Genomic DNA, 52,836 nt, shown 5'->3' on the forward strand with positions numbered 1-52,836 from the left:
CGATGTCCTAGGCCTCTAGACGATAGGGACTTAATAAAATGTACTTCTGAAATTGGCGTCCCTACGGGGATTCGAACCCCGGTTACCGCCGTGAAAGGGCGATGTCCTAGGCCTCTAGACGATAGGGACTTAATAAAATGTACTTCTGAAATTGGCGTCCCTACGGGGATTCGAACCCCGGTTACCGCCGTGAAAGGGCGATGTCCTAGGCCTCTAGACGATAGGGACGTTTCAGAGGTGGGCGTATATTAGGGTGAAAATCGGGGGGTGTCAAACGCTTTTCTATAAATAAATTCAGTTTTTGTTGTTGAGTGCATAAAATTAAAACAATTTGCTAAAAATGTTTGAAAAATACATTATTTATGTCGGTTTTTTCAACACTTGTAAGATTGTAGCAATAACTTCTGGATGCGTTAAATATCCAGCAATATCGTGTGGGTGTTCAATCGATGTCTGAATTTGCTGGTTAATAATGGCGGGTTGAAAATCAAATGGTGCCTGACTCAGTGGAAAAGCGCTGAGAAAATCATCATGTGAATAAAAGTTTAACCAATCGCCTGAAATTGCATCAGGTCGCTGTAAAGGCTGAGGTAAGTGGGCTTGGATGACACGAAAAGCCAAAGGTGAGCCCAAGGTGATAAAGCGCTGTATGTTGAGTTCAGGATGTAACAGTAAAAAATGATACGCAATCACGCTACCTAGCGAATGTGCAATCAACAGGGTGGGTTTCGTTTGATGTAATTGCTCATGCAGACGAGTATGAACTGCCTGAATAAAGTGTGGATTGGATAAATAGAGATAAGTTTCGACCAAAAATTTATGCAAAAGTGTGGCATGTAATTTGGGGAAATAATTCATTAAAACTGCAAAATCGCGTAGCGCAAGATCTTTGCCGAGTGCGGTGATCGATTTGAATGACTGGCTCAATCCAATAGCATCATTGAGGGTGATGTCAGGTAGATTGTTTTGTACGGCATGATGCTCAAGTACTTTTGGTGATTTTTCTGGGAGTTCAGTACGATGGATAAACGGAAAATGTGGCCACGTTTGAGGCGTCAAGGTGCTGGCTTGAAGCATATTCTGTAAATGATAACGCGTGAGTAAGTCCCCATAAAAAGGCATGCGCATATGGTGCTGTATATACGATAAAAAAGTCTCTTGATGGCTTTGCTTTAAGCCTTGAGACAATAGTGCAAGCCAATGCTGTTCGAGCGAACGTGCAGTTTGTTGCTGTTGATTCATGCCATGGATAAAGATGATCTGCATATTGCACCTCATCGACGGACCAGTTTTTATTCTACTTTTATTAAAATATAGCCATAAAAAAAGAGCAACCGAAGTTACTCTTTTATCGTGTTTGGCATGACAACGTAGATCAATCTTTGTTGTGATACAAGGTGTAGTAGCTGATATAACACGCCACAATGAAGATCATACAGCAGATAAAGCCAGTTAACATTTCTGGGTCAAATACCATACTAATACAGGTAATCAGACAGAATACAAAACCGAGTATCGGCACAATTGGGAAGAGTGGTGCAGCAAAAGCTAAATCTTTTGCAGTTTTGCCTTCTTTATACCACTGACGACGGAAGTTGAATTGGCTTAAACAAATACTCATCCATACCACCACCATGGTAAATGCCGCGACACCTAACAAGTTTTTGAAGATGGTTTCTGGAGCGAATTGTTCAGACAGTAAGCCCGGCATACCACCGATCATGGTCACGATCACGGCAACATAAGGAATACCGCGCGAGTTCACTTTAGAGAACACTGCAGGTAATTGCTTACTATAGGACAATGACCACATCATTCGAGATGCAGCAAATAAACCTGAGTTTGCAGCAGAAAGTAGGGCTGTGATAATCACAAAGCGGATGATGTCTTCTGCATAAGGAATACCAATGTGCTGGAATACCGTTACGAAAGGTGAACTACTTACACCTTCGGCAGATAAGCCGGCTTCTTGGTGTGGCAATAATGCAGTAATAACAACAATAGTACCCACAAAGAAAATCAATAAGCGGAAAATCGCCGTGTTAATGGCTTTAGGCACATTTTTCGCTGGATCTTTGGTTTCACCCGCAGCAACACCAATCAGCTCAGTACCAGAGAATGCGAAGTTAACAATCAACATTGTAGCGAATATTGGGAACAAGCCTTCAGGGAACCATCCTTGTGCAGTGAGGTTGCTAAACAGCGGTGCAGCTTCATAGCCTCGATAGCCTAAAACACCAAAAATGGCCAATAGACCTAAAATAATAAAGGCAACAACGGTAATTACTTTGACTAAGGCTAGCCAAAATTCAGATTCAGCAAACCATTTGGTTGAAATCATATTCAAGCAGAATACAAAAGCACCAAAGATTAGGGTCCACATCCACATAGAGCTGTCTGGGAACCATTCCTGCATTAAAAGTGCAGCAGCAGTAAATTCAGTTCCTAGCGTTACTGACCATGTCAGCCAATACAGCCAAGTGATGGTATAACCCGTACCCGGTCCGATATAGCGTTTAGCATAAGCGCCAAATGAACCAGATTCTGGCATATGTACAGCGAGCTCGCCTAAGCAAAGCATCACCATATAGGCGATAATACCGCCTAAAAAATACGAAATAATGGCACCTACAGGCCCCGTTTGTGCAATGACTTCACCCGAACCAAGAAATAAACCAGTACCGATTGCGCCGCCAAGCGAAATCATCACCAGATGTCGAGTACTCATAGCGCGTTTTAACGGCGCAGAATTGCCCTGATGCGAAGCATCATTCGGAGAATGTGATGACTGCATAGAGAAAAAGGAGAATCAAATAATGAAGCGAGTAATTGTAGAGAAGAATGCAATGATGATGCAATCAATTAATATAAATTATAGATAAATAAACTTTAAGTTTGTCAGAGCTGACAGAAAAATTGGCGTCCCTACGGGGATTCGAACCCCGGTTACCGCCGTGAAAGGGCGATGTCCTAGGCCTCTAGACGATAGGGACGTTTTGAGGTGGGTGTATAGTACATAGCCCATCTATATTTGTCAAAATAGAGTTTGATTGTTATATTCTAAATGTATATAAATGAAACAAAAACAGAATCTTTTTAATGAAAAATAATTTTAATGAGTTTATTTCTGGAATTTTATTTGAAATCAATCAATTTAATGTGGGCAAAGTCCATGAAAGATTCTATATAGTTTTATTGAATTATTTGCATTGGTTTGAAGTTTATACAAATAATTTTTCTTCGTATATTAGTAAATCAGAGTTTGAAAGAATTATTGATGAACTTTTATTTAGGGATTTAGATGGGGAAAGTAGAATTACGTACAATCACCTTAAATCTTTAGATGATTCTCATTATTTTTTAGATATCCAGAGCTTTTTTAAATTATATTTAATCTTAAAGGTTCGAAGATATCAGTTGTCTAGTGATGATGTAGAACTTGAAAAATTAGAAAAAAAATTGGATGTATGTTTTGAGCCAATGTTGTGGAGTAAAGACAAACAAGATTTATTGGTTATTAATCGTGATTTTCCTGAATTTAAAAAACAGATGAATTCAAGTCGGGTGCTTTTGCCACTTTCATTAATAGTTTTTAACTTTACTTTTGTTGAATTAATATCTAATACAAGTTTGAGAGTATCTATCCAAATATTTCTAGCAATAGTAGCTGCGTGTCTTTTAGCTAATGTTTCTAAAGGTGCAAAATCCGAAAAGGACTCATTGGAGTTGAAAGTATGGGATTATATCTTGGTGTTGAGCGAGAATAAAAATTCATTAACGAAAAGCAGTTGAACGATTTCCTTAAATTATAGTCTGTACAGTGGTTTTTGTGGATTAAACTGCTCCCACAAATCATTTTTGAATTTATATGGAAACCCTAATTTTTCTCTCATAGGGAAGAGAAATAGTTTCATAAAAAAAGGTGGCTAATGAGCCACCTTAGCTATTTTATTTATCGTGATATAACCAATAATAACCTGCATAACACGCTGCCATAAAGATCAGACAGCCAATAAAGCCAGAAAGCATTTCAGGATCTGCAGCCATACTTAAACCTGTTGCGGTACAGCAGACAAAGCCAAGAATTGGAACCAGCGGGAACCATGGTGTACGGAATTTAAGCTCTGAAACGGTATGACCTTGTTTCAGCCATTGGCGACGGAAGTTAAATTGACTCCAGCAAATACTCATCCACACGATCACCATGGTGAAGGCAGCAACCCCCATCAAGTTTTTGAAGATCACATCTGCGCCAAATTGTTCTGACAATAGACCTGGTAAACCACCGATCATAGTGACCAATACAGCAATATAAGGCACACCTGTTTTGCTTAATTTGCCGAAAGCACGTGGTAATTGTTTTTGTGCAGACAGTGCCCACATCATACGCGATGCAGCATATAAACCAGAGTTAGCTGTAGACAGTAAAGCTGTAATAATGACGAAACGAATTAAGTCTTCTGCATAGGGAATGCCCATCAGGTTAAATACGGAAACGAATGGGCTACTACTTAAGCCGCCATGTCCACCAACATTTAAACCTGCATCGGTATAGGTCAACAGTGAACTGATGACGATAATAGTGCCGACAAAGAAAATGATTAAGCGCCATACCGCAGCATGAATGGCTTTAGGCACATTCTTTTCAGGGTTTTCAGTTTCACCTGCAGCGATACCAATCATTTCTGTACCATTAAAGGCAAAGTTCACGATCAATAGCGTGGCAAACAGTGGGAACAAACCATTTGGCAGCCAACCATGTTCAGTCAAATTGTGGAACATTGGAGCTGATTCATAGCCTTGGAAAGGCACGAAACCAAAGATGCAGGCAAAACCAAGGATGATGAAAATCAACACTGTTGCAACTTTCACCATTGATAACCAAAATTCTGACTCTGCGAATGCGCGTGTAGAACTTAGATTAGAAATCAGTACACCAGCAGCAAAGATCAGTGTCCATAACCAAATAGAGGTTTGTGGAAACCATTCCTGCATCAAAATAGCCGCCGCAGTAAATTCTGTACCTAAGGTGGCAGACCAGCCCAACCAGTACATCCAAGACACCATATAACCGGTACCAGGGCCAATATAATTTGTCGCAAAAGCACCAAAAGACCCAGAAACAGGTAAATGTACGGCAAGTTCACCCAAACAGAGCATGACCATGTAGGCAATCAAACCGCCAATAATATAGGCAAGAACAGCGCCTAAAGGCCCAGCTTGTGAAATAACTTCACCTGAACCCATAAACAAACCAGTACCAATTGCACCACCAAGTGAGAGCATCACAAGGTGTCGAGTCGTCATCGCACGTTTAAGCGATGGACTTTTACCTTCAGCAGACGAGTGTTGCGAAGGTTCAGAGGGAGATTGCATAGTGAAATGAAAATTGAACGAAAGGTATATTTTATGATTGAATGCAGTGAAATGATTGATAAATCGAATTTTTCTTATAATGTGATAATACTGATCTAAAATTTAAATCTTTAGCACTGACCATTGGATTAATGGTCAGGAGTTTGATACTCAGCTTCAGAAGTTGCAGGTACTTGAGTTTGTTCAGCTACAGGGGCTTTGTTGTCATCGCGGCTCACAATATACAGATAGAGTGCAGATGGAAATAAGATGGCTAAAACCAAGAGCAACTTTTTAAACATAGGGTATTCTTACATCAAAATAGATCAAGCTGAAGTATAAACAAAACCAGTCAGGCTGTAATTAATTAAAGTTTGTGGTTTTTCTGTTCTAGATTGGACAGTATGATTTGGTAAATGTCGGGGTAGTGTTGTTTAAAGTTCCGTTGTTGCATGATTGTGATGGTTGAAGCATTTGGCTCGACACCCAGTTTTAAAATTTTTTGGGTTAAAGCGAGTTGTGGGGAGCGACCATCAAAATGTGTATTCAGTAAGTTACCATCGGTATATTTTACTGTGAGTCTAATATTAAGTAGATAATCAAAAACATTAGGCAAACCAAAACCGGCAGCTTTGTAGAGTAAATTATATGTTTCTGCACGATAGCCACGGCCGTATGTTTGATGTGTTTTTAATAATCCTAATGCATTATAAAATTCTAATTTGGCAATAATTTCTTGTTCATTAATAGAACCATCGCCATTTTTTAAAGTCCTATTGATGGTATTAAAAGTGACATCGTTTGAGCTGGGTTTGCAATTAGCAGCAATCAGTCGCTTGATATCTTGAAGTGGAAGTATAAGATGCGCTGTGTCACACATTTTTTTAACTTCTTTATTTTTCATTTTACTGCTTTGAATATTTTTATTTTCAAATTCCTGCACTATGGCTGACCAACCATATATGTTTATAAATTTATAATAACGAGATGCATCATTTGTCATCCCTTTGATCTTTTTAAAGTCTTGAATGTTTTTCACTGATGGTGCATTGGTAGAGAGATTTTGTGGTAATGGAGCATTTGCAAAGCAATGCATACTCATTAGCAGGCAGCTGGTAATAACGATGTTTTTCATGGTTTGTGTGCTTTTAATAAATTGTAAACGTCAGGATATTTGGTTGAAAAGTCATTCTGTTCCATTTGTTTATAAACGTTACTATTGGGCTCGATTCCTGCATTCAGTAGTTTTTGAACCAAACTCACAGAAGGGTTACGGCCTTTGATATTGTCTAAAATTAAATTACCATCCACGCCCGTGTAATCGACTCCAATACTCAGCAAATAATCAGAAACGTCTTCAAGCCCCCAGCCAATTGCTTTGGATTGCAAAGAGCTTTTTTCTTCATACGGGCCAAATTTATACGTAACGTGTGTTTGTAAAACATTTTCCGACTTGTAGAGTTTTAATTTTTCAATGATTTCGTTTTGATCTATTTTGCCTTCTGCATTGGTTAATGCGCCATTAATAATCATAGAGGATGAACGGCCATTGAGTGGTTTGCAATTTGCTTTAAATAAGCGTTTGGTTTTATCGGCAGTGCTTTGACTCAGTGCAATTTCGCAAAGTTTTTCTATTTCCCCTTTAGGCATTTTACTTTTTAGGATGGTTCCATTTTCAAAATCACGAACGATTGACTCCCAACCGTATTTACTTGCTGTTCGGTAATACTGTATTGCTTCTTCGCTCAATTTTTTGGTTTTTTTCGCTTGTATTTGAGTGTCACGATCGTTGGTTTCGGGAATAGAAGATTCTTGGTCATCATTCAATGCTGTTTGATTTGTCTGATTGGCATCGTGCTCAACAGTATTTGAAAGATTTGTCGGTAGGCTGGCTTCGGGTCTAAAAATGTAGATGAAGATACCGAGACATACTATGCACAGGCCAAAGAGTAAGATTATTTTTTTCATGTTTTAGTCTATTTTAAAATGAATCAAGAGCGTTTTTAAGGCGCTCTTGATAGGGAAGATTAAAATTTAAATGTGACATCAGCAATGAACTGTCGCCCAATTTCAGATCTAAGTCTGTTGGTCGACTCACTAATACCTGGGGTGGTATAGATATTATGTCGATTGGTAATATTGTTAATGGTTAAACCGAATATTGCTTTGTAGTCTTTAGCGAAATTGAAATCATAAGTGGTACGCATATCCCAACTAAATCGAGGTCTAATCGTATCTGTAGCATAGGCTTCCAACAGGACACCATCATGCTCAACTTTGTTTTTTAGTTTATACGTATCTTTATATTCAGATTTGTAGCTTAAGAAGTTATTAATCTTTAATGGTAAATTTGAAAACTCAATGTCCCAACCAAAACGAGCAGTCCAAGGCTGATTGAAATTTTCAACAGGACGTTCATTAAATTGGATGAGGCTGCCGTTAAAGATAATATTGCGATCTTCAGCAGCGGTATTACTGTTAACGTTATATGACTCAGAATAGTCTAAATAATTTTTTTCCGATTCAGTGTAATCAAAGCCAAAGTTAAACCCGTGCAGAGAGTTTTTATAAACGACTGGCAGCGTATTTCTGAGTGTGAGTGTGTAAATGTCAGCTTTTGCTTTACCACTATTGCTATATTCAAAATGATCGATGGTGTTGCTGGTTGTTGGATCAATAAAACGATTTTTTGTGATTTCATCTTTGCTATCGCGATTCACCCATTTCAGACCAAGGTTCCAGTTTTTAACTTGGCTATTAATGGCAAACACAATTTCGTCAGCATAAGGGGTCTTTAAATTGGCACGTTGAATATTGGAATTAGCTAATATTAAATCTGATAACCCAGTTTGAGTCCAATAGTCTTCAGTTTGATTTTTTGTGCGTTTTAAATTGTATTCCAAAAATGCAAGTTGATCTTGCAGCTCAGTGGCTAAGGTATAGTTTGCATAATATCGATTCCATCCCGTAGTGAAGGACAAAAGATCATTTTTTAGCGGTTTATAGTTAAAGGCAGTACGAGGTGCAATATTTAAATTTTTCGACAAGCTGTCATAATCTGCACGTAAACCTATACGCGCTGAAAAATTATCCCAAGTCGATGTGTTTTCAATGAAGGTATGCACACGTTGTTGGTCAATATTAACTTTACCTTTTTGATAATACTTGCCATTTGTTTGATATTGGCCTTGATAGTTATTTTCATCCGTTGCTTCATCACAAAGAATATCACCTGCCGTACAGCTAATGCCTGAACTAGATGTAAAAGTCTTAGGCTGATTATACATATAGGCATCGTTAGGCCGTTCCCATGCAACTTTAGAATAGTCATAGCCCATACCAAAGCTTAATTGTTGCATGCTGTTGCCAATCTGAATGGTATCAAAAGCATTTTTTAGACTATACGAAAATGTATCTTGGTGTAATTCAATATCACTACTTGTGGCACCTTCACCAGGATTGGAACTCCAGTTTTTAGTTGGTGTTTGCTTCCAAAGAATGCCGGTAGTTGAATCATTTTCACGTGCTTGGCTTAGCGTTTGATAGCTAATATTTTGTTTTAATGTTGAATTATTGAGTTTACTTTCTAATTCACCAAAAAATGTCAGCGTTTCTGTATTGCTAATACTTTTTGAATTTATTCGCTTATCAACGAAATTTAGACTGTCCAAATCCCCTAAATCAAAGCCAAACTTCGCTTTGGTTGTGTCCGAAGGTGTGTAAAAAAGGGTAGTCCCTAAGTTGATATTATTACGCTCGCTTTTGACTTTACTGCGATCTTCTAAACCACTCATTACTGGAACGATGGATTCACGTTTAGAGGCATAACTATTGATGCCCCATTGTGCAGAGAGTTTGCTGTATAGATTCAGGCTTAAGCCGTGTTTTTTATATTCTTTATTATTTGATGATGTTGGATCTTCAAACTCTGCAGCTTCTTCTTCATCGGTAAAATGATAACGTGACCAATCACTTTCCGTGTAGTCGTAAGTAACGGAGCCGTGGATTTTGCCAATTTCAGTATTTGGGGTACAAGTTTCAGCATTAACTACACCACCTGTAAATTCGCCGTATGCTGCAGAAACATTACTATCGATCAATTCTAATTTACAAATTAAATCGGTATTTAGGGCCATCCCTTGTGAGCCACCATCAAGCTTGCCTGAATAGGAGTTGCCGCTTGCCAGAGGGTCAAGGTTATTGGTGGTATTGACGCCGTTAATTACAAATTTATTTCGGTAAGTTTGCGCGCCATTAATAGATATCTCGGATGGTCGTAGCTCAGCCTGAGAATCTGCAGAACGTTGTTCACGGCTAAACTGCACATTTGGATTAACTTTTAAAAAGTCTGTGATATTTTTCGAACTATTCGGCGTTTTTTCTAAATCTTCTTTGGAGTAGACGGTTGTACCTACTTCTGGCTTGGCTTTGACTTCAACTTCAATCGGCGACATTTTGAGATTATTGCTTTGAATAAATTGAGTTGTATCAATTTCATTAGCATAAGCTTGAGATGCTAAAGCAGTCAAAATTGCGAGATTGAGGGGAGAATAGGCAAAGCGCATGGCTGTCAACAATTATGCAGATAAAAACGATAGCGATTATCATTAACTTTATAAAAATAATCAATAGAAATGAGAATTATTTGCAATAAGTGATTTTTTAATACACAGCGAATTCAATGAAAATTTTGAATAATCAGAAGAGATGGTGATGTGTATTCAATAGACTTGAATAATCAGCTTGGAGAAAGTCTGAATAAGAATTGGCGTCCCTACGGGGATTCGAACCCCGGTTACCGCCGTGAAAGGGCGATGTCCTAGGCCTCTAGACGATAGGGACGTTTAGAAGATGGCGGTATCTTATTGATCCGCCATCATAGTGTCAAGTAGGTGAGGGCCGAGTTTGTTCAAAATATAACAGAACAGTTCAGCGGTCTTCTGAGTATCGTAAAGTGCAGAGTGTGCTTCTTTGCCATCAAACTCAATACCTGCCTGAATACATGATTTTGCCAGCACAGTTTGTCCAAACATTACAGCGCTCAAAGTCACTGTATCGAATACGGAAAAACTATGGAAAGGATTTTGATTTTTTGTCCCTGTACGTGCAATCGCTGCCTGTACAAAACCTAAGTCAAAATGGGCATTATGACCAACTAAAACCGCGTGTGTGCAGTTCTGTTGGCGACGTACTTCATTCACTGACTTAAAAATACGTTTTAATGCTGATTTCTCATCTTCAGCCATGGCCATACGCATCGGATTAAATGGATCTACACCAATAAAATCCAGTGAGCGACGGTCAAGGTTGGCACCTTCAAACGGATTGATATGTGCATGGTGGGCTTCACCCGGTACAAAATTACCTTCTGCATCATACACAATAGGAATCGCTGCAATTTCCAGTAAGGCATCGGTCTGTGAATTAAAACCTGCTGTTTCGACATCGACAACAACAGGTAGGAATCCACGGAAACGTTGACCAATGACTGGTCGAGTTTCATCTGTCACACTTTTCTCCATTGGATGGTCTTACCCGCATACAACGGAATAATTTTTTCGCCATCCAAGTAGTCTAAACTTTCAGGGATCACTTGATCTTCTTTTACCAAAGTAATGGTATTGGTATTTCGAGGGAGTCCGTAGAAGTCTGCACCAAAGTGGCTTGCAAAACCTTCTAAACGGTCGATTTTACCGACTTGATCAAATGCTTGAGCGTATAGCTCAATTGCTGTTGGTGCACTATAACATCCTGCACAGCCACATGCATTTTCTTTAGCATTTTTTGAGTGCGGCGCACTGTCTGTACCTAAGAAAAATTTAGGGTTCGCACTGGTCGCGACTTCGAGCAAAGTTTGCTGATGGGTTTGACGTTTTAAAATCGGTAAGCAATAGAAATGCGGTTTAATACCACCCACCAACATATCATTACGGTTAAATAATAAATGTTGCGGTGTGATTGTCGCAGCGACATTACGGTCTTGTTCTAATACAAAATGCGCAGCTTCACTGGTGGTGATGTGTTCTAGCACCAATTTTAATTTAGGGAACTGTTTTAACAGTGGAGATAGCACTTCATCTAGGAAACGTTTTTCACGGTCAAAAATATCGACATGGTTATGCGTCACTTCACCATGTAACAGTAATGGTACTTGGTGTTCTTCGAGCTGCTCAATCACACCATATACTTTACTAATGTCACTGACACCACTGTCCGAGTTCGTGGTTGCACCTGCTGGATAGAGCTTAATGGCATTAACATGCTCAGATTCTTTAATTTTTTTAACTTCACTTGCAGGTGTGTTGTCTGTGAAATAGAGCACCATGCGCGGGTCAAAGTGAACGCCTTCAGGAACATGTGCCATGATACGTTCACGGTATGCATTTGCTTCTTCAACGGTTTTTACCGGTGGTACGGTGTTTGGCATACAAATCGCGCGAGAGAATTGTTGTGCTAAATCAGGAACTGTACGCTTTAGGGCTAGACCGTCACGTAAATGTGCATGCCAATCATCTGGCTGAAGAAGAGTAATCGTATTCACAGCGATTCCAAGCTTGGAAATAAAACAAATGATAATGCAAATAATGTGAAAATGGTAACGAGATTTATGTACAAATGACTGAACAGATATAAATAAAGAATAAAAACTGTGGTATTTTTAAATGACTAAAAAAATTAGATAAATGCTTGGAAATGGAATACAAGTATAACCTTGCAAAGTTGCAATACGATAAAGAAAAAATAGAGGAACTGATTACACGGCAAACTCGTCGTGTAGGGGAAATGTTTCCTAAAAAACTGGAAACTCAATTTTGGACTTTAAGTCTCGATCGTGCACAAACCAACATACGTCATTTTTTTTGGATGGGAGTGTTGATCTACTTTGTGCTCACGATGCTGATCATTCCCGGAGATTACTGGATAATTAATCAACAGCATTTTGTGCATGATTTTATTCGTTGTTTGCTTGGTCAGCTCAATGGTGCGCTGTGTCTTTTGGCTTTATATACCTTTGCCCGTTACGACCGTCTGAAGCCTTATTTTTCACATGCCAGTATGTTTGTAGTGTTTTGGGCTGTTATTTCAATGTCTTGGCTCACCATGACCGTGTATACCGAAGCACTTAAACATCAGGCCATGATGATCCTTTGTATGATTTACATCTTGAGCTATATTTTGACGGGGGTAAAACCGGTCCAAATGTTGATGTCTGGATTGTTGGCTGCTGTGGTCACCATGTTGATGCTTTTTTCATTAGAAGTGAAATTTGATGTGATGGTGTTGGGGCGTGTACTGATTGGAAGCTGTGTATTGGGTTTTGCAATCAGTAAGATGCTCTGTGCGCGTGAACGGATGATATTTTTGAATATGCTGCGCGCGGATATTAGTGAAAAAATCCATCGTATTCATACCACAGAGCTTTTACATTTAAGTCAGCATGATGAATTAACCAAGATTTCAAACCGACGTACTTTTGATGAAATGCTTGATACCTTTTATGAGCAATCTCGACGTAATAACACCTCGCTTGCTGTGCTATTTATCGATGTCGATCATTTTAAAAACTATAACGATTTCTACGGTCATCAAAAAGGCGATGATGTAATTTCAACCATTGCCAAAACCATTAAAAATGCCATTCGACATATGGATTTTGTAGCGCGATATGGTGGTGAAGAATTTGTGGTTTTATTGCCTGAAACCGATGCGCATGGTGCTTATGCGGTAGCGTCAAATATTTATAAAGCAATCGATCGTTTAGAAATTCCACATGCCAAATCACAGGTTTCAAATCACGTCACTATTAGTTTGGGTATTACGGTATATCGTGCTGAAAATATGACGAAGGATGAACTGTTAAATATTGCCGATCAGGCGTTGTATCGTGCGAAACAATTAGGCCGGAATCAAATTTACTATCAGTCGATTCGTTCAGCACATGTGGCTTAATGTTTAATAAAATTGAGAACTTCTCTGAAATCGGCAATAAAAAACCGCGCAAAATGCGCGGTTTTTTATGACTCAACAAATCTTATTTGTTTTTGTCTTTTAATTGAGGCACTGCAGAACCTGTACCTACTGCAAGTAAGCCAGAGTTTGTGTAGATACCTAATTTAGCGCGAGTATCTGTGATATCCAAGTTACGCATAGTCAATTGACCGATACGGTCAGCAGGACTAAACATAGAGTCACCTTTCTCCATAGTTAAACGTTCAGCTTCATAAGTGAGGTTAGGAGATTCAGTGTTTAGAATAGTGTAGTCATTACCACGACGAAGTTCTAAAGTCACAGTACCAGTGATTGCTTTAGCAACCCAACGCTGCGCAGTTTCACGAAGCATTAATGATTGAGAATCGAACCAACGACCTTGGTAAAGAAGACGACCTAAACGCAGACCGTTAATACGGTATTGTTCGATGGTGTCTTCGTTATGAATACCAGTCACTAAACGTTCATAAGCGATATGAAGAAGTGCCATACCCGGAGCTTCGTAGATACCACGAGATTTTGCTTCAATGATACGGTTTTCGATTTGGTCAGACATACCTAGACCATGACGACCACCGATACGGTTAGCTTCAAGAATGAACTCAACTGGGTTTTCGATGCGTTTGCCATTTAATGCAACAGGGAAGCCTTCTTCGAAAGTTACAGAAACTTCTTCAGCTTTTACTTCTACGTCATCTTTCCAGAACGCAACGCCCATGATTGGGTCTACGATTTTGATACCCGCATTAAGGTATTCAAGATCTTTTGCTTCGTGAGTCGCACCTAACATGTTTGAGTCAGTTGAGTACGCTTTCTCTTTTGACATTTTGTAGTCAAAACCGTTGTCGATTAGGAACTGTGACATTTCTGCACGGCCACCTAATTCGTCAATAAAGGTTTGGTCTAACCACGGTTTGTAAATTTTAAGTGCTGGGTTAGTCAATAGACCATAACGGTAGAAACGTTCAATGTCGTTACCTTTATAAGTCGAACCGTCACCCCAGATGTTTACGTCATCTTCTTTCATTGCGGTTACAAGCATCGTACCTGTAACTGCACGACCAAGAGGAGTCGTGTTGAAGTAAGGCATACCACCAGTTGAAATATGGAAAGCGCCACATTGAATAGCCGCAATACCTTCTAATGCAAGTTGTAAACGACAATCAACTAAGCGAGCTTTAACTGCGCCATACGCTTCCGCTTTTTTTGGAATCGCATCGTAGTCGTCTTCATCAGGTTGACCTAAGTTTGCTGTGTAAGCATAAGGTTCTGCACCTTTTTGTTTCATCCACAAAAGCGCAGCTGAAGTATCTAGACCACCAGAGAAGGCAATACCAACTTTTTTGCCAACTGGGACATTCTGCAAGATAGTTGCATTATCAGTCATTGTTAATCCTAACGATATAAATATAGGCACCGAGAATGGGTGGCCTGAAAGAATACATATATGTGCATGATTGTAGCACTTTTCTGCGGGGTTTTTCTAAAAAATCATGAGATACAAGCGATGAGGTGGAAAAAAATGATCGTTGAAATCTATTGGTGAATACTTCATCCAGTTTTTGCGGGCGGAAAATGCGTTTTCTGAATGGAATAGGATGTAAATATAAAGAAATCTATTTGATTTAAATTAATGGTCATACCATTATTGGGTTAATTTGGTTTTTATGCTTTTCATTGAAATGAGACTGAGGTCAAACAAAGCGTGGTTATTAGACTAAAGTATATTTTATAAAGTTTAGTTGTAAATAATAAATACAAAACAGATATTTAAAAGTTGATATGGAGGTTTTTAAACGGAAAAATAATATTTTTGTATTTTATATTGGTCATACCAAAAACAAGAAAAGCTTGAATGATTGAGTTGAAATAATTAAAAATTGCGGAGTATTTCAGCAATAGTATGAGTTTTTATGTGTTTAATATTTATATTGGTCATACCAATGATAAAAAGACCACATGCTGATATTGCTCAATAATTAAATCTTAGTAAGCATTTCAAGGAGATGACAATGCTTCAATGGCAGCAAATATATGACCCAATGGGGAATATATGGATATCAAGTTTAATTGCGCTCATTCCGATTATCTTTTTTTTCTTGGCGCTTGCTGTATTTCGTTTAAAAGGCAGTGTGGCAGGTACGATCACCGTTGTACTGGCACTGTTGGTGTCTTTATTTGCCTATGACATGCCTGCGCTTATGGCATTGGCTTCGATGGTCTACGGTTTTTTCTATGGTTTATGGCCGATCGCATGGATCATTATTGGTGCGGTGTTCCTGTATAAAATCTCAGTCAAAACAGGGCAGTTTGACATCATCCGTTCTTCGATACTTTCCATTACTGAAGATCAACGTTTACAGATGCTATTAGTCGGCTTTGCTTTCGGTACTTTCCTAGAAGGTGCTGCGGGCTTTGGTGCTCCTGTGGCGATTACCGCAGCACTATTGGTAGGTTTAGGCTTTAAACCTTTATATGCGGCAGGTCTTTGTCTGATCGTAAATACAGCGCCAGTGGCTTTTGGTGCGATGGGTATTCCAATTATCGTTGCTGGACAAGTGTCTGGTGTAGATACGATGGAAATCAGTCAGATGGTTGGTCGACAGTTGCCATTTATGGTGCCGATTGTACTGTTTTGGATTATGGCGATTATGGATGGCTGGCGCGGTGTGAAGGAAACTTGGCCTGCGGTTGTGGTTGGGGCGAGTAGCTTTGCGATTGCACAGTATCTAACGTCGAACTTTGTCGGTCCTGAATTACCCGATATTACCGCGGCGATTGCCTCTTTAGTGTCATTAACGATTTTATTTAAATATTGGCAGCCTAAACATATTTTCCGCTTTGCAGATCAAGATGCGACGATGAGTGAAGATGTGGCTGCACAAAAACAGCAAAAATATAGCTTGGGTCAAATTGCAAAAGCGTGGTCGCCATTTGCGATCTTAACGGTGATGGTCACGATCTGGAGTATTAAACCGTTTAAGGATTTATTTACCAAAGACGGTGCTTTACATGATTTGGTTATTTCGATCAAAGTGCCATTCTTACACCAATTGGTTCAAAAGATGCCGCCAGTCGTACCTGAAATGAAGGACTACGATGCCATCTATAAATTTGATTGGTTTTCGGCAACAGGTACAGCAATTGTCATTGCTGCGATCATTACCATTATTTTCTTAAAAATGAAGCCGAAAGACGCGATTGTGACCTTTGGTGAAACCATTAATGAATTAAAAATTCCAATTTATTCGATTGGGATGGTGTTGTCTTTTGCTTTTATCGCCAACTATTCAGGTATGTCTTCGACCTTGGCTTTGGCCCTTGCACATACAGGTCAAGCCTTTACCTTCTTCTCGCCATTTTTAGGATGGCTTGGTGTATTCCTCACGGGTTCAGATACGTCAGCCAATGCGCTATTTGCAGCATTGCAGGCGACTACTGCACAACAAATCGGTGTGCCAGAAGTATTACTCGTTGCTGCTAATACCAGTGGCGGTGTGACAGGGAAAATGATTTCACCACAGTCAATTGCAATTGCATGTGCGGCAGTCGGGTTGGTAGGTAAAGAGTCGGATTTATTCCGTTTTACCGTAAAACACAGTATAACGTTCACAATCATGATGGGGATTTTAATCACCCTACAAGCTTATGTGTTCCCTTGGATGATTCCATAACACGCATTGTGTAACAACGTTAAGGAAAGCAGATGAAAGTCTCTGATAAAACTGTTCAAAGTCTTCGTGTATTGATTGAACAAAGCAATATGCAAGTTGGAGATCGTCTGCCTGCTGAACGGAAACTGTGTGAACAACTAGGCGTCTCACGCACCTCTTTACGCGAAGCGATTTCTCAATTGACCAGCATGGGCGTGTTGGTCAGTAAAGTCGGTGCGGGGACTTTTTTAAAGCAATTACCAGCGACTTGGTCGAGTTATCAAATTGTGCAGCCCATTAGCAGTTTGATTAGTGAAGACCCTGCCTACCGTTTTGATGTGCAAGAGGCGCGCATTATTTTAGAAGGTGGTACTGCATGGTATGCGGCACAACGTGCTACAGCAGAGGACTTGGCACATATCCGACATTATTATGATCAGATCAATCATTTTCAGGCTTTAGGCAATGACGATGAAGCAGCGCGTGCAGATGCCAAATTTCATTTAGCAATTGCTGAAGCTTCACACAATTTAGTGTTGATTCAGATGATGCGTGGTCTATTTGATCTGTTGCAATTTAATGTCGTTTTAGGTCGTCGAAAAGTTTATAGCGAAGCACACCGATTTGATCAATTGCACGATCAGCACTTTCAAGTCATGAATGCAATTGAACGTCGTGATCCTGAAGCTGCACGTAAAGCAGTCTGTGGACACATTGAGTTTGTAGTACAACAGGTGCGTATGATTGATGAAGAAGAAGCTCGACGTCAGCGTGCCAGTCGATTAAACAGGATATAAGCATGATTATTTCTTCTGCCAATGACTACCGTGAAGCGGCACGTCGTCGTTTACCGCCATTTTTATTTCATTATATCGATGGCGGGGCGTATGCCGAATATACCTTAAAGCGTAATGTAGAAGATTTATCAAAAATAGCGTTGCGTCAACGTGTGCTGAATGACATGTCACAGCTGAGTTTAGAAACCCAACTGTTTAATGAAACCTTATCAATGCCTGTGGCTTTATCACCTGTGGGTTTAACGGGAATGTATGCACGCCGCGGCGAAGTTCAAGCAGCAGTAGCCGCAGATAAAAAGGGCATTCCATTTACGCTGTCTACCGTTTCAGTTTGTCCAATTGAAGAAGTGGCGCCAGCGATTCAGCGTCCCATGTGGTTTCAGTTATATGTGCTACGTGACCGTGGCTTTATGAAAAATGCCTTAGAACGTGCCAAAGCAGCAGGCTGTTCAACTCTGGTGTTTACCGTGGATATGCCTGTTCCGGGCGCGCGTTACCGTGATGCACACTCGGGGATGAGCGGCCCAAATGCTGCTATGCGCCGTTATATGCAGTCGTGTTTCCACCCACACTGGGCGTGGAATGTGGGTTTATTAGGTCGTCCGCATGACTTAGGGAATATTTCTAAATACTTGGGCAAACCAACAGGTTTGGAAGATTATATCGGCTGGTTGGGCAATAATTTTGACCCATCAATTTCATGGAAAGACCTTGAGTGGATTCGTGAATTTTGGGATGGCCCGATGGTCATTAAAGGCATACTTGATCCTGAAGATGCCAAAGATGCAGTGCGTTTTGGTGCAGATGGCATCGTGGTGTCAAACCATGGTGGCCGTCAGCTCGATGGTGTTTTATCTTCAGCGCGTGCATTGCCGCCAATTGCAGATGCGGTAAAAGGCGATATTAAAATTCTTGCGGACTCAGGTATTCGAAATGGTTTAGATGTGGTGCGTATGCTGGCTTTGGGTGCGGATACCTGTATGCTCGGTCGCGCGTTTGTTTATGCGCTCGGTGCTGCGGGTGGTGAAGGTGTTTCCAATCTTCTAGAACTGATTGATAAAGAAATGCGTGTTGCGATGACCTTAACAGGTGCAAAAACCATTGCGGATATTACATCTGATTGTTTGGTGAAGTTAGAGAAAGAGTTGGCTGGGTGATTTTTTGAATAGATCTCTTGGGAAAGTTATTCGTCATCAAAAAAAAAAATTAAAAAATGAAAGTTCCCTCTCCTTGTAGGAGAGGGTTAGGGAGAGGTATTTATTGATTAATTCTCCTAACCCTCTTGCGTAGCATTGCTACTCATCCCTAAGGGAGAAGGGATATTCATTATAGATTTTAATAACAATGACTAAAAACTTTTGATATGTGCAAATAAACCTACATTGTTTAAAATTATTTAAATCAATATTTTTTCATTGCACAACAATGCAATTCCTCTTTAGCGAGGAGAGAAAAAATTGAAAATGGAAAATTCTACGAGCATGCAAACTCAATCATCACAAACCATTCAAAACCTTATCAACATCGTCGGTAAGCAACATGTTCTAACTGAAGATAAAGACACACGTTTATACCGCCAAGGTCGCCGTTACGGTGCAGGAAAAGTATTGGCTGTGGTTACACCGGGCTCTTTGCTTGAGCAATGGCAAGTGCTGCAAGCGGCTGTGGATGCAAATTGTATTGTGATTATGCAAGCTGCCAATACAGGTCTGACAGGTGGTTCAACGCCGTTTGGTGATGACTATGACCGTCCTGTGGTGCTGATAAGTACTCGCCGTTTGGTTGGCATCCAAGTGATTAATGAAGGCAAGCAAGTGATTTGTCTACCGGGTGCGACATTAGACAAACTTGAAAAAGATTTGCTGCCATTTAATCGTGAACCTCATTCGGTGATTGGTTCTTCATGTATTGGGGCATCGGTTTTGGGCGGCGTGTGCAATAACTCAGGGGGTGCTTTGGTGCGCCGCGGTCCTGCCTATACAGAGCTTGCACTGTATGCACGAGTGAATGAGTCAGGTGAATTGGAGCTGATCAATCATTTAGGTGTCAATCTTGGCAATACGCCTGAAGAAATCCTCACAGCGCTAGAAAATAAAAAATATCAAATCAATGACATTGTGAATAATTCTAGTTGCTGTGCATCAGATCAACGCTACTCACATGACGTTAAACAAGTCGATGAAAATACGCCTGCACGCTTTAATGCAGATCCGAGTCGACTATTTGAAGCATCAGGTTCAGCGGGTAAAGTCTGCGTCTTTGCAGTACGTTTAGATACCTTTGAAAAAATTCCTAGTCAGGTGTTTTATGTGGGAACCAATTCACAAGATGATTTAACAGAAATTCGTCGTTTTCTACTAAAAGATCTTGCACGCCTCCCGATTGCAGGTGAGTACATTCATCGCGTGGCATACGATATTGGGGCTGAATACGGTAAAGATTCTTTTGTATTTATCGAAAAATTTGGCACCGCAAAAGTTCCTGCTGCTTTTGCCATGAAAGATAAAGTCGATGGCTATTTAGAAAAACTGGGTTTGCAAGGTTTTTCGGATAAGGTTTTACAACTCGTCACTAAATTTATGCCGAATCATCTGCCAAAACGTATGAATGAGTTTCGTGATTTATATGAACATCATTTGATGATTCGTATTGAAAATCAGGATGTTGATCAAGTTGATCAGTATTTGAAAAGGTATTTTTTAGATAGAACGTCAGGCAATTATTTTAAATGTACGGATGAAGAAGGACGCAAGGCATTTTTACATCGTTTTGCGGTGGCTGGTGCTGCCATTCGATATCGTGATACGCATCGTTCAGAAGTGGAAGACATTGTTGCATTGGATATTGCATTACGTCGCAATGATCGTGAATGGGTGGAAACTTTGCCGAACGCCATGGATGAGCAAATTATCCATAAACTCTATTATGGACATTTTCTCTGTCATGTTTTTCATCAAGATTATATTGTGAAAAAAGGTGTAGATCCTTTGGCAATGGAACATGCAATGTGGCATTTACTCGATGATCGTGGTGCTGAATATCCTGCGGAACACAATGTTGGACATTTATATGTGGCTAAGCCTGCATTAAAAAATCATTATCAAAAACTGGATCCGACTAATAGTTTTAATGTCGGGATTGGACAAACCAGCAAGCTGAAACATTGGAAATAATGCTTTTAAAAACAACATGCCGTGATGTGAAAGTTCACGGCTTTTTTATGAGTGAATAATTTATGCGTAACACGGTATTGACCATAAAGGCGAAGAATATTTTCTAAATTGTCATCCCAAAATATAAAAAAAACGCTAAAGTGTTATGCAACAAGTTGCAAAGCCAAAATAAGGATTCAGCATGACAACGACTAGCTATGCAAATATTTTAAAGCCTTTACATTTGGGTTTTACCACGATTAAAAACCGTGTCGTGATGGGGTCCATGCATAGTGGGCTGGAAGATCGTTTTTATAATTATCCTAAGCTTGCAGCTTATTTTGGTGAGCGTGCGAAAGGTGGTGTCGGCCTGATTATTACAGGCGGTATTTCGCCAAACCGTCAAGGTTGGCTGTTACCTGCTGGCGGTACCATGAATACGTTAGGTGATATCGCTCCGCATCGCTTGGTGACCCATGCCGTACATAAACATGGCGCCAAAATTTTAATGCAAATCTTGCATGCTGGGCGTTATGGCTATCAGCCTTTTGCAGTGTCAGCAAGTCCGATTAAATCTCCGATTTCACCGTTTAAACCGCGTCAATTAACGGACAAACAAATTCTTTCAACCATTGATGATTATGTCAAAACGGCAAGCCTTGCACATAAGGCCGGCTATGATGGTGTAGAAATTATGGGTTCAGAAGGCTACTTGCTGAATCAGTTTTTAAGCCGTCATGTCAACCAACGGACAGACCGTTGGGGTGGTGAAATTGAAAATCGTATGCGCCTTGCGGTTGATATTGTAAAATCAATACGTGCTGAAGTGGGTGAGAAATTTATTATCTGCTTCCGTTTGTCATTGCTTGATTTGGTTCATGATGGGAACACCATGGCAGAAGTCATTACTGTTGCTAAAGCATTGGAAGCAGCAGGTGTGACGTTATTGAACACGGGGATTGGTTGGCATGAAGCACGTATTCCGACAATTGTGACCTCAGTGCCTCGCGCAGCGTTTGTGGACTATACCGCTGAAGTCAAAAAACATGTTGCGATCCCTGTCATTGCGTCCAACCGTATCAATATGCCAGATACTGCTGAAGAAATTTTAGCTTCAGGCAAGGCGGATATGGTGCAGATGGCACGTCCATTCTTGGCAGATCCGTTTTGGGTAAATAAAACGGCGACCAACCGTGTCGATGAAATTAATACCTGTATTGCCTGTAACCAAGCCTGTTTAGATCATACTTTTAAAAATCAGCGTGCGACGTGTTTGGTCAACCCACGAGCGGCATATGAAACTGAATTGGTTTTTTTAAAGACCAAAAAACCGAAGCGTATTGCAGTCGTCGGTGGTGGCGTTGCTGGGATGTCTGCTGCAACGGTAGCGGCAAGCCGAGGCCATGCGGTGACACTATTTGAAGCTGGTGCAGAGGTAGGTGGTCAATTTAATTTGGCGAAAGTCGTTCCGGGCAAAGAAGAATTTCACGAAACGATTCGCTACTTTAAAGTTCAAATCGAAAAAACGGGTGTCGATCTGCGTTTAAACACGCGTGTAAACCGTGAACAACTTGAACGTGAAGGGTTTGAGGAAGTTGTTATTGCAACAGGTGTGGTTCCTCGCAGCTTAAAAATTGAAGGTAGTGATGCCCCGAATGTCTTGTCTTATGCAGAAGTGTTGAAAGGCGCAGCTGTGGGCAATAAAGTTGCTGTGATTGGTGCAGGCGGCATTGGCTTTGATGTATCTGAATTTTTACTCAAACCACCACATCAGCCACAACCAATGCCTTTAGCGGATTGGCAGCGGGAGTGGGGTGTTGATCCAAATCCAAACTACATAACAGAAGGTGGTATGCAGGCTGCTGAGCTCGAACCTCCTGTTCGTGAAATCTACTTATTACAACGTAAAACAACTGCACTTGGTGCTGGGTTAGGTAAAACATCAGGCTGGGTACATCGTGCACAATTAAAGAAAAATGCGGTTCGTATGCTGCGTGGTGTTCAATACAAAGCCATTACTGATGAAGGGCTTTGGGTTGAATATGAAGGGCATGATCAATTATTACGTGTAGATACGATTGTTGTCTGTGCTGGTCAGGAATCGGTAAAGCATTTGATGCCAGAACAGGGTGAGAAAACCCTTGCTAATTACCATCTTATTGGTGGTGCAAAACTAGCAGCAGAGTTAGATGCGAAACGCGCAATACGTGAAGGTGCGGAGCTTGCGGCTAAACTTTAAGGATTTGGCGAAACAATATTCATTTGAATGGTTTAGTTGTAATTTTTACTTGTCAGATGAATAAAACCTCCGTATTATGGCGCACATGGAAGCGTGGCAGAGCGGTTTAATGCACCGGTCTTGAAAACCGACGAGGGCGCGAGTCCTCCGTGAGTTCGAATCTCACCGCTTCCGCCAAATTCAAAAAAGCCCCTGTAGTGATACAAGGGCTTTTTTTTGTCTTAGATTTTAATTTGAGACGGCAATCTTACTTACTAGTATTTTAAGCAATGCTAAAAATGGATATCAGACTTAAAATTCAAGTCAGAAATTAATGCAAGGGTTGTCAAAGGTTGAATTAAAAGTAAGAGAAAAGAATGTTTATAGATTGATAGTGTTGAATTTATTTTTAATGGCCTATTTATTTAAATCTTTCACAAGCATTGGGGCAGAGCTATGATCGCTTATTTTGAAAAAATATCAATTGTATTTTATTTGATCAAATGTTTAGAAATGTCACGCCCCCTTGGCAAGGGGTAAAAAAGTGCTATATTGAAATCACAGTAGGTCATAACCAAGACGCTACTAATAGGTTGGACGGATCAATGACAGCTCGTTGAGTTTAGTAATTTTTAAGATGTTTTTGAATATTACAGACAAGAAATCAGCACTAGCCTTCCAACATAGAGCCCGCAGCAATGCGGGCTTTTTAATGTCTTTCAAAATGTGAAAATATAGTGTTTTTGTCAAACAATAATTAAATGCTCAACCTATGTTATTGATATATATTTACTAAAGTAAAATAAGTTTACATTGCCATGAAATCTAACATTTACAAAGCAGGTTGTTGCGTAAAGGTGTGATATAAAAAATTCAATTATTAAAACAAGTAGAGACGTCACTATGACACAGATGATCGATATTAAAGTGAAGGACCAATTTAGTCAGGTTTATGAAGCACAAGCTTTGGTGCGTAATCCTTCAGAAGAAGATTCAAGAGCGCTATTTCATCGCATTGAACATATCATTATTGCAGGTGAAATCATCCTACCCAGTATCGAATTACTTTTTGAAAGTCAAAAATCGGACAGTATTTACAAGCTTTTAGAAGCTTAAATTGAATGAATAAAAAACTCACCTTAATGGTGAGTTTTTTTTTAGAGATAGAACTTTAAGCTATTTGATCTGCTTTAAATTGATTCAAAATATAAGACAGTAACTGATAGCGTGTCATCGGGTTGCTAGAAGACAGTTCAACGTCTTGTTTACGTACTTGGATTTCTTGAGTTAAAACACCAGCTTGAAAACGTTGTACGATCATATGATCTTTTGATACATCATGGTCGGTCAGCACCAGTTTTGGTCCAAGGTGCAAATGTCCAATCGCATCTAGACATTGTTCTAGGCTGCTATATAGGTTGAAAAGGATGAGTGCCTGATCATTAGAATAATTGGCTAAGTTCATTTTTATTATCCGTGGTCAAAAATTATTGAGCAGGAATAGTGTATACGAATTGAGCAATATTAATCTGTATGGATTATTTTTCATTTAATGTCTGTCTAGGTAACTTTGGTTAAATCATTGAGACAGCTTGAGTCTTTATGCAAAATAAGTTGAAAGTCGCTTTAAATTAAAGAGGCTTGAATACAAGCGGGACATCATAGCGAGCAAATTCTTCAATGATAGTGTTTAAAACCATTTGAGCTTGAGGTTCCGCTGCTGTAAAGGTGAGTTCTTGGTTCGTTTGGCTGTTGAAGCATTCAACTTGTTCTATACGCCAAATTGTTTCAATGGCTGTATTTTGAATGACCACACGTCGAGGTTGTAATTCATCACTAATTTTTCGTGGCATGACATAGGTAATGGCCAATTGAACATTAGGCAATTCGTCTTGTGAGGTTAAGAAGGTAAATACCCAATTGCCAATTTTGCTGAGTTGCATAGGATTATCGAAAGAATCAAATTCTAAACAAAACTGTTGTGACATTGACATGCTCAAACGCTAGGAGGTCGGTTTTATTCTTGCGATTTTTTACTGTTGATTGACATTAGGGGAAGGTCGTATAAAACAGCAGTTAAAACCATAAAAGAAATAAGTAAATCAATAAAGTTAATATAATTCAATTTCTTATATTGATATGTTTGAAAAATAACTCACCTCATTAAGTTGTTTTTTGAATGAGAAGTGAGGAAAAGTCTCTAAGTCAAACCAGTTGTTGCAGATTTTTTATACTGTAATTAATTTGCTGTAATGCATGTTGTAAGAGTTTAGGTTGAATATTGGATTCATTTAGACAGGTGATCCATTGCATCTGACAGGCTTTTAATTCTGCAATGTCCGTGGCCTGTTGAATATTAAGCATTAATTTTTTTGCCATCAGCCCACAATAACGCTGTAAGTAACTGCACATAAAGCTCTGTAACTCATCAAAATCATGCTCGATGAAATCAATGATTTGTTCTGCTAATACAGGGTTGTTTGATGTTATGTTTTCAGGTATGGCTTGTGGGAGTTGATGGGGTGTAGAGCCCATCGCCTCCATTGGTAGGTTGTTCGTCAGTGCGTGCTGAGTCTGAGTCTGAGGAACTTCCATTGTAGGCATTGAAAGTTCATTAAAAGTCACATGTTCTTGCGCTGTGAAATCGGATGCAAGGCTAAAGGTATTGAGATCGGACGTATTGCTAGGCGCTTTTTTAGGAGTATTAAAAGCAGAAAAATCTGAGCTTTGAAGGCGTAGATGATCATGTGCTGTAATTGGCTGAATCAGCCCAAGTTCCATTAGTTGCTCAAGCAATGTCACTTCAGCAATGCGCTGCTGATAATGCACAGGCATTTGGTTAAAGTCATCAGTACCAATTAAGAGTAGCAGACGACGTTGTCTTGCATTTAATGCGAGCTGTCGGTCTTTTAATGTTTGAAAACCCAGCTCAGTTTTTTGATAGTTGAACATGCCTTAATTCCATAGCTCAAAAGAATTAAGGCAATCCTATGCAGTAATAATGACAGTAATATTAAGAAAATATTAAATAATCAATGATTTATAAAGTAATGACAGCAGAATTTTCTAAAGCTTTACGTAGGTACGGGTCTAAGTCATCTTGGCGTAACAGCCATTGCACATAGTCTGCAGGTAATTCTGCAATTGCGGTACCACGGTGTTTACCAAAATTAATACTGCGTGGAATGCGAGCATCTTCCGAAGCTTCGTATAATTCTTCGATGCTGTTGATTTTTAAGTGATGCACAATATGCATCAAAATATTGGCAGTTAAAATAATATCCATATCTGCGCGGTGAGCTTTACGGATCATTTCACGTGCTTTTTCACTGCCTTTGGTGATCATATATATCAAGGCAGAAATATTATGCGCTTCTGCATCAGGCCAAACTCGACGAGCAAGGGCAAGGGTACAAATGGCTTTAATTTTTGAACCATCTACACCGCATTTTTCGAGCGCTCGAATATCGTAGTCGATATTATGCCCAATGATATATGTCGTCTCTGATGGGAGTTCAAAACTGCTGTAGTGGGGCTGACCTTCAAGATCTGATTCTAAAATATGATGTACAGCCATTGCTGCAAAAGAAATTGCTTCATCACAACGATAAAGTTGATCAAAAATTTTAGATTTATCTAGGGTAATTTTGGCATCTGCCACCTGAATTGGAGCATAGGCAATCTCGATGGGTTGTCCATTTAGTGTATGGGTTTCTGTGTCGAGAATGATGGCTTGCATGTCCAGTTCCAGCATGTTGAATAATGTTTATGAATGTACATGATCACATCCACACTGACAAACCCATGCTGTGATTATTTGTAGGAATATTATGAAGATGGCTGCGCAGTGTTTAAATAATCTGCTTTTATCGCATCTGCCGAAATAAAACCTTTACAGCGGGATAAAGCTAAACCATCTTCTAAATCGACTTATTTTAAAGGCTTTTGTCCATCGTGATATCCAAAAATGTCGCTAAGTGGATTAAGCACTAGAGTATGTTCACGATCAATGGCATGGTGGTTTTTCGGCTTTACTTTTGTGCATATGTTTGTGTAGTTGGCAGGGGGTACAGCATTTTTGTTGATTTTACATTTTGCTTTAACCTCCGAAAAATAGCCCAATCTGTATCCAATGATCAGAAATATAAGTTCAGCCATTTTTCTGAGATCGGGGTGGCTGATTTATTTGAATGCTGTTAATCCATATCGAGCTAAAACAAAGTTTTAGTTCTATATTAATTTGATAAATTAAAATAAGAGTAGTTGCTTAAAAATTAGGCTTGAACAAAAGTTTGTTCCATGTATTTAATGATTCATATTCAATGAAAAATTGACTTTAAAACAACAAACAAAAGGATCATGGAATGAAAATGCTGCGTTTAACGGTTTTAGTCAGCAGTGCGCTATTTTTAGCAGCCTGCGGTAATGATAGTAATGACCAACAATTTAGTAATCCTGAAACAAACGCTGATCTCAATCAGATCAAAAATCCGGTGGTAACTACAACAGCCTATAGTCAAGACAATATGCCTGCTGTGAGTGCAGACAGCCGATTGATGACCTATAAAATGCTAGGAGTAGATGGCAAAGTTGTTCAAGCCACAGCCTTAGTCTTTACCCCAAAAACAGTTGCTCCGGCAGGTGGTTGGAAAATTGTGGCTTGGGCACATGGAACGACCGGTGTGGCTGATAAATGCGCTCCGAGCCGACAAGGTTTGCAAGGCACTGAATATTTATTGCAAATGTTATTGGCAAAGGGTTATGTCGTTGTGGCACCCGATTATGAAGGATTAGGGGAACCTAGTGGACGTGAAAACCATCCTTATTTGAATCTAAAAAGTGAAGCCTTTTCGATTACCGATGCCGTTGTCGCTGCTCGAAGTTATTTAACCAGCCAAGGTAAAACGGTGTCGAAGGATTGGGTGTCAATCGGGCATTCTCAAGGTGGTCAAGCCGTGTTAGGTGCAGCTGAATTCGCATCGCGTGCTGACTTAAACTATAAGGGAACGATTGCCATAGCACCTGCAAATAATCTTGCGCTCATTCTTGACGCAGGCGAGAAGTTAGCGGAAGGTAAACCTGCAACTGTGCAAAGTATGATTTATGCACCTTTAGACAGTTTTACTGCGCAGATTATTGCGGGTATGCAAGGGCATAAAAACAGTGTGGATTATTCAAAAGTATTTAGTGGACATTTGGCTGCGATTGCACCTCAGGCTGAAACAGTGTGTTCAGGTGAGTTAACCAAGTTAATTCAAGATGACATGCTCAGTTATGCGAGTCAGAACACGACTTTGGATAACTATGGACGCATGCAGTCTGATTTCTTAACTTTAAAGCCAATCCAAAACTTTATGAGTGAAGGTTCACAGCCTTTAACGACAGCGGTGAAAACGCCGATCATCATTTATCAAGGTAAAGCCGATCAGACCATTCCAGCAGATGCGACTAAATTTATGATTAGCCTTGCTAAGCCGGGAACATCGATTGACTACCGTGAGCAAGCGACAGCAGATCATATCAGTATTTATACCGATAATCTGGCAAATTTTGTGCAAGATGTAGAGACTCTCATGCCAAATCAATAAGTTGATTTGACTTAAATAGTGCTCGTGCAGATTCAACACGGGCATTATTTATTTAAAAACAGCACAAACTTCCCTCTCTTATTTCTAAAACTTCATGCTACAATACGCGCCAATCTTAGCACGGCTTAAAAGCCCTAATTTAATAGGACCTCGCTAATGTTTGCCAACACCTCTATTGCTCAATTTGACCCTGAATTAGCTCAAGCGATCTCGAATGAAGATGCTCGCCAAGAAGCGCACATTGAGTTAATCGCTTCAGAAAACTACTGTTCACCTGCAGTAATGGAAGCTCAAGGTTCAAAACTTACTAACAAATATGCAGAAGGCTACCCTGGTAAACGCTACTATGGCGGTTGCGAGTATGTAGACGTGATCGAACAATTGGCCATTGACCGTGCTAAAGAATTGTTTGGTGCTGATTATGCAAATGTTCAACCACACGCTGGCTCACAAGCAAACTCTGCAGTTTACCTTGCGCTACTTAACCCAGGCGATACAGTTTTAGGTATGAGCTTGGCTCACGGTGGTCACTTGACTCACGGTGCTAAAGTTAGTTTCTCTGGTAAAACTTACAACGCAATTCAATACGGTTTGAACCCAGAAACTGGCGAAATCGACTATGAAGAAGTTGAACGTTTAGCTGAAGAACACAAGCCAAAAATGATCGTGGCTGGTTTCTCTGCGTATAGCCAAGTTGTTGATTGGCAACGTTTCCGAGATATCGCGGACAAAGTTGGTGCTTACTTATTCGTAGATATGGCTCACGTAGCTGGTCTTGTTGCTGCTGGTGTTTACCCAAGCCCAGTACAAATTGCTGACGTAACTACAACGACTACACATAAAACACTTCGTGGTCCACGTTCTGGTTTAATTCTTGCGAAAGCAAATGAAGAAATCGAGAAAAAATTACAATCAGCTGTATTCCCAGGTAACCAAGGTGGTCCTTTAGTTCACGCTGTAGCGGCTAAAGCGATCTGCTTCAAAGAAGCAATGGCGCCTGAATATAAAGCTTACCAACAACAAGTTGTTAAGAATGCGCAAGCAATGGCTGAAGTATTAATCGCTCGTGGTTATGATGTTGTTTCTGGCGGTACTAAGAACCATTTGTTCTTATTATCTTTAATTAAACAAGACATTACTGGTAAAGATGCCGATGCTTGGTTAGGTGCTGCTCACATTACTGTGAACAAAAACTCAGTACCAAACGATCCACGTTCTCCATTCGTGACTTCTGGTATCCGTATCGGTACTCCTGCTGTAACAACACGTGGTTTTGGTGAAGCTGAAGTACGTGACCTTGCAGGCTGGATCGCTGACGTTCTAGACAGCAAAGGTGACGAAGCTGTGATTGCTGCAGTGAAAGAAAAAGTTGCTGCTGTTTGCGCTAAATTCCCAGTTTACGCAAAATAAAACAGACTTGAGAAAAGCCCCCTCAAGGGGGCTTTTTTTATGTCATCAGAAAAATTCAAAAGTTATCTAAACATTTATATTTCTGATATAACGGAATAAGAGATAACAAAAAATTTGCCCATCGCTATAGATCTGTTGGCAAGGTCGCAAAGGAACTTTATATGAAAAAACCCAATATTATTCTTTCAGAACAAGATTTACATCGCTTAGAAACCATGTTGGAGCATCAGTCTAAGTTGACGCCGACGATGGAGCATTTGGAAGATGAGATGGCGCGCGCTGAAGTGGTTGCTCCACAAGATGTCCCTGCCAATGTGGTGAGTATGAATGCCAAAGTTCTCATTAACATTGCACCTGCGACAGAAGCAACCGAAATTACACTGGTCTATCCACATGATTTTCGTGGCGATAAAGGTCAAGTCAATGTTTTGGCTCCAGTGGGCGCTGCCATTTTAGGTTTGGCTGAAGGGCAGGAAATAGAATGGCCGCAGCCTGATGGTCATACCATGAAAGTCAAAATCATTAAAGTGCTCTATCAACCTGAGCGTGAAGGGAATTATCTATAATTCCGCTGTGATATACAGATAAAATCCGCACACAAAGCCATCGATACCGATGGCTTTTTTATTTTTTCTTTATTGCATTTTTAGATATGAAATGTGTAAATGTTGTTAAGCAGATTTCATTACAACCATAGCAGTTTAACTTGGGAAAACTGTCAAATAATTGACAGAGTCATGGGCACGAAGTCGGCACACTTTATTTCAACAACACCATCGTTGCTTAATAATTTGAAGAATAAGGTAGAGCCCTATGACACAATTAGAATCGAATCATTACAATCCAGACTATCAATATCAGCATATTGAAGTAAAACCTGTAACCGGTCGTATTGGTGCCGAAATTTCTGGCATTCAGTTGTCTGGAAGTTTAGACAAAAGCGTGGTCGATGAATTTAATCATGCACTATTAAAATATAAAGTTGTATTTGTGCGTGGGCAGCAAGATCTCACCGATTTAGAACAAGAAGCCTTTGCACGACTTTTAGGAAATCCGTTGAATCACCCAAGTGTGCCACTCAAAGATGGTACAGCACATACGTTGTCAATTGACTCACGTGGTGGGCGCGCAGATTCATGGCATACCGATATTACATTTTTACCCAATTATCCCAAAGCCACAATTTTAAGAAATGTAGTTGCACCTGAACATGGTGGCGATACAGTTTGGGCCAATACCGTGACGGCTTATGAAGATTTAAGTCCGGAGCTGCAAAAACTGGCGGAACAATTACGCGCGGTGCATAGTAATAGTTATGACTATGCGACTCCCAAAGGTCAGTACAATGAAGAAGGTCGCCATTTATTCCGTACCGCGGTAGAAGTGGAAACCGAGCATCCATTGGTGCGTGTACATCCTGAAACAGGTGAAAAAAGTTTGGTTTTAGGTCACTTCTTTAAACGCTTCAGTGGATATAGTCCGGCACAGTCACGTCGTTTATTTAAACTGTTTCAAGAGCAAATCGTGCAATGGGAAAATATTGTGCGTTGGCGCTGGGCGGTTGGTGATGTTGCCATTTGGGACAATCGTGCAACGCAGCATCGTGCCATCAATGACTATGGTGATGAGTTACGTATCGCCTCACGTGTCACCATTGAGGGTGATGTACCTGTCGATGTAAATGGTCAGCCGAGTACTGTGTTGAAAAATATTCAAAACACCGACATTTCAAACTTGCGTTCTGAAGCAGGCCGTATTTATGAGAAAGCATCTTAAGTATAAGTATTAGAGCGCCATTTAAAACAGCATAAAAACAGATAAATAATGCGAAAAACAATGGTTTTACATTTTTCAGCACTTGCCTAAGATCGATGAGATCTTAGGCATTTTTTTATAGACGTGAGCGATCAAAAGAACACCGCCCAACAGCATTTGTTGCAAATATTGCGTAATGAAGACATCTTTCAGGGCTTTAGCGATCAGACTTTAGAACAGCTTGTACAACAGGTGAAATATTCACGTTTTCATGCACAGCAGCACATCTTAAAACAACAACAAATCGTGCAAGATATTTATATTTTGCTTTCAGGTACGCTACAAATTGGTTGGTTGCAAAATAATGGTCAATTGATTGTAAATGACTATATCCGTCGCCAGTCAGTATTTAATTTTGTCGCACTCTTGCAACAAAAGCCGTTGAATTATGATTATTTTGCTGCGACACATGTCGAGGTGGCGATCATTTCTGGAACAACGTTTTTAGCGGTTTTACAGCGTGATCCGCAGGCACTTTGGAATGTCGTGCAATCTCTCAGTCGACGCATGTATTTGATGTTTGAGCATAATCGTTATTTGAGAACAGCAACGCTAGAGCAGCGTATCGCAAGACATTTGATTCGACTCTATCAACAATATGGATGTCGGCAGGAAATTCCCCTGAAACTCAGTCAGCAGGAATTTGCAGAGTCATTTAATATTTCACGGCAAACGTTGAATAAACATCTACAACAATTTGTCCAAACACAGGTGATCGCGTGGAATTATGGACAAATCGTGATCTTGGATCTTGAGCGTTTAAGGCGAATGAGTGAACTTGATGAATAACTAGATTTAAAATTTGACGAGAAGCCATTATCGCAAATGGCTTCATTGGACTTGTTTTTAGATTAGTGCTTACTGATTTTATCCAAATAACCCATCATAAAAGCAGAAAAAACAAAGGTTAAATGCATGATGATGTACCACATGATTTTGTCATTGGGAATGTTTTTCGCATCCATAAAAATACGCAATAAATGAATCGAAGAAATTGCCACGATTGACGCTGCAACTTTAAGTTTTAATGAATTGGCATCCATGGTGCCGAGCCAGTTCAATCGATTGGTCGATTCATTTATTTTCAGTTGGGAAACAAAGTTTTCATAGCCTGAAAACATCACCATTACAATCAGTCCGCCCACCATAGTCATATCGACCAAAGAGAGGATGACTAAAATCAGGTCAGCTTCTGAATATTCTAAAATATGGGGAAGGACATGAATGACTTCTTGGAAAAATTTAATCGCGAGCAGTAGCAGTGCAAAGGATAAACCAAAGTACACGGGAGCCAGAATCCAACGTGCTGCATACATTGTGTTATGGAAAAAACGTTCCATTTAAGCCTCTAAAATATTGATTTAATATTTGGTTCTAAAGTATATGGATTAAATTTTACGATAATTTTGATAATAATTCATGTAGAGTCAGTTGTTTAATTTAAATCTAGATTGAATCTTTGGGTATCTTAAGCTTGAATTCATCTGTGTAGGTCATCATATCCATTCAAATGATGCTGTATGGCTGCTTAGGCGGATCTATATGCGACGGTTGAATTTAATGACGAAATTTGACTGATGAAATAGATGTATTTTTTGCAAAATACTACAAGACTTTTATGGCAAAACTTGTAGTATAAAAATGATTTTATTGAGTTTAATTGGCTATGTCACAAATTGATGTATTGGTGCCGTTAAAGGATATTACGGTAGATCGGGCGGAAGTGCTTTCGATTAAGCGGAATGACCTTGTGCCATTACTGACCGATCAATATCGTCTAAATCATTATGCTGATCAATTAATTCAAGCACAGTCGGTGCTGCTAGACGGTGTTGACCCTCAGTTGACGAAACAACTTAGTCAAACCATTGAGCAGCTGATTCAAGCCTTAGCCAATTCAAAAAAATATTTAAAGACACGCAAATTTAATGCCCTGCAAAAATGGTTAGGCATCGATTTGGAATATGGTTCAGGACAAGTTGAATATTATAAAAATCTAGATCAATTGCTTGATCGGGCAAATCATCTGAGCCAAAAACTACAGTTAGAAATTCAAAAGTCCCAAGCACGTTTTAATCAACTACAAGGCTTACGTGAGCAAATGGCGCGATATATCGTCGCGGCTGAAGAGTTTTTGTTGGAATACCCACAGTTTGTGAAAAATCAGCATCCGCTTGATAACTTTGCAGAGCGCTTATCGAAAAAGGTGAATACCTTGCAAACCTTACAAGCCAGTAATGATATTGCAATTACACAAATGCAGCTTTCTCAGCAGCTTTCTTTTGGATTATTAGATCGATATAAGGAAGCTCAGCAGGTGTTGATTCCAGCATGGCAATATCATGTGAAACAAAGTCGTCAAAGTAACTCGACAAGTTCATTGGAAAAGCTTGATAATAGCCGTGAAAATTTGATTAAAACTTTAAAAAAATCATTAGAGAATTCCTCTAAGTCTTAGAAATATAAGGTGAGTTATGACCGATTTAGATGCCAAAAATTTACCCGTTGAAGTAAGTAAAGAATTGACTGAAGAAAAATTTCAGCAACTCAATTTGCAGGAAATTGGCTTACAAACTTCCGATTTTCACGAAGTCGAAGCTGCACGTAAGGAATTGGCAGATTTAAGTCATAATAGTGTTGCTGAATATGGTAAAAACATTGCCACCAAGACGTCGACCTATACCGATGAATTATTAAATTTGGTGCAAAATAAAGATCTAGATGCGACAGGTCAAAAGCTCAATCAGGTGGTACAAGTCGCACAGCAACTAAACACCACGAGCATTTTAAATAAATCTAAAAGCTCAGGATTTTTTGGTGGTTTACTGAGTAAATTTAAAGGTGCCAAGCAAAGTTTTGATCAGCACTTTAATACCACCAAAGAGCAAATTGATGCTTTGGTTAAAGAAATTGAAACTTCGCAAAATGGCTTAAAAGCGCGTGTAAATACCTTAGATAAAATGTTTGAAGGCGTACAAGACGAATATAAACAATTAGGGGTGTATATCGCCGCAGGTAAGTTGAAAGAGCAGGAAATCCAACAGGAAATTGCAAGATTAACCACACAAGTTCAAGATCAAACAACTACGCAAAAAGTCTATGACCTCAACCATTTGGCCAATAATCTTGAAAAACGTGTGAGTGATCTACAGATCTTGCAACAATCTGCTATGCAGACCTTGCCGATGATTCGCATAATTCAATCCAACAATTTGATGTTGGTTGATAAATTTTATGCTATTAAAAATATCACCTTACCGGCTTGGAAAAACCAAATTAGCTTGGCGATTTCATTGCAAGAACAAAAGAACAGCGTGCAATTGGCAAATAGCATTGATGATGCGACCAATGACCTGTTAAAACGCAATGCAGATTTGTTGCATCAAAACTCTGTCGATACAGCGAAAGCCAATCAGCGTTCAGTGATTGATATTGACACACTTGAACATGTGCAAAATACCCTCATTAAAACCGTTAATGATGTGATTCAAATTCAGAAAGAAGGTGTACAAAAGCGTGAAGAAGCGACGACACGTATTCGTGCCTTACAAAACAATTTGAATCATTTAGTAATTGAATCGAGTGGTTCAAACCCTTCTTCATAAACGGTGAGGGAGGTGAAAATATAATCTGAAGGAGTATGTCTTTGCCTCCCATTGATGAATATGCGCTAAATCCGCAGCAACTGGAAACAGGGCTTCAAACCATTAAGAAGCGTCAACGCAATTTGACGTTATTGACCTTAACCAGTGTTTCTGTGCTGATCGTTTCAGCTGTGATGTTGTTTATTCAGCATGATATGGTTTATAGCTTTTTTGGCCTAAGTTCTAGCGTACAGCAACTGCATATTCCCGTCAGTGCAGGTGATTTGACATATCAACTTGGTGAGTCCTCCGACTATTTTTCAAATTTTTTATCCTTTATTGGTTGGTTATTTCTCAAACTCATCGTTTCATTTATTGGCGCATTTTTCTTGGTTGGATTTCTAAAGAAATTTCAATTTTTTAGAATTCGCTTCCAATCTTTTGTATTGAAATTTGTCGGCTGGATTTTATCGTTTATTATGCTTTGGTCAGGCTTAACTTATGTGCAATATGACCTTAATCATGATGACCGTGCAGCAGATCAAAAATTGGTACATTATGAAAAAAATATTCAAGAAAGCCCGTTGGCTTTCGAGATGGAAGATGCAGGATTGGCAAAACCTGTGCAAGCCTATTTACTTGCACAAGCTGCTTTGATGCATAAGCCTGTAGATCGTGCGACAGCCATTCCCTTGGTGCAATCTTTAATCAATACCGAGCAACAAAATCCAGCAAAATTCCGTGAATACGGTTTTCAGCCTGAACAGCTCTGGGCGATGCAAAATCAGCTATTTGATAAAACCATGACACCGATGGCGCAAAGCGTGGAAAAACAAGTTCAGCAAGCCAATGTAGTAGAAGTTGTTGTACGTTGGGTGTTGATCGTCGTGATGGTACTCACGCTGGTTTTGAGCTTAATTTTGTATCTACTATCTCAGCATTTCAAATCACGGATTAATCGAATTGAGCAGGGACTTCATTAACAGGCCTATTTTCTTTTTAGATCATTGCATTGCTCAGAATAAAAATCCCCATCACATTGTATGGGGATTTTTATTCTTGGGTAGATTAACTTGCGCGATGAAACAGTTGTCGAAGTTCCTGTGTAGAAAAAGTCTGATCATTCACTTCGCCATCCACAAGGTAAAAAGGAATCGGGTGCTGTCCCTTTGATTTTACATACTGTGTAATTTCATGCTGGCGGTCTGCAATATCTTTATGTTGAATTGAGCGCAGTACTTTTGAGCCATCTAAACCAATGCCTTCAATAATGCTTTTTAAAACGTGAATTTCAGCAATATTTTGACCGTGTGCAAATAATGCATGGAATAGGGCTTGGGTCAGGGCATATTGATCCAGAATATTGTCCAAGGCCAATATAGCTTGATGAGCCAGTTGACTGTTTGGCATACGTTTCATGTACTCAATATTGACAATCACATCTTCGCTATAAGCGGCGAACTTCGTCATTTCGAGTTTTCGCTTTGCTGCACTCGCACCATACTTATCGGTTAAATACTGCAGCACATCTAAGCCTTGTTCAGGAATTTCAGGAACGCGTTGAATCGGCAATAGCTCTACACGGGTTGCTGTATGTTCATTCCAGTTTTGTTTTAACTTTTGAAATGCGACATAACTCATGGGATAAACAATATCAAAGACAAATTCAATTTTCATTATTCTGCTCACTGTTGATTTTATACTTCTAGATCGATGGCTGATTGATGCAAGGGATTGATTGCGGCTTTATTGGTGGAACTCAAAAGCAGTCAAATCATCTGATATTTCCTTTGATTTAAAGCCGACTTGCTGAAATGAAACTTAAAGCTTTATAAAGATTTTGTAATTGATCAGGTCGTGCGTATGTCTTGCATAGACTTGGTGTAATTTCAATAAAAAAGAAAAAAATGAGGAATTTATCACGATATATGTGTACGAAGTAAATCAATTTAATGTTATTATACGTATATATATTTATGATTTAGAAAGAAATTTAATCATTTGATTTGTAAAACCGATTAATTTTATAAAAACAAACCGTTTCACCTATTTAATGGTTTGTTCTATCATTCTCTCATCAAATAAATTTACTCCTCTGGAGACGTTAGCAATGTTAGATCAAAATACTTCTGCTCAATTAAAAACCTTACTTGAACGCCTTGAAGGCCCGATTGAAATCGTCGCGACTTTAAACGGCACGGACAAATCAGACAAAATTAAAGAATTGGTAACTGAAGTTGCTGCTTTATCTGATTTAGTGACTGCACGTTTTGACGGTAACAACAGCCGTGCGCCAAGTTTTGGTATTGCAAAAGCAGGTGAAACTCCACGCGTATTCTTCGCAGGTCTACCGATGGGCCACGAATTCACATCTTTGATTCTAGCTTTGCTACAAACTTCAGGTTATGCACCGAAAGTTTCTGACGAAGTACTGAACACTATCAAAGGTCTAGGTCTTAAAACTGACTTTGATGTGTTTGTATCTTTAAGCTGCCATAACTGTCCTGACGTGGTTCAAGCCTTGAACCTGATTGCGATCTATAACCCAGGCACAACTGCAACCATGATTGATGGTGCATTCTTCCAAGACGAAGTGGAAGAACGCAAAATCATGGCTGTACCAATGGTATTCCAAGACGGTAATCACATCGGTCAAGGCCGTATGACTTTGGAAGAAATCATTGCCAAATTAGACACTGACTCTGCAGCGAAAGATGCTGAGAAAATGAATGCCAAAGACGCCTTTGATGTTCTTGTGATTGGTGGTGGCCCTGCGGGGAATACTTCTGCAATCTATGCAGCACGTAAAGGCATTAAAACCGGTATCGTGGCTGAACGCATGGGCGGTCAGGTCATGGATACCATGGACATCGAAAACTTCACGTCGATTCAAAAGACTCAAGGTCCTAAGTTTGCTGCTGAAATGGAAGCACATGTACGTGAATACGGTGTGGACATCATGAACTTGCAACGTGTATCTGACATCAAAGGTGCTGACCAAACAGCCAATGGTCTAGTTGAAGTAACTTTAGAGAATGGTGCAAAACTTGAATCTAAAACAGTGATTCTTTCAACAGGTGCACGCTGGAGAGAAATGAACGTTCCGGGTGAACAAGAATACCGTACTCGTGGTGTTGCATACTGCCCACACTGTGACGGTCCATTGTTTAAAGGTAAACGTGTTGCGGTGATCGGTGGTGGTAACTCAGGTGTAGAAGCAGCGATTGACCTTGCAGGTATTGTGGAACATGTAACGCTAGTTGAGTTTGATACTAAGCTTCGTGCTGACCAAGTGCTTCAAGACAAGTTAAACAGCTTACCGAATACCACTGTGATCATGAATGCATTGTCTACAGAAGTGGTCGGTGATGGTTCACAAGTCACTGCACTAAAGTATAAAGATCGTGCAACAGATGAAATCAAAACGATAGAATTGGCTGGTATCTTCGTACAAATCGGTTTGTTACCAAATACTGATTTCTTAAAAGAAACAGCGGTTGAACTTTCAAACCGTGGTGAGATCGTAATTAACGAGCGTAACGAAACCAATGTAAAAGGTGTATTTGCTGCCGGTGATTGTACAACAGTACCGTACAAACAAATCATCATTGCAACAGGTGAAGGCGCGAAAGCTTCATTGTCTGCTTTTGATTACATCATCCGTTCGGGTCAATAAAAGAAAGGCCAGTGTGTTTCGAGAAACACGCTGGCCGCGCTGAATGTTGTCATTTGAATATTATTTTTCTTAATATTCTCGTTTTACAGGAACTTTGGATGCTAACACCGGAGTTCCTTTTTTTGTCTGCAAAATTAGGATTCAAAAATGTCCCCACACATTTTGAATCCTATTCGTTGCCCAGCTATTTTTGTTTTACAACCTTATTTTTATACTTTCCCCAAGGTTGTTTCTCTATAAAATATAAAGCGGAGTATGCAATTAATATACCAATCACATCACGAATTTAAGATTTAAATAAATTCAAACCTTTAAACTTCTCCATTAACTGCTCATCTGTCTCCATGTATTCAGGATGAGGCACAATGCACTCAATCGGACAAACTGAAACACAAGTTTGGTGCACATAGAAACCGACGCATTCAGTACAACGTGCGACATCGATTTCATAAATCTTTGAGCCTTCATAAATGGCATCATTGGGACATTCAGGTAGACACATGTCACAATTGATGCATTTGTCTGTAATCAACAAAGCCATAAAGTAAACTCAAGCCTGATAAGCTAAAGTTGAAGCCGAAATATCCACTGTCGAATTGGGTAAGTTACGAATCAGTAAGGCGTATCGCATATCCACATCGGCAGGTACAGGAATATCCACGATATGACCTGAACCTTTGGCATCGTCAATTAGATTACCTTTTTTATCTTTCATTTCAGTTAAAACGAAGGTGATGTTGCCTGAAGTGGTCATCAGTTCTAAAGAATCACCTACAACAAAACGGTTTTTCACTTCGATTTTAAGAGAGTCACCATTGCGTTCTAAGACTTCACCTACAAACTGTTGATGATCAAAACGTGAAGAGCCGGTTTCATAGTTTTGATATTCACTATGTACATGGCGGCGTAGAAAACCTTCGGTATAACCACGGTTCGCAAGACCTTCAAGCTGAGACATGAGAGCAGGGTCAAATGGTTTACCAGCAAGGGCATCATCGATGGCTTTACGATAAATTTGAGCGGTACGCGCACAGTAGAAATAAGACTTGGTACGGCCTTCAATTTTTAAAGAATGAATACCCATTTTGGTTAAACGGTCAACATGCTGTACAGCACGCAAGTCTTTCGAGTTCATGAAATAAGTGCCATGTTCATCTTCTTCGGCAGCAAACATGTCTTCTTCATTGCGTTGTAATAAAACCGGCTCGCCGAATTGGTGTTGTTCTAGGGCGTGTTGCTCATCGGCATTTTTATTATTGCAGCATGATGATTCTTTAATTTGTGTGACTGGAATAACATCACCAGTTTCATCTTCAACTGCATCGTGAATTTTATAATCCCATCGGCATGCATTGGTACATGCACCTTGGTTTGCATCACGTTTATTCATATAGCCAGAAAGTAAGCAACGACCGGAGTAAGCCATACATAATGCACCATGTACGAAAACTTCAATTTCCATATCAGGTACATTGTGTTTAATTTCTTCAATTTCTTCGATTGATAATTCACGTGACAGAATGACACGTGTCAGTCCCATATTTTTCCAAAATTTAACCGTTGCCCAGTTCACCGCATTGGCTTGGACAGACAAATGAATGGACACTTCTGGAAAATGTTCACGCACCATCATGATTAGACCAGGGTCAGACATGATCAGTGCATCAGGATTCATGGCAACCACAGGTTCAAGGTCACGGATGAAATTTTTCAGTTTTGAGTTATGCGGTTGGATGTTTACCACCACATAAAACTTTTTCCCTAAGGCATGAGCTTCTTCAATGCCAATTTTTAAATTGTCATGGTCGAAAGCATTATTGCGCACACGTAAGCTATATCGCGGCTGACCTGCATACACGGCATCTGCGCCATAAGCAAAAGCGTAGCGCATATTTTTTAAAGAGCCAGCAGGTGAGAGGAGTTCGGTTACGTGTTGAATCGTCATGTCAATAAAGGCATAAAAAATTTATGGCTTTATTGTAGTGATCTAAAAAAAGGATTCAACCAAGTATTTTAGTTGGGTTTTCAAGATATTCCGTTTTCCAAATGTTTTAAAATTTGGCAATCATTAATTTGACTGGTTTCATTACAGCTAGCACGGAGCTTACTTAACTGTATTTTAAAATTTTCTAATTCTTTAATTTTTTCAGAAACTTGACGAATGTGATTGTCAATTAATTCATTCACAGCATGACAGCTTTGCGTAGGGGATTGCTCAAGTTCAAGCAGGGTTTGAATCTCGGTGAGAGAAATATCGAGGTTTCGACAGCGCTTAATAAAAACCAAACGTTTGTACATTTCTTCATCATAATAGCGATAATTGTTGTCTGCGCGGAAGCTAGGTTTCAGCAGTTTTTTCTTTTCATAAAAGCGAATACTGTCAACGCTTACCCCAGATTTGGTGGACAATTCTTTAATCAAATAATGTTTTTGTACGTTCATGCTTGACCTTGGAGTGAGTCCATAGTTTTGAATAAGAATAATACAAATCCATTGATTTTAAAATTGGAGCACATTTATGGCATGTACATGTAGTCATGAGCCAGCACCAAGCAAAACCAACAGTAAATTTCGTATCGCGCTTTGGATCGCCTTAATCATTAACGCCATGATGTTTTTGGTGGAACTAATTGGCGGGGCTTATGCACATTCTTCTGCGCTTTGGGCGGACTCGTTAGATTTCTTTGGTGATGCTGTTAATTATGGAGTTTCATTAGCCGTACTAGGCGCCAGTTTATATTGGCGTGCAACAGTTGCCTTGGTGAAAGGTTTTGTCATGGCAGCGTTTGGGATCGTTGTGATTGCCAAAGTGCTCTATGCCTATGCAAATGGGATCGCACCTGAACCGATCACCATGGGGGTGATTGGTATCTTGGCTTTAGCCGCTAATGTCATCTGTGCATACGTCTTATATGCCTTCCGTGAAGGTGACTCCAATATGCAATCCGTTTGGCTATGTAGCCGTAATGATGCGATTGGTAACGTCGCGGTGATCTTGGCGGCTGTTGGGGTATTTGGTACAGGCAGTCTATGGCCAGATTTGATCGTGGCTGTAATCATGGCGATTTTAGGTTTAACGGGCGGTTATCAGGTGATTCGAAAAGCACTACAAGAGCGTAAGCAAAAAGATATTTTAAGCACCCCTTGCGCTTAAATTATTACTCTTAAATCCACCGTTAATGGCATTCATTTCAGCAAGGTTATAAACGCAGATAAGTGGTCGTTAAGTCGCTAGTTGAAATAAAATTAGCAGTCAGTTTTATACGAAGTTTTCCTGACTGCTAATTTGATAAATCTTCTGAAATCAGACTGTATTTAATGGGATGCTGAGCTTTTATCTACAGACTCCAATTAAGTTATGCTTTACAATAGCGCGCGAAAATCATGTTTAAAAATTAGGTTTTCTACCTTAAAAGCTTTATGTTTAGGCCCCATTGGTGCATCAGGTAAATTAAATGTCGAAAAAGCAAGACATCATTAAGGTTGCGCTCCAACTCTTCAATTCTTATAGCTATAACTCGATTGGTATAGATCGAATTATTGGGGAATCGGGCGTTGCTAAAATGACGTTTTATAAATATTTCCCCTCTAAAGCCAAATTAATTGAAGAATGTCTCGTGATTCGAAATCTTAATTTACAGGAATCACTTGAAGCTGCTATTGCAGAATGTGATCCAGAAGACCATCTTTCGCATATTAAAACCATTTTTGCTTGGTACGATGCTTGGTTTCATACTGCAGATTTTAATGGTTGTATGTTTCAAAAAGCAGTAGAAGAAATATCTAAAGTTTATCCTTCGTCATTACAACCTGCGATTGACTATAAAGAGTGGCTTAAATCAAAACTAAATACTGCCTTACAAAATCTGGGCATTCAGCAAACTGAACAACTAGCTGCATTTCTGAGTAGTATTTTGGATGGCATGACCATCCAAGCCCAAATTGACCCCAACCAAGTGCATTTAGCAGAGTATTGGAAGCGAGTTGAAACCTTAATTCGTTTGGAATTGGCGGCTTAAAATTTGCTTGTAGGCATCTGGGTTTTAAATCTAGAGACGACTTATTTGTATTGATTAACCATCAATTTTTTTCACATAACTTAAGATTCTAAGAAAATAAAAAGCGCGATTATTTGGGGTAATCGCGCTTTGCTGACAATTGTGCGTTCAAATCATTCACTTTGTTAGCTTAAGTCAATGATTTGATTTTCGAACGTTTTATACGTTTTCTCTCATTTATATTTTTACCCTCTGAATGCTAAATTCATTCGGTTTTTGCAGCAAAATAGACAGACTTGTCTGTTTTTTTAAATTATAGGGGATCTTAGGTGAATTACAAGACAGGAAAGAAAGGTTTGTGTGTTTTTTAATCTAGCTTAAGTTTAAATTAATCCACTATTTTTAAAAATAATATTAAAAATTTGATCATTAAGCTCGATGCTAATTAGACGATAAAACTATTTTTACACTTGTGTGCATGACGTTGCTTGTTGGATGCAAGTGCATGGCCTAAGACCATTTGGTGAATAATTTATAAGCAAGAGGTATTTTTGTGAGTGGGTTCTCAGCTTTTTAGTTTTAAGTGAATTTTTGAATCGTGGATTTTACATAACGAAACATCTTCTATGGTTTTAAGCATTAAGTTTATTGATGAATTTGACTAAACTAGCAGCAAAATTATTTCCATGATTACAATTTAGAATTTTTATTATGTTAGGCAAAATACTTGCTGTATTAGAACAATTAGGCTTATCCGCCCAAAAACGTGCCATTCATGTGCAATTTTCCAACCCTGCGTTGAATGAAGAGCTTTTTATTCAACGTATTGATGGGGAGCATGTCTTAAACCAAGGCGTGCAAGCGACTTTGATTTGCCTATCTACTAATGCACTTATTCCACTAAAACAATTTATTGGCGCACAGGTCGCCGTTGATCAAGTGACTGATCAGGGCGAACTCTTTCGTACCACGGGTATTATTACCGAAGCCACCCAAGGCCAGAGTGATGGTTCACTCACGCTGTATAAACTCACTTTAGAAGATGCAACATCGCTGTGGCATAAGCGCCGCAACAGCCGTGTGTTTATGAACAAATCTGTTCGCGATGTCAGTGAAACTCTCTTTAAAGAATGGCAAAGCAAAAGTCCGCTTTTCGCAGCAAGTCTAACGCTAGATCTAAGCGGTTTAAGTCAGAACTATGATGTTCGGCCCTTCATCATGCAGTCGAATGAAAGTGATTATGACTTTTTAACGCGTCTTTGGCGCAGTGAGGGTATCAACTGGCTCATCGATGAAGCGCAGCTGAAAGCACCACATTCCTCAGCGCCAATTGAAAAACAAAAACTTCGCCTGATTGATGACAATAGCCAATATCAAGCACTCAGCCGTCGTAGCATCCGCTTTCATCGCTCTAGCGCCACAGAAAAACAAGACAGCATCACCAGCTTGATCGGTGAGCGTAGCATTCAACCGACTGCGGTCCATGTGCAGCGCTGGCAAGCCGATGGACTCAGCCAAGAAGAAGGCGCAGGTTCAGTTCAAAGTAAACATCAGCATAGCCAAAGCCAAGACAATGCCAGCTTAAGTTTGGAACAAGCATGGCATGTCAGCCCTGCATGGATGCAAGATTTAAAAGGTGAAGATCAAGCCACTGCTTCATCCAATAGCCAAATTGAAAAACTGAATCAAAACCTAACGCGCTATCACGAGCTACAATCGAAAAAATTCAATGCACAATCGACTGTGCGCGATACCCAAGTCGGCTATTGGTTTGAGCTGAATGAACACCCAGAAATCGATCAACACAGTGGTGCAGACAAACAATTTTTAATTACAGAAAAGAAATTCTATAACCAAAATAACTTACCTAAAGACCTCTCTGAACAAGTCAATCAACTGATTGAACAAAGCCAGTGGAATATTAAACCGATCCATGAACAGACCGAGCGTCAGGCCAATCAGCTCACATTACAACGCCGCAATATTGCGACCGTTCCTGCATATAACCCACTCGAACACCGTCCAAGCACCCACCCGCAACGGGCCAAAGTCGTTGGACCAAGTGGTGAAGAAATACATGTCGATGAATGGGGACGAATCAAAGTCCGCTTCTTATTTACCCGTGGAGATGACCACAGCCATGATGGCGGTGCAGGCAGCAATGACAATGATACGGACTCTGCATGGGTAGATGTACTGACTCCATGGGCAGGCGAAGGCTATGGTGCACGCTTCTTACCGCGCATTAATGAAATCGTGGTCATTGATTTCTTTGACGGTAATATCGACCGACCATTTGTGGTGGGGCGCATACATGAAGCACAGCGCAGTCCAACCCAATTTGATGGTAAAGGCAAACTGCCAGACACCAAAAAATTGGCTGGAATAAAAAGTAAGGAAGTCCAAGGTGAAGGTTTTGGACAACTACGCTTTGATGACACGACTGGACAAATCTCGACACAATTACAAAGCACCCATGGTGCAACTCAGCTCAACCTCGGTAACCTCAGTCATCCGAAAGAAACTGCAGAAAGTGAAGGACGAGGCGAAGGCTTTGAACTAAGAACGGATCAATGGGGCGCAGTGCGTGCAGGACAAGGACTCCTTTTCAGCACACAACCGCAACAACAAGCAGCAGCAATGCACCTCGACGCACAAGCTGCAAAAGATCAAATCGAAGCCAATTTAAACAACAGTAAAGCCTTAAGTGAAGTGGCGAAAAATCAACAAACTGACCCACTTGAAGTCTTGGATAACCTTAAAAACTTCCTTGGCCAAATCGAAAAAGGCAGTAAAGAAAAAGCTGATGCCTTTAAACAAGCCTTAATGATTTTATCTGCACCAAACTCAATTGCTGTGAGTAGTCAGGAAGATATTCATCTTTCAGCGGATGGACAGATCAGCCAAAGTGCAGGCGATAGCATCAATCTCAGCAGTCAAAAATCCTTAATTGCCCATGCACAAAGCAAGATCAGTCTATTTGCAGCACAAGAAGGCTTACGTGCGTATGCAGGCAAAGGCAAAGTTGAAATCCAAGCCCAAGGAGATGGGGCGGACCTGATTGCACGAAAGGGTATTCAAATTATTTCCACGGAAGATAAAGTAGATATAAAAAGTCCAAAGGAAATTATTCTTACTGCTGGTGGGTCACAACTTAAAATTACCAGTACAGGAATATTTCCAACGACTGCGGCGAAGTTTGAAGTAAAGGCGGGACAGCATAAGTTTATAAATGGGGCTAATGCTAGTCTGATAATTCCAGTATTACCGAATTTAAAAAATAAAAATTGGATTGCTTTGGAACATTTGGATGCTGAAAATGAACCATTTTCGAATTTAGGTTACAAAATATTTTTTGAAGGAAATCAAATTATTGAGGGTAAATTGGATGAATCTGGAAAAGCTCACCATGATAATGTTCCCGAGCGAGCTATTAAAGTCGAGTATGAGCAGAAAGAATTCTCAGACAATCCTTGGGAAACATATGAATTAGTACTCAATCAATTAAACGAATTAGAAAAATAAGTGAATTAAAAATGACAGATTTTTTACCTTCAAAAAAAGATCTCCTCAATGCACTAGCTACTATAGCAGCACCAGTCAATAAGGCAATTAAGAAGGGCCAAGAGACTTTATCCGATATAGCAGACTGGCTTTGGGTTGTGCTTCAAGGCGATTTTGCAGAGGAGCAATCGACAGCTCAAATAGTAACAGGCACTGTTATTTCAATGATTCCATTCGTAGATCAGATTTGTGATGTGAGAGATTTGTGTGCTAATGCATCAAAAATTAAAGAGGACTCAAATAATCCGTGGGGATGGATCGGATTAGTTTTAACTTTGATAGGGCTATTTCCTTGTTTGGGATCTTTATTTAAAGGATTTTTCAAAGTACTTTTGGCGCCAATTCGTAGGTTTATGCTTAAACCAGCTACAAAAGCAGTCAAATTTACTGGTGGAAATATATATAAAGCTGCTGAACCTACAATTGAAAGTGGTATCACTGAATTTAATAAATTTTTAGCACGACCTGCCGTAAAAAAAGCATTAAAAGAAGCTAAAATTACAAATGTATATAAGGAAACTGCTAAGAAGATCAGAGAAGTAAAAGGCAAACTTACGACTAAAGCATTGCTTGAAGTTTATGATAAGTTGGTTGGATATTTAAAGGAAACGGTAGCATTTATAGATAAATACGGCAGTAAAGCTATAGGGCAAAAAGCTCGAGCAATGTTACAAAAAGTTATTGATGTACGTAATTTAGCGAATCAAAAACTAGGACAATTTATAAAACCTTTTCAAGAGTTTTTAGAGAAACTTGCTGTAAGAATTGAAAAAGAAGGCGATGCGACATACAAGGCAACATCCAATGTAAAAAATATTCATAACTTTAAAAGAGTTAGCCAAGATGGTGAGCTAAAAAGTGTTTTAAATAATAAACCTAAATGGGTCGATGTAGCGGCTAAAATGAAATATAAGCCTTTAGTTGACAGTCCTATAATACCAAAAGGATTTCCTGATATTTCAGAAACTTCGAAAAGCAGAGCTTTAAGAAGTGCTTATAATACATTTCATAAGGCAAAAGCAGTACATATTCCAGAAGGTGAAATTTTATATCGAGTACTCGATCCGCGTAGTGCAGATAATAGTATTTGTTGGATGCGCGAGTCTGAATATAAAAAATTGACAAGTAAAGCTGATTGGCGACGTTACTTTGCAGTCTTTGCGTCATGGAATAACAATGGTGAAGTAGTGAAATACCGTGTCCCTGAAGGAGGGATTAATGTATGGGAAGGACCAGCAGCCAGTCAAACTTTTAAAAATAGTGCTGGAAAAGTTGAAAAGGTAGATAACAAAGGAAATATTTTTGTTTTAGAGGGTGGTGGAAAACAAATTGTACTTGATCCAAATGATTTGGTACACGCTAATATGAGTAAACGCCAAGCAACTCCTTGGGGATATGACAGTGGTTTAGTGGGTGATGCTAAAACCAGTATGGTGGGAGTACCTCGTTTGGAACAAAATTGGTATGGAGATAAAAAATAATGTCTAAGTTTAAGATTTGTCCTCAAGAAGTATATTTGTTAGAACGCTACAGCTCAGCTGAGTATTTTAAAGAATTGGTTGATGCTTTTAAGCATATGTTGAATGCGGCAGAAAAGGCGTTAGATATCTTTATAACTAATCTACCCTATAATTATCGAGATAGACATATATCTGAACAACCCGATGTGGTGTGGGGTGAGCATGTACTACCTAATTTTAGGTCGACCATACAGTCCTTAAGTTTCGCTTATAAGCGACTTTTAGAGGGTGATTTATCTGCTTTGCAATATGCTGGGAATGTGATGACTGATTTTAGAGCACAACGGGTAGATTATTGGCCAGACTGGATGGATGAGCATAATTTAGAACTATTTGATCAATGGCAGGCCAAAGCAAGTCAAGTGGCAATGAATATAAGTACGACTATATTTGGCGGTTGGCCTATGGGCAGTCTTAGCTATAGATATAACCTAGATTCGAGAGGAAATTTAAATTTACCCCATTCACTCCCAGTCTATCGTTTAAATCTATCTATATATATAAAAACAGGAGAAACAGTACCAAAAGATGGTATTTATTTGCCATTCATAGAAGACGCTAGTGCTCAGCTATTACTTAAAGGACATGATGCACAAGAAGCTTTAGTTGGACTTGATCCAGATAGTCCACAATATGACCACGAAGAACCAGCTGAGTGGTTTTTTGTAGAACGTGTAGCCGATGAAGGTGGTAGCTTAGCTACGATTGAAACCACATCATTAAAAGCTTATGCAGGCGAGAGCTGTTCACATTCTGGTAATTGGTGGAGTCCTGCAAATGAATCGCAATCACGTTATTTTGCGAAAGGTGAAATATTTCCAAAACTGGAAAGTGATTGGGGTGAAACGATTTGGTATCTAGAAGCAACTAACAAAATGAATGAAAATTAATACGAGTTTTTTATTTATATTAGAACATTTTAGTTCTAAAGAATTTTTTTATAGCATGAGAAATAACTATCAATCTTTTTTAGATCGTTTGGAATTGCTGTTTGTCGTTTATATGAGAAATCTATCCTATAATTATCTTGATTTTCCAATGCCAGAGCAAGTTGACATCAATTGGGGAGGGACGGTTTTACCGCTTTTAAGAAAAACCATGGATACTTTAGATTTTGCTTATATAAGAATAAAAGAAGGCGATTTAACATATTTAGATTGCGCATCAGAGATTCGATCGAATGACAAAGGTATGAGTGAGTTTTCAAAAAAATGGATGGATGAACTACCTCATGAAAATGTGAAAGAATGTTGGGATTTTTATACAAAGGCTAAGGCCGAGGCATTCATTATTGAAAATACCTATTCAACGTATTGGAATCAAGAAAATATTGCTGAAGAGTTTTCTTATGTTTCGATTGAAGAGTTTACCATTGTTCGATTAAAACAATTGGCTGTTAATTTCATGAATGAATGAACTACTGACATGGCGGGGGCCTTTAAAAGCTGAAGTTTACTTTCCTTTTAATGCAAGAATGAATAAATTTCAAAATCCGTCTATGGATATAGCAACACGTTTAAAACGCGCTGGTAGTGATATTAATCCATTTTGGCCTATGCCAAGTCGCGCACGTGCACAATTAGTGCGGATATTGCAATTCCAGAATACAGAGCTGAACCACTTTCGCGGACGAATATTTTTGCTTTGGTGGAAATTAAATTTCAAGGAGATACAATTCAACAAAAGCAATTTGATGAATATGGAAAATTAAATAATCAATCTAAAGAAGCAAAAAGGATAAGTGGAGTCACGGTTAGTGAGGGTTTTAAACTATCATTATTTCGGTATCCTGAAGACAAATCATCAGAATCTAACGATGATAAATCACAAGGAAATTCATCTAATAAATCGTCGTGGAAGAAATTAAATAGCTTAAATAATTAGGATTTATAGATGAGCACATCAACTTTATTTTTGACTGATCAAGAAATAGAAGAATTAGTTCGAGATATTCCTCTTGATACATCAATAATTTATGGGGAAGAAAAAAAAGAGTTCGGAGTTTGCCCTTATATTACATTTTATATTGATCAAAAAAAAACAAATGCGCAAGAATTTTTGATAAAAGCAATTGATATTTATGAGAAATTTGAATTCGAAATAATTGATAAGCCATTTCATTTAAGATTTCGATGTGATACAGAAGTTTGGAAAAAGGCAATTTCATGGATTAGAAGTCGTGAAGAAATATCAGCTGAAATGGCAAAAATTTATAAAAAATATTTCATTTACTATTTAGGTGCAACATCTGCACAATCTCAAGATCAAAGTCCACGTTGGGCTTTAAGTGCAAAGATTAGAGACTCTAGTGAGCGCTATTCTAGTCTAAAATTAACTTTTGGTGATCAATGGTATAGATCCAATAAAGATATTTGGTACTCATTTGTTCAAAAATGTCTAGAAATGCTTAACCCAATTCAAGCATATAGTGGATATGAAATTGGAAACACAAGTCAATTTGCATTTGTTTCTCCTGAATTTGAAACAGTTGAACGGACTTTCACGGATTATTTTTACGGGCTCGATATTGATCATCCTGGTATGGAGTTTTCTCATGAAAATATGTTTATTGCAGAAGATCGGGATGGTTTAGGTGGCGGTATTCGTACCCCAACATGGTGCTTTTTACTTTCTCCCTACTGGCTAGAGAAACTAGGCTTGAGTGAAGAACAAATTCGTGAAAAACTGGATGATCCACGAATTGAAATTACTAAAATTATAGACCCAGAAGATTCAACAAAATACAGCTTATGGATACGTTTGGGAGAGCTTTCACTTTATCCAGTTGAAGAAGGTGTTCCTGATTTATTGGTGATGGCAAATGAACTAATTAAACCGATACGTTGTGATAACTTAAAACTGACCACTTTAGATGCATGGTCAGATGATCCAAATCCACGTTTTGATGCGGTCAGTTCAAAGCAATGGATTGCACGATTTGATGAAGACAGCACTTGGCCTGAATTAAAACGAGTGAAAGTTGAAGTTCAAGAACCAGAAAGAATAGATATTGTTATTGCCGGTAGCCCATGTCCTCACGCAGGATATTGGTATACTTTTGCTAAAGAAAACTCACGTCAATATTTTAAACAAGGTGATATATTCCCTGATTTTGAAAGTGATTGGGGTGATGTGTACTGGCAGTTTGATGGTGAAGAATGATTTATGCCCTTCGGGGCATTATTTTTGGAATAAGAATGGTTTTTGATAAAAAGAAAAGACAATTATTTTTAACAGATGAAGTTTACAATAGAGTAAATATATTTTTAAAAGAATTACCTATTGAAATTTTAGAAAGTAAAAAAATATATGAAGACAGTCCATCTGATATAAGAAGATTAGATTATTACTTATCACTACATTCTTATGATTTATTAAGTCTAAATTTTACTGCTGGGTTTGATATTTCTACACTTAGAATTCAATTAGAAGATGTAATTACGAAATATGAAGAATATACAATAGCTTTACGCAAAGACGAGAAGGATGAAGATTGGGCACCATTTTATTTTACAGCTATAGATGAGTACGAAAGATGTATGCAGTTGATAGGACTGTGTTATCTATTACACAGAAGAGACTTATTACCACGTATTGCAGCGATGCAAGACAAAATTTACCATGAGCAAACAGAACAATTAGATACGCTGTATGAGGACTTTTTATCATTTGAGTTGATGGATAGATATGATGTAGATCAATGGTATTTTGATAATCCATATCGCCCATTAATTTTTAGTAAATATAGAGATACTAAAGAAGAGAGTATTCAAGATATACAGGAATATTTGAAATTATGGTATCCCGCATTTGAAAGTGCAGCTTGGCATGATACCCATAAAATGGATGAAGGTTTGTACTTTGGATATTGGGCTATAGAAGCGGCAGCTTACGTTTATCTGTTAGATTTAGATGATAGAGAAATAACACATATGATTTATCCAAAAGATTTGGTTAAATTTGCCCGAGAATTTGTACCTTGCGAGAAGGATATAAGTAATCCTAGTACAAAAACTCTAAGATGCGAAGCAGGCCAAATTTGCCCTAAAACAGGTGAATGGTATAGTCCTGCGAATAACATGGAAAAACGTCATTTTAAACAGGGTGATGTTATGCCTGAGATTAAAGATAACCCTTGGGGTTTAACGATTTGGTATCTGACCGAATAAGTAGATGCCATTCGGGGCATTTTGGAATAGATATGGACATCTATAAAAAACAAATTCGACAAATTTTTCTAACTGAAAATACTTATATTGAAATCACGAAGTACTTATTAAACTCTTATCATAGATTGGTTCAAAAAAAAATTGAGTATAATGGATCCATAAATGATTTAAGACGGTTAAATTATTATATCGCTGAAGAAGCTTATCAATTATTTAGTTTACATTAGATCTCTTTCATAAATCAAAAAACGATCTTCTTTTTGGTTAATATTTGCACTCCGGATTTCTTAGCATTCGTGCATAATCTGCGGATGAAATACATCGATTCAAACAAGCTTTCTGATCCTC

At 39.1% G+C, this 52,836-nt stretch carries 45 protein-coding genes and 5 tRNA genes; 27 read left to right on the top strand and 23 right to left on the bottom strand.

Going from position 1 to position 52,836, the window contains the following annotated elements:
• Window positions 1-53: 53 nt before the first annotated feature.
• From FTU36_RS08715 to FTU36_RS08735, 5 genes are all read right to left on the bottom strand, one after another.
• A tRNA-Glu gene (locus FTU36_RS08715) sits at window positions 54-129 on the bottom strand.
• Between the two features lie 23 nt (window positions 130-152).
• Window positions 153-228, bottom strand: a tRNA-Glu gene (locus FTU36_RS08720).
• Between the two features lie 132 nt (window positions 229-360).
• On the bottom strand, window positions 361-1,266 hold the full coding sequence (locus FTU36_RS08725; RefSeq protein WP_111885776.1) for an alpha/beta fold hydrolase: 906 nt from the start codon (window positions 1,264-1,266) through the stop codon (window positions 361-363).
• 109 nt (window positions 1,267-1,375) lie between these two features.
• Window positions 1,376-2,794, bottom strand: a complete 1,419-nt coding sequence (locus FTU36_RS08730) for an amino acid permease (RefSeq protein WP_078189154.1) — start codon at window positions 2,792-2,794, stop codon at window positions 1,376-1,378.
• Window positions 2,795-2,917: 123 nt separating this feature from the next.
• Window positions 2,918-2,993: transfer RNA gene (locus FTU36_RS08735), tRNA-Glu, on the bottom strand.
• 106 nt (window positions 2,994-3,099) lie between these two features.
• On the opposite strand from FTU36_RS08735, the gene FTU36_RS08740 reads away from it, so the two are divergent.
• A complete protein-coding gene (locus tag FTU36_RS08740) occupies window positions 3,100-3,792 on the top strand; it encodes a hypothetical protein (RefSeq protein ID WP_180117495.1) in 693 nt (230 codons plus the stop codon).
• 156 nt (window positions 3,793-3,948) lie between these two features.
• On the opposite strand, the gene FTU36_RS08745 is transcribed toward FTU36_RS08740, so the two are convergent.
• The 8 genes from FTU36_RS08745 to pyrC form a co-directional block, all read right to left on the bottom strand.
• Window positions 3,949-5,376 carry an amino acid permease gene (locus FTU36_RS08745; RefSeq protein WP_180106287.1) on the bottom strand — a complete coding sequence of 476 codons (1,428 nt, stop codon included), beginning with the start codon at window positions 5,374-5,376 and terminating at the stop codon, window positions 3,949-3,951.
• 128 nt (window positions 5,377-5,504) lie between these two features.
• The gene (locus tag FTU36_RS08750) at window positions 5,505-5,657 is read right to left on the bottom strand and encodes a hypothetical protein (RefSeq protein ID WP_168379378.1); all 153 of its coding nucleotides are present in this window, start codon (window positions 5,655-5,657) and stop codon (window positions 5,505-5,507) included.
• Between the two features lie 65 nt (window positions 5,658-5,722).
• Entirely contained in the window at window positions 5,723-6,490 is a 768-nt protein-coding gene (locus FTU36_RS08755; protein WP_180117497.1) for a hypothetical protein, read from the bottom strand.
• Window positions 6,487-7,323, bottom strand: coding sequence for a hypothetical protein (locus FTU36_RS08760; protein ID WP_180004186.1), 837 nt, complete (start codon window positions 7,321-7,323; stop codon window positions 6,487-6,489). Before FTU36_RS08760 ends, FTU36_RS08755 begins: the two co-directional genes overlap by 4 nt.
• Window positions 7,324-7,382: 59 nt before the next feature.
• Complete coding sequence (locus FTU36_RS08765; protein WP_180117499.1) at window positions 7,383-9,920, bottom strand: TonB-dependent receptor plug domain-containing protein; 2,538 nt, start codon at window positions 9,918-9,920, stop codon at window positions 7,383-7,385.
• Window positions 9,921-10,121: 201 nt separating this feature from the next.
• Window positions 10,122-10,197 (bottom strand) — tRNA-Glu (locus tag FTU36_RS08770).
• Window positions 10,198-10,217: 20 nt separating this feature from the next.
• On the bottom strand, window positions 10,218-10,877 hold the full coding sequence (gene rnt / locus FTU36_RS08775; protein ID WP_078192915.1) for a ribonuclease T: 660 nt from the start codon (window positions 10,875-10,877) through the stop codon (window positions 10,218-10,220).
• Window positions 10,862-11,896, bottom strand: coding sequence for a dihydroorotase (gene pyrC / locus FTU36_RS08780; protein ID WP_111885770.1), 1,035 nt, complete (start codon window positions 11,894-11,896; stop codon window positions 10,862-10,864). Before pyrC ends, rnt begins: the two co-directional genes overlap by 16 nt.
• A 152-nt stretch (window positions 11,897-12,048) precedes the next feature.
• Here pyrC and FTU36_RS08785 point away from each other — a divergent pair, with 152 nt between their 5' ends.
• A complete protein-coding gene (locus FTU36_RS08785; protein WP_180004192.1) occupies window positions 12,049-13,305 on the top strand; it encodes a diguanylate cyclase in 1,257 nt (418 codons plus the stop codon).
• An 82-nt stretch (window positions 13,306-13,387) separates the two neighbouring features.
• Here FTU36_RS08785 and argG read toward each other — a convergent pair whose 3' ends face one another.
• On the bottom strand, window positions 13,388-14,731 hold the full coding sequence (gene argG, locus FTU36_RS08790; RefSeq protein ID WP_078192912.1) for an argininosuccinate synthase: 1,344 nt from the start codon (window positions 14,729-14,731) through the stop codon (window positions 13,388-13,390).
• A gap of 619 nt (window positions 14,732-15,350) precedes the next feature.
• Here argG and lldP point away from each other — a divergent pair.
• From lldP to FTU36_RS08825, 7 genes are all read left to right on the top strand, one after another.
• Complete coding sequence (gene lldP, locus FTU36_RS08795; RefSeq protein ID WP_180004194.1) at window positions 15,351-17,018, top strand: L-lactate permease; 1,668 nt, start codon at window positions 15,351-15,353, stop codon at window positions 17,016-17,018.
• Window positions 17,019-17,050: 32 nt separating this feature from the next.
• Window positions 17,051-17,794 carry a transcriptional regulator LldR gene (lldR, locus tag FTU36_RS08800; protein ID WP_180004196.1) on the top strand — a complete coding sequence of 248 codons (744 nt, stop codon included), beginning with the start codon at window positions 17,051-17,053 and terminating at the stop codon, window positions 17,792-17,794.
• A gap of 2 nt (window positions 17,795-17,796) precedes the next feature.
• Window positions 17,797-18,951: an FMN-dependent L-lactate dehydrogenase LldD gene (lldD, locus tag FTU36_RS08805; RefSeq protein WP_078192909.1), complete on the top strand. Its 1,155-nt coding sequence runs from the start codon at window positions 17,797-17,799 to the stop codon at window positions 18,949-18,951.
• Window positions 18,952-19,275: 324 nt separating this feature from the next.
• Window positions 19,276-20,967 carry a D-lactate dehydrogenase gene (gene dld / locus FTU36_RS08810; RefSeq protein WP_180117501.1) on the top strand — a complete coding sequence of 564 codons (1,692 nt, stop codon included), beginning with the start codon at window positions 19,276-19,278 and terminating at the stop codon, window positions 20,965-20,967.
• 181 nt (window positions 20,968-21,148) lie between these two features.
• The gene (locus FTU36_RS08815) at window positions 21,149-23,185 is read left to right on the top strand and encodes an NADPH-dependent 2,4-dienoyl-CoA reductase (RefSeq protein ID WP_180117503.1); all 2,037 of its coding nucleotides are present in this window, start codon (window positions 21,149-21,151) and stop codon (window positions 23,183-23,185) included.
• 87 nt (window positions 23,186-23,272) lie between these two features.
• A tRNA-Ser gene (locus FTU36_RS08820) sits at window positions 23,273-23,362 on the top strand.
• A 705-nt stretch (window positions 23,363-24,067) separates the two neighbouring features.
• Window positions 24,068-24,280, top strand: coding sequence for a hypothetical protein (locus FTU36_RS08825; RefSeq protein WP_078189132.1), 213 nt, complete (start codon window positions 24,068-24,070; stop codon window positions 24,278-24,280).
• A gap of 55 nt (window positions 24,281-24,335) precedes the next feature.
• Here FTU36_RS08825 and FTU36_RS08830 read toward each other — a convergent pair whose 3' ends face one another.
• The 4 genes from FTU36_RS08830 to FTU36_RS08845 all read right to left on the bottom strand — a co-directional run bounded on the left by FTU36_RS08830 (window position 24,336) and on the right by FTU36_RS08845 (window position 26,903).
• Window positions 24,336-24,629 (bottom strand): hypothetical protein, encoded by a 294-nt coding sequence (locus FTU36_RS08830; RefSeq protein WP_180004201.1) that lies wholly within the window; start codon window positions 24,627-24,629, stop codon window positions 24,336-24,338.
• Between the two features lie 166 nt (window positions 24,630-24,795).
• Entirely contained in the window at window positions 24,796-25,152 is a 357-nt protein-coding gene (locus FTU36_RS08835; protein WP_180004202.1) for a hypothetical protein, read from the bottom strand.
• Window positions 25,153-25,369: 217 nt separating this feature from the next.
• Window positions 25,370-26,116: a hypothetical protein gene (locus FTU36_RS08840; RefSeq protein WP_180026806.1), complete on the bottom strand. Its 747-nt coding sequence runs from the start codon at window positions 26,114-26,116 to the stop codon at window positions 25,370-25,372.
• Between the two features lie 88 nt (window positions 26,117-26,204).
• Complete coding sequence (locus FTU36_RS08845) at window positions 26,205-26,903, bottom strand: 3'-5' exonuclease (RefSeq protein ID WP_168379387.1); 699 nt, start codon at window positions 26,901-26,903, stop codon at window positions 26,205-26,207.
• 625 nt (window positions 26,904-27,528) lie between these two features.
• Here FTU36_RS08845 and FTU36_RS08850 point away from each other — a divergent pair.
• From FTU36_RS08850 to FTU36_RS08870, 5 genes are all read left to right on the top strand, one after another.
• The gene (locus tag FTU36_RS08850; protein WP_168379388.1) at window positions 27,529-28,752 is read left to right on the top strand and encodes an alpha/beta fold hydrolase; all 1,224 of its coding nucleotides are present in this window, start codon (window positions 27,529-27,531) and stop codon (window positions 28,750-28,752) included.
• Between the two features lie 156 nt (window positions 28,753-28,908).
• Window positions 28,909-30,162 (top strand): serine hydroxymethyltransferase, encoded by a 1,254-nt coding sequence (glyA, locus tag FTU36_RS08855; protein WP_180004205.1) that lies wholly within the window; start codon window positions 28,909-28,911, stop codon window positions 30,160-30,162.
• A gap of 161 nt (window positions 30,163-30,323) precedes the next feature.
• On the top strand, window positions 30,324-30,728 hold the full coding sequence (rnk, locus tag FTU36_RS08860; protein WP_078192900.1) for a nucleoside diphosphate kinase regulator: 405 nt from the start codon (window positions 30,324-30,326) through the stop codon (window positions 30,726-30,728).
• Between the two features lie 247 nt (window positions 30,729-30,975).
• Entirely contained in the window at window positions 30,976-31,938 is a 963-nt protein-coding gene (locus tag FTU36_RS08865) for a TauD/TfdA family dioxygenase (RefSeq protein ID WP_180009479.1), read from the top strand.
• A 123-nt stretch (window positions 31,939-32,061) separates the two neighbouring features.
• A complete protein-coding gene (locus FTU36_RS08870; protein WP_180117505.1) occupies window positions 32,062-32,766 on the top strand; it encodes a Crp/Fnr family transcriptional regulator in 705 nt (234 codons plus the stop codon).
• Window positions 32,767-32,828: 62 nt separating this feature from the next.
• Here FTU36_RS08870 and FTU36_RS08875 read toward each other — a convergent pair whose 3' ends face one another.
• Window positions 32,829-33,317, bottom strand: a complete 489-nt coding sequence (locus tag FTU36_RS08875) for a TIGR00645 family protein (protein WP_078189122.1) — start codon at window positions 33,315-33,317, stop codon at window positions 32,829-32,831.
• A 326-nt stretch (window positions 33,318-33,643) separates the two neighbouring features.
• Between FTU36_RS08875 and FTU36_RS08880 the strand changes: the two genes are divergently transcribed.
• The 3 genes from FTU36_RS08880 to FTU36_RS08890 are packed head-to-tail and all read left to right on the top strand — an operon-like array spanning window position 33,644 to window position 36,544.
• Window positions 33,644-34,435: a tellurium resistance protein gene (locus FTU36_RS08880; RefSeq protein WP_078189121.1), complete on the top strand. Its 792-nt coding sequence runs from the start codon at window positions 33,644-33,646 to the stop codon at window positions 34,433-34,435.
• 16 nt (window positions 34,436-34,451) lie between these two features.
• Window positions 34,452-35,582 (top strand): toxic anion resistance protein, encoded by a 1,131-nt coding sequence (locus FTU36_RS08885; protein WP_180117507.1) that lies wholly within the window; start codon window positions 34,452-34,454, stop codon window positions 35,580-35,582.
• 41 nt (window positions 35,583-35,623) lie between these two features.
• Window positions 35,624-36,544 (top strand): hypothetical protein, encoded by a 921-nt coding sequence (locus FTU36_RS08890; protein ID WP_180117530.1) that lies wholly within the window; start codon window positions 35,624-35,626, stop codon window positions 36,542-36,544.
• Window positions 36,545-36,629: 85 nt separating this feature from the next.
• Here FTU36_RS08890 and FTU36_RS08895 read toward each other — a convergent pair whose 3' ends face one another.
• Complete coding sequence (locus FTU36_RS08895) at window positions 36,630-37,238, bottom strand: DsbA family protein (protein ID WP_180102984.1); 609 nt, start codon at window positions 37,236-37,238, stop codon at window positions 36,630-36,632.
• A gap of 433 nt (window positions 37,239-37,671) precedes the next feature.
• Here FTU36_RS08895 and ahpF point away from each other — a divergent pair, with 433 nt between their 5' ends.
• Window positions 37,672-39,237, top strand: coding sequence for an alkyl hydroperoxide reductase subunit F (gene ahpF, locus FTU36_RS08900; RefSeq protein WP_180117509.1), 1,566 nt, complete (start codon window positions 37,672-37,674; stop codon window positions 39,235-39,237).
• 286 nt (window positions 39,238-39,523) lie between these two features.
• Here ahpF and FTU36_RS08905 read toward each other — a convergent pair whose 3' ends face one another.
• From FTU36_RS08905 to FTU36_RS08915, 3 genes are all read right to left on the bottom strand, one after another.
• Window positions 39,524-39,778 carry a YfhL family 4Fe-4S dicluster ferredoxin gene (locus FTU36_RS08905; protein WP_180117511.1) on the bottom strand — a complete coding sequence of 85 codons (255 nt, stop codon included), beginning with the start codon at window positions 39,776-39,778 and terminating at the stop codon, window positions 39,524-39,526.
• 9 nt (window positions 39,779-39,787) lie between these two features.
• A complete protein-coding gene (yegQ, locus tag FTU36_RS08910; RefSeq protein WP_180117513.1) occupies window positions 39,788-41,182 on the bottom strand; it encodes a tRNA 5-hydroxyuridine modification protein YegQ in 1,395 nt (464 codons plus the stop codon).
• A gap of 80 nt (window positions 41,183-41,262) precedes the next feature.
• Entirely contained in the window at window positions 41,263-41,679 is a 417-nt protein-coding gene (locus FTU36_RS08915; protein ID WP_180089094.1) for a Cd(II)/Pb(II)-responsive transcriptional regulator, read from the bottom strand.
• A gap of 76 nt (window positions 41,680-41,755) precedes the next feature.
• Between FTU36_RS08915 and FTU36_RS08920 the strand changes: the two genes are divergently transcribed.
• The 9 genes from FTU36_RS08920 (at window position 41,756) to FTU36_RS08960 (ending at window position 52,488) form a co-directional block, all read left to right on the top strand.
• Entirely contained in the window at window positions 41,756-42,391 is a 636-nt protein-coding gene (locus FTU36_RS08920; protein ID WP_180117515.1) for a cation transporter, read from the top strand.
• A gap of 301 nt (window positions 42,392-42,692) precedes the next feature.
• Window positions 42,693-43,256, top strand: coding sequence for a TetR/AcrR family transcriptional regulator (locus FTU36_RS08925; RefSeq protein ID WP_180117517.1), 564 nt, complete (start codon window positions 42,693-42,695; stop codon window positions 43,254-43,256).
• Window positions 43,257-43,946: 690 nt separating this feature from the next.
• On the top strand, window positions 43,947-46,760 hold the full coding sequence (locus FTU36_RS08930; RefSeq protein WP_180117519.1) for a type VI secretion system Vgr family protein: 2,814 nt from the start codon (window positions 43,947-43,949) through the stop codon (window positions 46,758-46,760).
• Between the two features lie 11 nt (window positions 46,761-46,771).
• Window positions 46,772-48,280, top strand: coding sequence for a hypothetical protein (locus tag FTU36_RS08935; RefSeq protein ID WP_180117520.1), 1,509 nt, complete (start codon window positions 46,772-46,774; stop codon window positions 48,278-48,280).
• Window positions 48,280-49,209: a hypothetical protein gene (locus FTU36_RS08940; RefSeq protein WP_180117522.1), complete on the top strand. Its 930-nt coding sequence runs from the start codon at window positions 48,280-48,282 to the stop codon at window positions 49,207-49,209. The genes FTU36_RS08935 and FTU36_RS08940 overlap by 1 nt, the downstream gene beginning before the upstream one ends.
• Window positions 49,199-49,735, top strand: a complete 537-nt coding sequence (locus FTU36_RS08945; RefSeq protein ID WP_180117524.1) for a hypothetical protein — start codon at window positions 49,199-49,201, stop codon at window positions 49,733-49,735. Before FTU36_RS08940 ends, FTU36_RS08945 begins: the two co-directional genes overlap by 11 nt.
• A gap of 132 nt (window positions 49,736-49,867) precedes the next feature.
• Window positions 49,868-50,203, top strand: coding sequence for a hypothetical protein (locus FTU36_RS08950; protein WP_218954394.1), 336 nt, complete (start codon window positions 49,868-49,870; stop codon window positions 50,201-50,203).
• Window positions 50,204-50,212: 9 nt separating this feature from the next.
• Window positions 50,213-51,481 carry a type VI immunity family protein gene (locus tag FTU36_RS08955; protein ID WP_180117526.1) on the top strand — a complete coding sequence of 423 codons (1,269 nt, stop codon included), beginning with the start codon at window positions 50,213-50,215 and terminating at the stop codon, window positions 51,479-51,481.
• A 35-nt stretch (window positions 51,482-51,516) separates the two neighbouring features.
• Window positions 51,517-52,488 (top strand): PoNe immunity protein domain-containing protein, encoded by a 972-nt coding sequence (locus FTU36_RS08960; protein ID WP_180117528.1) that lies wholly within the window; start codon window positions 51,517-51,519, stop codon window positions 52,486-52,488.
• Window positions 52,489-52,836: the final 348 nt, after the last annotated feature.

It is taken from the genome of Acinetobacter sp. YH12096, from assembly GCF_013419215.1.
In the GTDB taxonomy this organism is placed as follows: domain Bacteria; phylum Pseudomonadota; class Gammaproteobacteria; order Pseudomonadales; family Moraxellaceae; genus Acinetobacter; species Acinetobacter amyesii.

Coding starts and splice junctions, on each gene's coding strand:
- FTU36_RS08725 (WP_111885776.1), bottom strand. CDS start 1,266: ATGCAGATCATCTTTATCCATGGCATGAATCAACAGCAACAAACTGCA.
- FTU36_RS08730 (WP_078189154.1), bottom strand. CDS start 2,794: ATGCAGTCATCACATTCTCCGAATGATGCTTCGCATCAGGGCAATTCT.
- FTU36_RS08740 (WP_180117495.1), top strand. CDS start 3,100: ATGAAAAATAATTTTAATGAGTTTATTTCTGGAATTTTATTTGAAATC.
- FTU36_RS08745 (WP_180106287.1), bottom strand. CDS start 5,376: ATGCAATCTCCCTCTGAACCTTCGCAACACTCGTCTGCTGAAGGTAAA.
- FTU36_RS08750 (WP_168379378.1), bottom strand. CDS start 5,657: ATGTTTAAAAAGTTGCTCTTGGTTTTAGCCATCTTATTTCCATCTGCA.
- FTU36_RS08755 (WP_180117497.1), bottom strand. CDS start 6,490: ATGAAAAACATCGTTATTACCAGCTGCCTGCTAATGAGTATGCATTGC.
- FTU36_RS08760 (WP_180004186.1), bottom strand. CDS start 7,323: ATGAAAAAAATAATCTTACTCTTTGGCCTGTGCATAGTATGTCTCGGT.
- FTU36_RS08765 (WP_180117499.1), bottom strand. CDS start 9,920: ATGCGCTTTGCCTATTCTCCCCTCAATCTCGCAATTTTGACTGCTTTA.
- rnt (WP_078192915.1), bottom strand. CDS start 10,877: ATGGAGAAAAGTGTGACAGATGAAACTCGACCAGTCATTGGTCAACGT.
- FTU36_RS08785 (WP_180004192.1), top strand. CDS start 12,049: ATGGAATACAAGTATAACCTTGCAAAGTTGCAATACGATAAAGAAAAA.
- argG (WP_078192912.1), bottom strand. CDS start 14,731: ATGACTGATAATGCAACTATCTTGCAGAATGTCCCAGTTGGCAAAAAA.
- lldP (WP_180004194.1), top strand. CDS start 15,351: ATGACAATGCTTCAATGGCAGCAAATATATGACCCAATGGGGAATATA.
- lldR (WP_180004196.1), top strand. CDS start 17,051: ATGAAAGTCTCTGATAAAACTGTTCAAAGTCTTCGTGTATTGATTGAA.
- lldD (WP_078192909.1), top strand. CDS start 17,797: ATGATTATTTCTTCTGCCAATGACTACCGTGAAGCGGCACGTCGTCGT.
- dld (WP_180117501.1), top strand. CDS start 19,276: ATGCAAACTCAATCATCACAAACCATTCAAAACCTTATCAACATCGTC.
- FTU36_RS08815 (WP_180117503.1), top strand. CDS start 21,149: ATGACAACGACTAGCTATGCAAATATTTTAAAGCCTTTACATTTGGGT.
- FTU36_RS08825 (WP_078189132.1), top strand. CDS start 24,068: ATGACACAGATGATCGATATTAAAGTGAAGGACCAATTTAGTCAGGTT.
- FTU36_RS08830 (WP_180004201.1), bottom strand. CDS start 24,629: ATGAACTTAGCCAATTATTCTAATGATCAGGCACTCATCCTTTTCAAC.
- FTU36_RS08835 (WP_180004202.1), bottom strand. CDS start 25,152: ATGTCACAACAGTTTTGTTTAGAATTTGATTCTTTCGATAATCCTATG.
- FTU36_RS08840 (WP_180026806.1), bottom strand. CDS start 26,116: ATGTTCAACTATCAAAAAACTGAGCTGGGTTTTCAAACATTAAAAGAC.
- FTU36_RS08845 (WP_168379387.1), bottom strand. CDS start 26,903: ATGCAAGCCATCATTCTCGACACAGAAACCCATACACTAAATGGACAA.
- FTU36_RS08850 (WP_168379388.1), top strand. CDS start 27,529: ATGAAAATGCTGCGTTTAACGGTTTTAGTCAGCAGTGCGCTATTTTTA.
- glyA (WP_180004205.1), top strand. CDS start 28,909: ATGTTTGCCAACACCTCTATTGCTCAATTTGACCCTGAATTAGCTCAA.
- rnk (WP_078192900.1), top strand. CDS start 30,324: ATGAAAAAACCCAATATTATTCTTTCAGAACAAGATTTACATCGCTTA.
- FTU36_RS08865 (WP_180009479.1), top strand. CDS start 30,976: ATGACACAATTAGAATCGAATCATTACAATCCAGACTATCAATATCAG.
- FTU36_RS08875 (WP_078189122.1), bottom strand. CDS start 33,317: ATGGAACGTTTTTTCCATAACACAATGTATGCAGCACGTTGGATTCTG.
- FTU36_RS08880 (WP_078189121.1), top strand. CDS start 33,644: ATGTCACAAATTGATGTATTGGTGCCGTTAAAGGATATTACGGTAGAT.
- FTU36_RS08885 (WP_180117507.1), top strand. CDS start 34,452: ATGACCGATTTAGATGCCAAAAATTTACCCGTTGAAGTAAGTAAAGAA.
- FTU36_RS08895 (WP_180102984.1), bottom strand. CDS start 37,238: ATGAAAATTGAATTTGTCTTTGATATTGTTTATCCCATGAGTTATGTC.
- ahpF (WP_180117509.1), top strand. CDS start 37,672: ATGTTAGATCAAAATACTTCTGCTCAATTAAAAACCTTACTTGAACGC.
- FTU36_RS08905 (WP_180117511.1), bottom strand. CDS start 39,778: ATGGCTTTGTTGATTACAGACAAATGCATCAATTGTGACATGTGTCTA.
- yegQ (WP_180117513.1), bottom strand. CDS start 41,182: ATGACGATTCAACACGTAACCGAACTCCTCTCACCTGCTGGCTCTTTA.
- FTU36_RS08915 (WP_180089094.1), bottom strand. CDS start 41,679: ATGAACGTACAAAAACATTATTTGATTAAAGAATTGTCCACCAAATCT.
- FTU36_RS08920 (WP_180117515.1), top strand. CDS start 41,756: ATGGCATGTACATGTAGTCATGAGCCAGCACCAAGCAAAACCAACAGT.
- FTU36_RS08925 (WP_180117517.1), top strand. CDS start 42,693: ATGTCGAAAAAGCAAGACATCATTAAGGTTGCGCTCCAACTCTTCAAT.
- FTU36_RS08930 (WP_180117519.1), top strand. CDS start 43,947: ATGTTAGGCAAAATACTTGCTGTATTAGAACAATTAGGCTTATCCGCC.
- FTU36_RS08935 (WP_180117520.1), top strand. CDS start 46,772: ATGACAGATTTTTTACCTTCAAAAAAAGATCTCCTCAATGCACTAGCT.
- FTU36_RS08940 (WP_180117522.1), top strand. CDS start 48,280: ATGTCTAAGTTTAAGATTTGTCCTCAAGAAGTATATTTGTTAGAACGC.
- FTU36_RS08945 (WP_180117524.1), top strand. CDS start 49,199: ATGAAAATTAATACGAGTTTTTTATTTATATTAGAACATTTTAGTTCT.
- FTU36_RS08955 (WP_180117526.1), top strand. CDS start 50,213: ATGAGCACATCAACTTTATTTTTGACTGATCAAGAAATAGAAGAATTA.
- FTU36_RS08960 (WP_180117528.1), top strand. CDS start 51,517: ATGGTTTTTGATAAAAAGAAAAGACAATTATTTTTAACAGATGAAGTT.